The following is a 57,671-nucleotide window of genomic DNA, read 5'->3' on the forward strand; positions in this document are numbered from 1 at the left end:
GGCAGTCAGTTCGGCCTGGGTCGGCAGCTTTTCGTGGACCAGCAGATAGGCGATCTCTTCGAATTCGCACGCGCTCGCGATGTCGAGAATGTCGTAGCCGCGATAATGCAGGTCGTTGCCGGTCTTGCCAACGGTGCACAGCGCCGTGTTGCCCGCGGTCACGCCGGACAGCGCCACGGATTTCTTCGGTTTGAACGCGCCTGTGTTCGGCGTACTGTTGTCTGCTTCACTCATCAGTTGTCTCCAGAAGGCATGGTGGGGCTTTATGACTGGCACCCTTAAACGCAAAGAACGGGCCAGCCGTGATACCACGCGCTAAGTGCCTGATTTAAAGGAACACAGCCGCCACGCCACAGCCACGACCCATTTCACAAATGAAATCGCCATTTCAGTTTGGGAACGGGTGCGCGCATAATAGACAGACCCTCCAAGCCTGCCGCGAGCCACCCCGTGAGCACACCGCTTTTCGAACCGTCCCCGCGCCCCCGCATCTGGGCGCTCAGCATCAGCCGCCTGCGCGATCTGTTCTTCGACATCGCCGGCGAATACGTCGAACGCGCGGACCTGCGCATCGTCTCGCACGGTTTCGAAGACGCCGTACGGGAAATAGAAAGCGCGGGTGCGGGCCGTCCCGATGTCGTGATCGCGGGCGGCTCAAACGGTGCGTATCTGAAAACGCGCGTGTCGGTGCCGGTCGTGCGGATCAACCCGACCGGCTTCGACGTGATGCACGCGCTCGCGCGGGCGCGACGCGACGGCGCGCGGGTCGCGCTCGTCACGCACGGCGAGACGCCCGACGAAATACGGCGCTTCACGGCCGCCTACGCGCTCGACATCACGTTCGCGTCGTATCAATCCGTGCAGGACGCGGAGAGCGTCGTGCTCGACCTGAGCGATCGCGGCATCGACGTCGTGGTCGGCCCCGGCCTCGTCACCGATCTCGCCGCGAACGCCGGGATGGGCGCGGTGTTTCTCTATTCGCGCGCGTCGGTGCGCGCCGGCTTCGACACCGCGCTCGAAGTCGCGCAGGCCACCCGCCGCGAAACCGTGCGCCGTCAACGGCTCGACAACCTGCTGCAACATCTGCGCGATGGCGTCGTCGCGCTCGATGCCCAAGGCCGTGTCGAAGTGATGAATCAGCGTCTTGCCGGCGTGCTCGGCATCGACGCGGCGAAAGCCGCGGGCCGCGTACTGCTCGACCTTGCGCCCGATCTCGCCGGCAGTCTGCCCGACGCGGAAGGCGACAGTTTCTGCACGGTGCGCGGCGCGAGCTATGTCGTGCATCGCGGGCCGCTCGCCAGCACGAGCGCGGCGGCAGGCGCCGTGCTGACGTTTCAGGAATCGCGTGCGGTCGAGCGGCTCGACCGAACGTTGCGCGCGCGGCAGCGCGTGCAGCAGTTCACCGCGCGTTACCGGCTCGACGACATCGTCGGCGCGTCGGAATCGATTGAGCGGGTGCGCTCGCTCGTGCGGCGCTATGCGAGGTCGGACGCGACCGTGCTGATTCTCGGCGAGAGCGGCACCGGCAAGGAGATGGTCGCGCAGAGCATGCATCAGTTGAGCGCGCGGCGTGACTTCGCTTTCGTCGCGATCAATTGCGGCGCGTTTCCCGAGGCATTGCTGGAGAGCGAGCTGTTCGGCTACGAAGAAGGGGCGTTCACCGGCGCGCGCAAGGGCGGCAAAGCGGGGCTCATCGAAGTCGCGCATCGCGGCACGCTGTTTCTCGATGAAATCGGCGAAATGCCGCTGTCGTTGCAGAGCCGCCTGTTGCGTGTGCTGCAGGAGCGCGAGGTCGTGCGGCTCGGCTCGACGGAGCCGACGCGCGTCGATATCCGCGTCGTCGCGGCGACGCACCGCGCGCTGACCGAGGGCGTCGAAACGGGCAGTTTTCGCGCCGATCTCTACTACCGGCTCAACATTTTGAGCATCGCGCTGCCGCCGCTGCGCGAGCGGCCGAACGATCTGCTGCCGCTCGCCGCCGAATTGCTGCGCCAGGCCGCGGCGCGTGAACCGAGGCTCGCGGCGCGCGTGCCCGACGTGGTGACGGCGGAGCGTGTGCTTGCCGGTCTCGGTGGATCGTTGCGGCGTCATGCGTGGCCGGGCAACGTGCGTGAATTGCAGAACGTGATCGAACGGATCGCGGTCGAACTCGCGGACGCGGACATCGGCACGCAGACGGACACGAGCGCGGGTGCGCAAGCCGACAGCGCCTTCGTCGTCACCCGCGAGATGCTGCGCACCATCGCGCCTGAAATCGCCGAAGCCCACGCGCGCCCGGCGAGAGCCGCTGCGCTCACGTTGCGCGAACGCAGCCGTCATGTGGAAGCCGATCAGATCCGCGCCGCGCTCGCGGCCCACGACGGCGATCGCGACGCGGTCTGCGACGCGCTCGGCATCAGCAAGACGACGCTGTGGCGCAAGCTGAATGCGGCGGCCCGCTAGCACACGTGCTGCTACTCGGAATCCCACCCCGCTTCGCGCTGCGGGATCGCTGCGACGTAGCGCAGCGCACGTCCCACATCGAGCGCAACACGATGCCGCGACCGGCCAGCGCCCGTTGCACCGCGACTTCGCCGTGATTGATCGACAGCGGCGCGGTCACTTTGATCGATGCCGCTTCGCCGTGCACCGTCAGTCGCCACAGACCGAACGGATGGCCGTGCTCCTCGATCGCGAGACACGCGTGCGCCGACCGCTCTGCAAGCTGCCGCGGCGCCCCATGCCGCGCAAGCTAATCGGGCGACGCGCACAGCACGCGGTGATTCGATGCGAGCCGCCGCGCGATCAGATGCGGCGCGTGGACCGGTGCAGGAGGCGCGTGCCGAGCGCAGTCTCGAGCACGCTGATCCGCTTGCTGACGTACGCCGCAGACACCGACAGCGCCTTCGCCGCCGCGCTGAAACTGGTTTACGCGCGACTTCGCAAAACACGTGCAAATCCGCGAGATCGGGTGACGGGACGGCGTTCATAGCAGATTGGCGGGCAATGCGTTGGTACACGAATCGTGCACAGCGGCTCAACTAAAACCGCCGATCCAGAAGGAAATGACAGGAATAGAATAAGCGCCGTCGAATCGTCAAACGCCCTGATCGAAGTCCCCAAGGAGGAGCACAACATGTCGAAGAAATATCGGATTGCCGTCATACCCGGCGACGGCATCGGCGTCGAAGTCATGCCGGAAGCCATTCGCGCGCTGGACGCGGTGCAACAGCGCTTCGGCATTGAGTTCGAGTACCAGCACATCGAATGGGCGAGCTGCGACTACTACGCGAAGCACGGCAAGATGATGCCAGACGACTGGAAGACCCAACTGCAATCAGCCGATGCGATTCTGTTCGGCGCGGTGGGCTGGCCGGACACCGTGCCCGATCACATCTCGCTGTGGGGATCGCTGCTGAAGTTCCGGCGCGAATTCGACCAGTACATCAACCTGCGCCCGGCGCGCCTGTTTGCGGGCGTGCCGTCGCCGCTCGCCGGCCGCAAGGCGGGCGACATCGATTTCTGGATCGTGCGCGAGAATACCGAAGGCGAGTATTCGTCGGTGGGCGGCGTGATGTTCGAGGGCACCGAGCGCGAATTCGTGCTGCAGGAATCGGTGTTCACGCGGCACGGCAGCGAGCGCGTGCTGAAGTTCGCCTTCGATCTCGCACAGCGCCGCGAGCGCAAGCAGATCACGGTCGCCACCAAGAGCAACGGCATCGCGATCAGCATGCCGTGGTGGGACAAATGCGCGGCCGGCATCGCGGCGCAGTATCCGGACGTCAAGTGGGACAAGCAGCATATCGACATACTGTGCGCGCGCTTCGTGCTCAATCCCGACCGCTTCGACGTGGTGGTGGCGACCAATCTGTTCGGCGACATCCTGTCCGACCTCGGTCCGGCGTGTACCGGCACGATCGGCCTCGCGCCGTCGGGCAACCTGAACCCGGACCGCAAATTCCCGTCGCTGTTCGAACCGGTGCACGGCTCGGCGCCCGATATCGCCGGCAAGAACATCGCCAATCCCATCGCGATGATCTGGTCGGCCGCGATGATGCTCGACTTCCTCGGCCAGTCGAGCGGCAAGGAACGCGAAGCGCACGACGCGATGCTTGCGGCGATCGAAGCGACGCTGATCGAAGGCCCCCGTACCGGCGACCTCGGCGGCAAAGCGAACACGACGGAAGTGGGCGAGGCGATCGCGGCGAAACTGGGCTGAAGCGGTCAGCCTGCTTCATGGCAGTTAACGTTCAGCAATGAAGTTTTGACAATCCTCACGGGCGCCGATTGAAGCACTCAAAGCGGCGGCCTCCCCGTTCTCTCCTCTGCCCCGGCGCACTGCGCGTGCGCCGGGGCATGCACGATCTCCGCGCCGCCCGGGCCGGTTCCGCGAGCCGATGTGCGCCCGCAACATCTCGGGTAATCCCGCCTTGACCCGCGGTTGCCGGATACTTACAGTGCGTGTTCGCAGAAAGAATCGCTGTTCTATATACGAACACGCCACCCAATCAATCATGCCACCGCCACGGCAATCGCCGATTACGGCTTCCGGACCGCCTTGCCGTCGTCACGCAAACGGTTTGCTGCGGCGGGGGCATCGTGCATCGCTTCCAAACGGCGTACGATCGTGAAAGAAAGGAAAGGCTCGTGTTCCGCGAGCCTTTTGACAATCGGGAGACCATCATGAGCCGCAGCACTGCTGTGAACGTTCAGACATTCATCAATGAACACCCCTTCTCGCCGTTCCAGTGGCTGGTATTTTTCATGTGCTTCGTCATCGTCCTGCTGGACGGTTTTGACACGGCCGCCATCGGCTTCATCGCGCCTTCGCTGATCGGCGAATGGGGCATCGCCAAGCCGGCGCTCGCGCCGGTGCTGAGCGCCGCGCTGTTCGGCCTCGCGTGCGGCGCGCTCGGTTCGGGCCCGCTATCCGACCGCCTCGGGCGGCGCGTGATGCTGCTGAGTTCCGTGCTGCTGTTCGGCGTCGCGTGCCTAGGCTCGGCCTTTTCGAACAACATCGAACAACTGACCGCGCTGCGCTTCGTCACGGGCGTCGGCCTCGGCGCGGCCATGCCGAACGCCGTGACGATGATGGGCGAGTTCTGCCCGGACCGCCGCCGCGCGACCGTGATCAACCTGATGTTCTGCGGCTTTCCGCTCGGCGCCGCGTTCGGCGGTTTTCTCGCCGCGTGGATGATCCCGCATTTCGGCTGGCGCAGCGTGCTGCTGCTCGGTGGCATCACGCCGCTGCTGCTGCTGATCCTGCTGGTGAGCAAGATGCCGGAGTCGGTCCGCTACATGGTGGCGAACAACAAGCCCGTCGAGCGGATTCGCGCGGCGCTCTCGCGCATTTCGGGCGACGCGGTGCAGGCGAGCGCCTTCACGATGACCGAAAGCGCGCCGCAAACCGGCAGCAAGGGTCTGGGCGTGGTGCTGTCGCGCTCTTACATCATCGGCTCGGTGATGCTGTGGGTGGCCTACTTCATGGGCCTCGTGATCTTCTACGCGTCGATCAACTGGATGCCGATCCTGCTCAAGGACGCCGGACTCACGCCGCAACGCGCGACGCTGATTTCCGCGCTGTTCCCGCTCGGCGGCGTCGGCGCGGTGGTGTGCGGCGTGCTGATGGACCGCTTCAACGCGAACCGGATCATCGCGGCCTGCTATGCACTGACTGCGGTGAGCGTGTATTTCATCGGCCAGGCGGCCGGCAACGTGGGCGCGCTGGTGTTCATCGTGTTCGTCGCGGGCGTGCTGATGAATACCGCCCAATCGTCGATGCCGGCGCTCGCCGCCGCGTTCTATCCGACCGAAGGCCGCGGCACGGGTGTCGCGTGGATGCTCGGGGTGGGCCGCTTCGGCGGGATCGCGGGTTCGTTCCTCGTGGCCGAACTGGCGCGCCGCCATTTCACCTTCGGCGGCATCTTCGCGACGATCGCGGTGGCGGGCCTGCTGTCGTGCGTGGCGCTACTGATCAAACAGGCGGCGCGGCCGCATGTGGCGACGACGAATACGTCGAAGGCGGAGTCGTTCGGGCATTGAACAACGCGCGCGGCAAGGGCGCGCCTGCTGCATCCGCTGTTTCTCGAAGCCGCCCGCCTGGGCGGCTTTTTCATTTCCACCGCGTGACAGCAAGAAGGCCGGAGGGTAAAAAAGCGTGCCTCGCTACTTCCCGATAAACTACGCGGCTGTTTACCCGTGCGGCCGCCGCGCTGGCCGATGCCATCATCGCCGCGGCACCGCTCATCTCAAGTCAGGATTCCGGTAATGAAACGCGTAGTCGTCTCCGCGCTGCTGGCGATGTGCCTCGCGCAACCGGCCGCACAGGCCGTTGCACAAACCGTCAACGATCAATGTTTTGCGCTCGGCGATATCGCCGGCCAGGTCGCCTCGTGGCGTGCGCACAAGAAGACCAAGGCCCAGGCGCTCGACCAGGCGGCCAGATACTACAAGGACCCGGCCGACTTGCAGGCGGTCGACGCGATCATCGAAAAGATTTTCAGCCCGGGCACGCCGCGCATGACGCCCGATCAGGCCAGCATGGCCTTCACGTCGGAGTGTCTGAAGAAGAACGGGCAGGCACCCGCCCAGTGATGCCTGCCAGCGGCGCACGGGGCGGTGTTATGTAGCACGGCCCGCGCGCCAGACGCTAACCGGCGCTCAGGCCGGTGCGGACGCTAGCGGCGGCGAAACGCATCCAGCGACGGCAACGCGTTGCCGTGAAAATCGAACAACGTGTTGTTGTCCCACTGATCGCCCGCACCGTTCTGCCAGCCGACGTTCGGCGTCGGAATCCATTCGGGCTCCCACCAGAACACGCCTTTGCCGCGGCCGCCGGGGATTGCCTTGACGACGTCCGTTACCGCGCCGAGAAACTGCGCCTGGCCCGCCGGGGTCTGCGCAAAGGCCGAGGTGCCGACGTTGGTCATCGAATTGGGCTCGGAATCGCCGTCGCTGGTAGTCCACGGATACGCAGTCTCGACCGCCATCACGTCCTTGTCGTAGCGCGCCGCCAGATCGTTCGCGTTGTTCTGCAGGTCGCTCAGCGAGCCTTGCCACTGCGGATAGTACGACAGGCCGATCACATCGAACGTCACGCCGCGCTGCGTCGCGCTGTCGAACCACCAGCGGCTCTTCGCGTTGTCGCCACCGCTGTCGATATGCAGCATGACCCTGGTGCGCGGATCGACGGATTTGACCGCGTCATGCCCCGCCTTCAACAGCAGCGCGAGGTTGTCCAGCTGGTCGTACTTGCCGAGCGGCCACAGCATGCCGCCGGTGATTTCATTGCCGATCTGCACCCACTCCGGATGCACGCCGTCGCGCTTGAGCATCTTCAGCACGTTCGACGTGTACTCGGAGAGCAGCGCGCACGTCTGCGTGATGTCCTTGCCTTCCCACTCGTGCGGCGGATACTGCTTGCCCGGATCGGCCCACCAGTCGCTGTAGTGGAAGTCGATCAGCACGCGCAGACCGAGCGCGGCCGCGCGGCGCGCCAGCACGCGCACGTGCTCGGCATTGTTGTAACCGGCGGCGGGACTCTGATTGGCCGGAAAATAGTTCGGATTGCCAGGATCGTTCCACACCTTGATGCGAATCGAGTCGACACCATGGCTCTTCAGAATCCGCAAACAATCGAGCCGCTCGCCATGCTCGTAAAACTTGGCGCCGTTCGCTTCCAGTTCGAGCAGCGTCGAGACGTCCGCGCCCATCGCAAAGCGGGCGCCGTGCGCGGCGGATTCACGCTCTGCCGCGACGGCCGGCATCCCCACCGTCGTGCCGACACCCGCCGCGGCCGCTGATGCCAGCCATCCCAGCATTTCTCTTCGGTTCATTCGTCATCCTCCATCTATTGAATGGCGGCTCTTCTCGAGGCCGCCTGGTCCGGTGTGATGCGCCTGTGTTTCAACCTCCGGTCTTGCTACTTCTCCGACGACTCCCTCCGCCCATCGAATCCGGTCCGAACGGCCCGCCAGGTCAGGCGTCTTTCCATACGCAGATATCGCCGGTATTCAGGCGCGGCGCGCCGAGCACGAACGTCGCGTGGGACGGCGCCGGCACCTGCACCGGCTGCTCGCCGAAATTGAATGCGAAGGTCAGGCCGCCGCGCCGGCGCATGCGCAAGCCGTCGGCCAGCAGCTGCGTCGCGATGCCCGCGTCCTGCGCAGCCTGCTGCAACACCGCGCGATGCAGCGCATGCGACAGCCAGGCCGCCACATAGCGAACCTTGCCGTGCGTGAGGAGCGCCGGCCACGCGTCGTCGAATTGCGCGGCGACGCGCGTTTCGGTATGGGCCCGCACATGCTCGCGCCAATACACGGCGGTGCCCTGCGTACCGTCGATCGACAGCGCGGGCGTGAGCGTGGGTCGCAGCGACTCGACTTCGAGCACCTGCATCGGCAACACGCGTTGCAATGCGCCGGGCGGCAGGTTGCCAGGAATCGCGAACGCGTCCGTCTTCGAGCCGCTGCGCGGGCCGAAGACCCATTGCGCGCTGCTGCGTTCGATCTGCTGCACGAGCAGGTCGTCGATCACGGCGATACTCGGCACGACCACGAGGCGATACGCCGACAGGTCCGCACGGCTCGACACGACATCCACGTCGAGCCCCAGTTCGCGCAGCGCTTCGTAGTAGTCGAACACCAGCGTCTGATAATCGAAGGTCTTGCCATGACGCTGAATCTCGAACATCCATTGCGTCTCGTAGTCGAAGACGATCGCCACGGGCGCGCGCGCGGGTGCGCCGAGTGTCGAGAGCGCCGTGGACTCCGCGATTTCGCGCGCCGCCTGCCGTACTTCGAGGCCGCCCGGCGACAGTTCGTTGTTCGGCAGGTTGAGCCCGGAGTGCATTTGCTCCTGCGCATACGGACACTGACGCCAGCGGAAGTACGACACCAGTTCCGCGCCGTGCGCGAACGCCTCGTACGCCCACAGCCGGACCATGCCCTTCGCGGGCACCGGATTCCACGGCGCCCAGTTGACCGGCCCCGCCTGCTGCTCCATTACCCAGAAGCGTCCCTTGCCGATCGCGCGATAACGGTCGTGGTCGAACGCGGACACGTCGGGATGCGCGGTGCGCGCGAAACGCGCCTTCTGCTCCTCCGGCAGCGCGATCGACTCGGTACGCGCGATCGGATAGCTGTCCCAGGCGGCGACGTCGAGCGCGTTATCTTCGGAGAAACGATAGTGGTCGAAGGTCGTGAAGAAGCCCATGAAGTTGTGCAGCAGATCCGCCGTCGGCGCATGCTCGCGCAGCACCTCGACCTGCTCGCGATGGAAGCTCGCCACTTCGTCGGACATGAAGCGGCGAAAGTCGAGCAGGTGGATCGGGTTGGCGTCGGTCGGCGTCAGGTTCGGCAGGCCGATCGCGTCGAACGACGGGTACTCCATGCTCCAGAACACGTTGCCCCACACATCGTTGAGCGATGCGATCGTTTCATAGCGCTGCTGCAACCATGTCTGGAAGCGCCCGAGCGCCGCAGGCGAGTAACTCGGCACGGTCTCGTGACAGCCGAGTTCGTTATCGGTCTGCCACGCGACGATCGACGGGTGCCGCCCATAACGCTGCGCCATGGCGGCCACGATGCGCACGCATTCGCGCCGGTACGTCTCGCTCGAAATATCGTAGTGACGGCGCGAGCCGAAATTCCAGCGGGTGCCGTCGGCACGCACCGGCAACACGTCCGGATGCGCGTCGATCAGCCATTTCGGCGGCGACGCGCTCGGCGTGCCGAGCACGAGTTTCAGCCCGGCGGCAGCGAGCGTTTCGATCGCCTCGTCGAGCCATTGCCATGCGAAAACGCCCGCGCGCGGCTCCATCCGGCTCCACGCGAATTCAGCGATCCGCACGTGCGTAATGCCGAGTTCGACCATACGCTTTGCATCGTCGGCCCACATCGCGCGCGGCCATTGTTCCGGGTAATAACAGACACCAAGTTGCATGAGAGAAGTTTCGTTATGAGTTGACGAGTAGACGGGTTGACGTCGCGGGCAGGTGCTCAGCCTTTGCTTGCACCGAAAGTCAGACCGGCGACGAAGTGCCGTTGCATCGCGAAGAACATCAGCACGGAAGGCAGCGCTGCGAGCACCGAGCCTGCCGCGACCAGGTTCCATGCGGTCGTCCATTGCCCCTTGAGCGCGGCGACGCCCACGGTGATCGGCGCGGCCTCGTCGCCTTGCGTGAGACACAGCGCCCAGAAATAGTCGTTCCAGACGAACGTGAACACGAGGATGCCGAGCGCGGCGAGCGCGGGACGGATCAGCGGCAGCACGATACGCAGATAAATGGTCCATTCGCTCGCCCCTTCCACGCGCGCCGCCTCGATCATCTCGAACGGCAACTGCTTGATGAAGTTGCGCAGAAACAGCGTGCAGAATCCGGTCTGAAACGACACGTGGAAAATCACCAGCGCCCACACGGTATTGAACAGGCCGAATTTCAGCGCCATGTCGCGCACCGGAATCATCAAGATCTGGATCGGCACGAAGTTGCCGGCGACGAAGGCGAACAGCACCGCCGTATTGCCGGGAAAGCGATAAGTAGCCAACGCGAAACCCGCCATCGACGCCAGCACGATCGCACCGAGCACCGACGGCACCGTGATCAGCACGCTGTTGGCGAAGTAATGCAGCATCGGCGTTTGCGTGAGCGCCGCGCCGTAATTTTCGAGCAGCGCGAAATGCTTCGGCCAGGTCCAGTAATCGCCTTGTGCGAGCTCGTCCGACGAACGGATCGACGTGACGAGCACGGCCAGCATCGGCAGCAGCCAGAGCAGCAAGGCCAGCGGCAACGACGCCTTATAAAGCGTGCGATTGATTGGTTTCCAGCGTTCGACGGGAAGCGGATACATGACACGTAACTCCTGGCAAGCGGCAAAAAAGGCACGCGGCGAATCAGCGTTCTTCGCGCAACATGCGGCGAAGATGGAACACGATATAGACCAGCATGATCGCGAACAGCACGACGGCAATGGCCGCGGAATAGCCTTCGCGGTAGTACTTGATCGCCTGGTCGTACATGTAATAAGCGAGCACGGTGGAGCTGTCGAACGGACCGCCGCCGCTCATCACCGCGATCAGGTCGAAGCTGCGCAGCGCGCCGATCACGGTCAGCACGACCGCCATGAAAGTGGCCGGGCGCAACTGCGGCAGGATCACGTGCCACAGCAGACGCAGGTCCTTCGCGCCTTCCATGCGCGCCGCTTCGACCACTTCGGGATTGATGCCCGTCAGGCCGGTGAGATACAGCACCATGCAGAACGGCGTTTGCGGCCACAGCGCGGCGAAGATGATGCCGAACGTCACCGTGCGCGGATCGCCGAGCACGGGTATGCCGTGCCCTACGATCAAACGCAGCAAGCCGAAGCCGGGGTCGTAGAACCAGCTGAACACCAGTCCGACCACCACGCCCGACAGCACGAAGGGGGCGAAGAACAGCGACTTCACGACACGCATGCCGCGCACGTGCTGGTTCAGATACAACGCGAACATCAGACCCAGCGGCGGCGCGAGCAGGAACAGCGCGAGCCAGATGAGGTTGTTCTTGAGCGCCGTATAAAACGTGTCGGACTGGAACAGTTCGACGTAATTGCCGAGCCCCACGAAGGTCTTCGGCGTCATGCCGTCCCAGTTGTAAAAGCTGAGCGAGATGCTGCTGATGATCGGGTAGACCACGCACAGACAAAACAGCAGACATCCCGGCAACAGGAAGAAAAACGCGGCGCGGTGCTGATGACGGCGCGTCGTCGAGACGTGACGACGCCGGGCCGCCGGTAAGCGGCTCGCTGCGGTATGAGACATGGATCGAGCCTCGTCGGAAATCGAAGGCGGGCGCCGGCGGCTGTTACGCGCCGGCGCTGCGGGACTTACTTCTGGTAGATGCGCTTCCTGGTCGCTTCGAGGCGCGCGAGCACGGCGTCGAGTTGCGACGGATCGCTGTAGAACTGCTGCATGGCCTTCATGCCTTCGTCGGCCATTTCCTTCTGCATGTCGCGGTCGTAGAACTGCGCGATCCCGCCCTTGGTGTTCGCGAGCGTCTGGAAGCCGACCTTCGAGATCGCGTCCTCAGGCTCGGCGGCCTCGCTGTTCGACGGCAGTTGACCCCAGCCCTTCGCCAGTTCGGCGTTGATCTGCGGCTGCTCCATGAACGCGAGCAGCTTGCGCGCGTCGGCCTTGTTCTTCGCCTTGGCGGGAATCAGCAGCACGTTCACCGGGCCGTCCTCAGCCATCGGCACATTGGCGTCGATCACCGGGAAGCGGAAGAAGCCGATTTGCGGTTTGATCGACGGCGGCAGGCCCGCCGAGAAGAACGTGCCCATCAGCATCATCGACGCCTTGCCGCTCGCGAGGAACGGCGCGATCGAATCGAGATCGTACGAGAGCGCGTTGTCGATGAAGTAGTGATCGTCGATCAGCGTCTTCCACGTCGCGTAGACCTTCTTCACGCGCGGGTCGGTATACGGAATCTCGCCTGCCATCAGCTTCTGATGGAACTCGTTGCCGTTGATACGCAGATTCAGGTAGTCGAACCATGCGGCGAGCGTCCAGCTATCACGCGCGGCCACCGCGATCGGCGCGACCCCGATCGCCATCAGCTTCCTGTTCGCCTCGAGAAATTCGTCCCACGTTTTCGGCTCGCCCTTGATGCCGGCCTTCTCGAACAGATCCTTGCGATAGAAGAAGCCGTACGCGTCGTAGCCGAGCGGCGCGGCGTACTGCTTGCCCTTGTACGTGGACGCTTCCTTGACCGACGCATACTGTTGCGACCAGCCATTCTTGCTCCAGTCCGACGACAGGTCTTCGAGCAGGCCCCGTTGCGCGTAATAGGCCATCCGTTCACCGTCGTGCCACGACACGACATCAGGCGGATCGGTGGCGAGCCAGCCGCCCATCTGCACCTTGTACGCTTCCTCGGTGATGTAGGTCACCTTGAGATCGACGTCGGGGTTGGCTTTCTTGAACTTGTCGAACGCCTCCTGCCACGTGGAGCGCTGGTTGCCGCGCGCCGATACGTTGATGTTGAGCGTGGCGGCGTCGGCCGTGACGCTGGCTAACGCGCCGGCCACCAGGGCGGCGGCAATCGACACCTGGGCAAGACGGCGAAGGCGAAGAGCAATCATCTTGTGTCTCCTTGACTACCTTGTTGACTGACAGCGGATGGCTGTCAGCGAAGTAACCCGCTCTGTGGCGGAATTCGGCTGGGTGAACCCGGCGGATTCATCGGGTTTCGGTATCCTGACTACCTGTGTTCAGGCAGCGATGCGCTCGGGCTCGAACGTGCTACGCCGCAATGCGATTCCTTGCGCGTCGAACACATGGCACGCCGACGGCGGCACATGAATGCGGATACGCTCGCCCGAGCCGATCGGCGTATCGCCGGCCGCCTTTGCGATCAGCGTGCCTGTAGCGTGGTCCGCGTGAATGTAGCTGTGCTCGCCGAGCCGTTCCGAGAGCACCGTCGCGCATTGAACGAACTGCTCGTCGCCGTCGAGCCGCAAATGCTCCGGCCGCACGCCGAGCGTGACCGGCTGGCCGCGTTGCAGACGCTGGCCGTCCACGTGCGCGATCAGCTTCTCGCCGCTTTGCGCGAGCGACACCGCCACGCTGCCCGGCTCGATCGCATCGACCGTCGCGTCGATGAAGTTCATGCGCGGCGAGCCGATGAACCCCGCCACGAAGCGCGACTTCGGATGGTGATACAGCTCGAGCGGCGCGCCGGTCTGGGCGATGCTGCCGAAGCGCTCGGCATCCGCGCCGGCGTGCAGCAGCACGATGCGATCGGCGAGCGTCATCGCTTCGACCTGATCGTGCGTCACGTAGACCACGCTCGCATTTGCAAAGCGCTGATGCAGACGCGCAATTTCGACCCGCGTCTGGCCGCGCAATGCGGCGTCGAGATTGGATAGCGGTTCGTCGAACAGAAAAACGCCCGGCTCGCGCACGATGGCCCGGCCGATCGCAACGCGCTGGCGCTGCCCGCCCGAGAGCGCTTTCGGATAACGCTCCAGCAAGCTGTCCAGTTGCAGAATGCGCGCGGCTTCGCGCACCTTTTTCTCGATCACGTCCTTCGGCTGCTTCGCGAGCTTCAGCCCGAACGCCATGTTGTCGAACACGGTCATGTGCGGGAACAGCGCGTAGCTCTGGAATACCATCGCGACGCCGCGCTGTGCGGAGGGCACGTCGTTCACGAGACGCTCGCCGATATGCAGCTCGCCTTCGCTCAGGTCTTCGAGACCGGCGATCATTCGCAGCAGGGTCGACTTGCCGCATCCCGAAGGGCCCAGGAAGACGCAGAACTCGTGCTGCGCGATCTCCAGATCGACGCGCCGGATCACCGGCGGATGGTCGCCGTATGATTTCTGCACGTCCGTCAAACGAATGCTCGCCATGCTGTCTCCGTCGGATTTAACCGCTTAAATTTCACAAAAAAATAAACGGCCAACGCTTGTGCTGTCGGCATTTAATCGCTTAAATTCGAATTCGAGAGGAAAAGTCATGGCGGGTGTCTCCGGTGTGTTTTCCAGAAACTTAGCAATGTCGCAGAATGCTTGCAACATCTGAATCGCATTCCCTAAATATGGGATAAAACGACCATGGTCACGCTGTCCGAAGTGGCGAAGCGAGCGCACGTCACGGCCGCCACCGTCTCCAACGTGCTGCGCAATCGCGAGAAGGTCCGGCCTGAAACGGCCGAGCGCGTGCTGAAGGCCATCGCCGATCTCGGCTACCGGCCCAACCTGAACGCGCGTGCCTTGGCGGAGGGCCGCTCGTCGACGCTCGCGCTGATGCTGTCGAACATCTCGAACCCGTTCTATCCGGAGTTCGTGCTGGCCGCCGAGCGCGCCGCGCGCAAGACCGGCCACTTCCTGATGGTCTGCAATACCGACGACGACGCCGAGATCGGCCGCGCGTATCTGAACCAGATCGCGGGCACGCTGGCCGATGGCGTGCTCGTGATGAACACCGACATCACGATCAACGATCTGTGCGCGTCCGCCACACACAGCGCGCCGATTCTGCTGGCGATGTGGGAACACCCGGAGTCGCCGCCCGCGCTGCCGTGCATCGCGGTGGACTTTGCGCATGCGGGCGAGCTGGCCGCGAAACATCTGCTCGAACTCGGCCATCGCGAGATCGGCCTGTTGATCGGCGACGGTTGCGGCGGCTTGCAGGATGCGCGCTCGAACGGTTTTCGCGCGGCGATGCGCGCGGCCGGCATCGAAGCGGATGCCGCCGCGGTGCTGCAGATCCGCGACTCGATCGATGCGGGCTACGCGGCCTGTATGCAGTTGATGTCGAACCGTCCGCACCTGACCGCGATTTTCGCGACCAACGACCTGCTCGCGATCGGCGCCGCGCAGGCGCTGATCACGCTCGGCCGCGCGGTGCCGGACGACGTGTCGGTGATCGGCATCACCGACATTCAACTCGCCCATCAGGTGCACCCTGCCCTGACCACGGTCGCGATCCAGACGGCGGCGGTCGCGGAGTTGTCGATAGACAGTCTGATTCGCCTGATTCAGGCGCCTGAGCAGCAGCCGTCGATGGTGCTCGCGCCGTTGCCGGAACTGGTGGTGCGTGCATCGACGGGACCCCGGCGGCCCAATTAGACTTTCTGCCGCACCGCCTCCTGATGCGCTTTCACGAACTCGGCCATGCTGTTGAAGCGGAAGTCGACCTTTGGCTGCGAGCCCGGGTTCATCGTCGCGCCAAAGCCCTGCTTCGCATGCCGGCGATAAATCCAGCACGACGCCAGTCCGAATTCGTTGGCGGGCTGGTGATCGTGAAACAGGCTCTCGGCCGTGTGCAAGATTTTGTCTTTGCCGATGCCCCGCTCGCCGAGTTTTTCCAGCATGTATTCGAAATTGCGCGGCGACGGCTTATATGACCCGACGTCTTCGGCGGTGATGATTGCGTCGAATTCGACCTGCAGTTTTGCGTTGCTGTAGGTGAAGCTCTCGTTGTCGACGTTCGACAGAATGACGAGCTTGTAGTGCTGCTTCAGGTAGTGCAGCGCCGCTGCCGAATCGTCGAACGCCGGCCAGTTGCGGATCGACTTGCCGTACGCAATACAGTCGGCGAGCGTGTAAGGCACGCGCCATTCCTCGGCGAGACGCTTGTAGACGATCGGCAGAAGTTCCTGATAACGCCGCGCGGGCGTGTACTTCTGCTGCGACGACTCATGCCGCGCGTGCGCTTCGAGCACCTGGTCGCGCGTGAGTCGGGGCTCGACGCGCTCCAGCAGCGGCCGCAAGCCTTCGAAGATGCCGGTCTCCCAGTCGATCAACGTCCCGTAGCAGTCGAAGGTCAGCGTATCGAAGTCGGTCAGTGGCATAGGGGTTCCTCATCGGATGAAGGGCTCGCGCTGCGCGTCGATCCTGTCCATCATGCGCTCATCGAGACACGCGATCCATCGCCATCCGCGTGACGATGTCGAAGGCCTTCTGGGTTGCGCCGACATCGGCCTTGCCCCGGCCGTGTATGTCGAACGCGGTGCCGTGCGCGGGCGTCGCGATTGGAACCGGCAGGCCGCCGTGCACGGTGACGCCGCGCCAGAAACCCATCAGCTTCATCGCGATCTGGCCTTGATCATGGTACATCGTGACCACGCCGTCGAACGCCTTCTGGTCGCGCGCCCGTACGAAGATCGTGTCGGCGGGGAACGGTCCCCGCGCGTCATAGCCGAGCTTGCGCGCCGCTTCGACTGCGGGCGCGATCACGTCGATCTCCTCGCGTCCGAATGCACCGTTGTCGCCATTGTGCGGATTGAAGCCGCACACCGCGATGCGTGGCGCCGGGTTGCCCGCGCGTTTGAGACCATCGTGAATCAACTGCACCGCGCCGACGATCCGTTGTTCCGACAGTTTTTCGCTGACATCCTTGAGTGCGATATGCGACGTGACGCGCGAAGTCCACAGTTCATCGAGCACGTTGAACTCGCAGAAGCTGCCCGTGTAGCCGAGTTGCCCGGCGAACCATTCCATTTCGTCGCCGGTTTTCATGCCGGCCATATGCAACGAGGTCTTGTTGACCGGCGCAAACAGCATGCCTTGCGTGACGTTGTTCTGCGTGAGCGCAAGCGCCTGCTTGAACGCTTCCAGACTGTAGCGGCCGCCGCGCTCGGTGGACACCGCGCGTTCATAAGGCAGATCGTCGGGCAAGCGGAAGTCGATCAGCGACGGCACGCCCGCGTGGCGGAACGCGGCGTCCGCGTGGCCGACGACCTCGTACTCGAAGCGCTGATCCGCGATCTGCATGCCGGTCTCCAGCTCGCGCCGGTCGCCGATAATCAGCAGCTCGGCGCGCGCACGGTTACCGGCCTGCGCGAGCAAACGCGCGATCAGTTCCGGACCGATGCCGGCGGGGTCGCCGAGCAGCACTGCAATGCGTGGTTTCATGTTGCTCATCCTGTTCCTTTTGTCGAGCTGGCAAGCCGCCTTACTCGATGATAGTGAAATCCGAAAGGTGCTTGTCGCTCAACGTGATGCCGAGGCCCGGCGTATCGTCGGAAAGCTGCAGGTAGCCTTTCTCCGGACGCGGCTCGCCATCGAAGATGTAGTAGAAGAGTTCGTTGCCAACTTCCACGTCGAACACCGGAAAGAACTCGGACATCGGACTCGCGGTGCTCGCCATCGTCAGGTGATAGTTGTGCATCTGCCCCGCATGCGGAATTACCGGCACCGACCACGCTTCGGCCATCGCATTGATCTTGCGCGCCGCCGTGATGCCGCCCACGCGGTTCGTGTCGTACTGGATCACGTCGACTGCGCGCCGTTCGAGCAGATCTTTGAAGCCGTAGCTGGTGAACTCATGCTCGCCGCCGGACACAGGAATGATGTTCATCTTCTTCAGTTCCTGATAGCCCTCGACGTCGTCGCCAATCACCGGTTCCTCGATCCAGCGCGGATTGAATTCGGCGAGACGCGGCAGCATGCGCCGCGCGTATTCGAGCGTCCAGCCCATGTAGCATTCGAGCATGATGTCGACCTCGTCGCCGACCAGCTCACGCAACAGCCGCACCTGTTCGATGTTTTTCGCCATACCCTTCGGGCCGTCTTTCGGACCATAGCCGAAGCGCATCTTCATTGCCGTAAAGCCGTCTTCGAGGTAGCCCTGCGCTTCGCCGAGAAACGCGTCGCGGTCGTCGTTGTTGTAGAGCTTCGACGCGTAGCACCAGATCTTCTCCTTGGTGCGCCCGCCGAGCAGCTTGAACACCGGCTTCTTCACCGCCTTGCCCATGATGTCCCACAGCGCGATGTCGACGGCGGAAATCGCCGCCATGCCGATGCCTTTGCGACCCCACGCGAGCGTGCGGCGATACATCTTCTGCCAGATGTACTCGTTGTCGAACGGGTCCTCGCCGATCGCGATCGGCGCGAGATATTCGTCGATGATCTGCTTGGCGACGCGCGGCGCGAGCGCGCAATTGCCGATGCCGACCGTGCCGTCGTCGCATTCGATCTCCACCACCAGCCAGCCGTGGAAGCGGAACGAGCCCATCGCATCGCCACGTTCGTAGAGAATGTCCACCGCGTTGGTGCAGAAATGCGCCTGCGGCGGCACGACCTTGCCTTTCCATTCGAAGACGCGCGTGCGGATATGCTTGATTTTCATGTCGATGATTCCTCGAAAGCGTTAGGGGCCCGGGCGTTCGCCGAGCGGTACGGAATGGTGGGAAACGGATGCGGACGAGCGCGGCGCGTGTCGGAACGTGAGCAGCAACGCCGCGCCGATCAGACCGACCGCCGACAGCGACAGCATCCCGGCTTGCGGCGAGTCGGCCCAGTGTTCGGCGAGGCCCTTCAGGTTGGGCGCGACGAAGCCGCCGAGGTTGCCGATCGAATTGATCAGCGCGATGCCTCCCGCGGCTGCGGCGCCACCGAGATAGCCGGTCGGCAAGGTCCAGAACAGCGGTTGCACGGAAACGAAGCCGATCGCGGCGACGCAGAATGCCGTGAGCGCCAGCACAACGGACGAGGTGAGCGCGGATGCGCCGATGCCGAGCGCCGCGAGTGCGAGCATGGCCGCCGCCCAGCTCCGGTGATTGCCTTGGCGATCGGCCATGCGCGTCACACAGAAAGTGCCGACGATCGCCGCGATCCACGGAATGGCGCTCAGCAAGCCGACCTTGGTGCCGACGTGGCCGCCCGTGAGTCCGGCGATGCGCGTCGGCAGATAGAACACCACGCCGTAGACGCTCATCTGAACCGCGAAATAGATCAATGCGCAGAACAGCACGCGCGAGTCGCGCAATGCGGCGAGCACCGAAGCCGGGCCATGCGCGAGCTTGTGCTCGTCTTCTTCGCGCAGAGCGCGATCGAGCGCATCACGTTGTGACGCATCGAGCCAGGCGGCCTTCGCGGGCCGGTCGGTCAGATAGAAATAGGCGACGACGCCCACCACCGACGCCGCCAGCCCCTCGACGACGAACAGCCATTGCCACGGCAACAGGCCGAACGGATTGCCAGAGTCGAGCAACAGACCCGAGACCGGACTGCCGAGCAGCAACGCGAGCGGAAAGCCGAAATAGAACATGCCCATCGTTTGCGAGCGGATTTTTGCAGGAAACCAGTTGGACAGGAACAGAATGATGCCGGGGAAGAAACCGGCCTCGGCGATGCCGAGCAGCGTGCGCAGAATGTAGAAACTCGTAGCGTCGTGAACCAGCGCGGTACACGCCGACACGATGCCCCACGTGACCATGATGCGGCTCATCCAGACGCGCGCGCCGAAGCGGTACATCAGCAGATTGCTCGGCACTTCGAAGACGGCGTAGCCGATGAAGAAGATGCCCGCGCCGAACGCGAAGGCCGCGTCGCTCAAACCCGTGTCGGCCTGCAGCACGTTCTTCGCAAAGCCGACGTTCGCGCGATCGACAAACGCCAGCACATACATCAGGATCAGAAAGGGCAGCAGCCTCGTGCGCGCTTTCGCAATCGCGCTGTCGAGCGCCGCGCCGGCGGTCGTCATCATGCTTCGTCTCCTTGAATTTATTCATCGACCCGGTTTGTCGGTGTAAGTCGCGAGTCGTTCGATAGCCGCTAGTGTGCGAAACTATCCAATAACTGACCATTGAATAAATCGAATCAGCTGATTCCCTGGAGTTATCGCTCACATGATCGCGCCCGCCTCCGCCATTCGCAAACGTCTGCGTCTGCGCCATCTGCAGCTGATGGTCGCGCTCTCGGAGACCGAATCACTGCGGCGCGCCGCCGACGAACTGGCCATGACCCAGCCCGCGGCCACCAAAGCCTTACAGGAACTTGAAGATACCATCGGCGTATCGCTGTTCGTGCGGCATGCGCGCGGCATGGAACCGACGGTCTTCGGCGAGGCCGTGATGCGCTATGCGCGCGTGGTGTTCGAAGATCTCGACGAGTTGCGCGAGGAGCTGGCCGGCATCGAGGCGGGCGACATCGGCAAGGTGCGCATCGGCGCGGTGATGGCGCCGTCGCCCGAATTGCTCACACATACCATCGTCAAGCTGAAAGAAGCGCATCCGCGTCTGCAAATGGCGGTGACGATCGACACCAGCGACGTGCTCGTGCAATCGTTGCAGCAGGACCAGTTGGATATCGTGATCGGACGGATTCCTGATGGCTTTCCGGCGCTCGACCTGAGCTTCGAGACCTTGTCCGAAGAGGCGTTGTCGATCGTCGTGCGCCCCGATCATCCGGCTGCGCTCGCGACCGTGCGGCCGAAGCTCGCGGAGCTCGCACGCTATCCATGGATCATTCAGCCGCATCCGAGTCCGATGCGGCAAGTGATCGACCAGACCTTCCGCGAGTCGCGGGTCGCGCCGCCGGTCAGCACGGTCGAGACGTCGTCGATTTTGACCACATTGTCGTTGCTGCGCGACTCCGACATGCTCGCCGTGCTGCCCAGTTCCGTCGCGCAGTATTACGTCGAACTCGACGCGATTGCCGCCGTGTCCACGCCGCTGCGCGGACGGCTCGCGCCCTATGGCTTGATTCTGCGCAAGAACCGGCGCATCACGCCGGCCACGCAACTGGTGATCGACTCGATTCGCGCGGGGTGAGTGGCGCTTCCTGGCGGATGTGAAGTGTGGCGTCGTCAAACGGCGCGCCGCCACGCAACGATTTGTTCAACGTCTTGAACGCCCGGCGAATTCGAGCTCGCCGCGATTCTCGAGATCGTCGGACGTGGTGGTCGTGTCGAGCGGAATATCCGGCCGCATGAAGAACGTCGCGACGATCCCCACCGCGAGCAGCCCAAGCGAGCCGGCAAACGGCAGCGTCCAGCTTCCCGTGCGATCCACCACGAGGCCGAACACGATCGGCGTGAAAATCCCCGCTACCGCCGAGCCCGCATTCACCAGCCCGCTCGCGACACCGACGTGTTTCGGCGTGATGTCCATCGGCACGGCCCACACCGGCCCGATCGTCATTTCGAGGAAGAAGAACGACAGGCTCATGCAGGCCGCCATCACCGGCAACGACTTCACCACCATGACGGGTGCGAGGAATACCAGCGCACCGAGGAACGCGCCGATGATCACATTGCGCCGCGCCGCGACGACATTGCGCGTGCGCTTCAGCACACGGTCGCTGATCACGCCGCCCGCCGTGTTGCCGACCACGCCGGACAGAAACACGCCGGCCGAAAACATCGCCGAGCTTTTCAGGTCGAGACCGCGGCCATGCATGAAGAAAGTCGGCAACCACGTGAAGAAGAGCCAGCCGGTCCATCCATAGCAGAAGTACACGAGCATGGTCGGGCCAATGCGTTTGAGAAGACGCCGCCACGGTGTCGGCTCGCCCGTTTTTTCGACCACCACCTTGCCCGCTGGCGGCAATTCCGCTTCTTCCTGCGCGGTCATATGACGATGTTTGCGCGGGTTGTCGGTGAAATACCATGCGTAGACCACGACCCACACGAACGTCAACGCACCGACCACGAAGAACGATGCGCGCCACGACGAGTACGCGACCAGCAACGCGACGAACGGAGGCGTGATGGCATTGCCGAGCCGCGAGAACGAATGCGTCAGCCCTTGCACGAAGCCGCGCTTGCTGGAAGGAAACCAGTTGGTCAATGCGCGGGCCTGTGCCGGCAATGCCGCGCCCTCGCCGATGCCGAGCAGCATGCGCGCACAGAACAGCGAGACGATACCGCCCGCGAGACCGGTGGCGACCGTCGCGACGATCCAGATGCTCGCGCAGGTGACGAGCGTGAGCTTCGCCCCAAAGCGATCGCTGACCCAGCCGCCGATCACCTGGCAGATCGTGTACGTGTACGCGAATGCCGCGAAGACGAGCCCCACGTGGGTGTTGCTCAAATGCAGGTCGTCGCGGATCAGACCCGCCGCGGCCGACAGATTGACGCGATCGAGATACATGATGAACGACATCGCGCACATGATCGCGAGAATCGCTCGACTGACTTTGGGTCGATGCAACATTGTCTCTGTCTCCTCCGGATATTTCGCCTCGTTGCCCCGGTACGACTCGGGATGCGGGCTGCTGATGCGTCCAGCCGGCGCAGGGAGCGCGGCGCTCAGTTTTGTGCGGCCATTATCTGGACACCGGCGATAATTGACCAATGAATTGTTTCGATACTGCGATCACCGGTGGTTATCGCTGAGACGTTCGCCGCGTGCTACCGGCCTGCATGCAGTCTGCAGGCATAATGCCTGCGGACGCATGACGTGACCGCAGACCGGATCGCCTTCGCACCGCTGACCGGATGATGAACACCTGACTGTGAGCCCCATGGCGCAATACCTGAACGCTGCAACCCTGCTCGAACTCGCTCGCGCCGCGCAAACGCGCGCCACCGCGCCTTGCGCATGCACGAAAACGCCGCTGGACGGCTGGCAATCGCAGCCGCTGTCGCTCGACGAGACGCAGTTCGAGGAAATCGGCACGCTGTTGCCCGAAGACGATCCCGAACCGACCTTCAGCGAGTATCTGCCGGGCAAGACGAACTACTGGTCGGCCGATGCGCCGATCGCGCCGCGCTACTTCCCGTACAACCGCTGCGCGCTCTGGCAGTGCTCATTGTGTACGCGGCTTTATCTTCGCTACGTAGAAGGTGGCGGGTATTTCGTCGATCGCAGAATCCGTGCGGTGCACGCGGAGTTGATCGAGGACGTGCCGCTTGCGGCGTGATGCGTGTGGCGTGATGAACGCTTCGGCATTGCGCGTCGAAGCGTTCGTCATGCGCAGATACAACGACGCACCACTCAAACGCTCGCGATATGCGTGTCGGAGATCGCACGCACGTCGATACGGCGCGGCAGAATCGCGTCGCGGTTCGCGCTGTCGGCGACCTTCTGAAGCGCGGCGATGTCGGCGTCGGTGACGAAATGCTGCTTCAGCGACGCGCGCTGCGTGATCCGTTTCGCGGCATCGATCGGCGAGCGTGTCAGCGTCGCGTAGATCTGTGCATAGGCGTCGGGATTGGCCAACGCCCAATCGCCCGCGCGTTGCAGTCTCAGCAGAAAATCGGCGATCGCCTTGCGCTTGTGCGCATCCGCGAGCGCGGCGCCCGAGGCGGTGATAAAGCCCAGTCCGCTATTGATACCCGTGCCGTCGCGCAGAATCCGCGCGCCGCGTTGCACGGCGATGCCGTAGTAAGGATCGAACGTCGCCCACACTTCGATCGATCCGGATGCGAACGCCGCGAACGCGTCCACCGGCAGAATGAAGCGGACCGTCACGTCGTCTCTCGACAGTCCCGCCTCGGCAAGCGCGCCATAGAGCTGGAACTGTGAAATGCTGCCGCGCGCCGACGACACGAACACCGTGCGCCCTTTCAGGTCCGCCACCGTGGCGATCTTCGAATTCGGCGCGACTAGAATGCCCAGCTGCGCACCCGAGCCGACACGCGTTGCGACGATCTTCAACGTGGGATCGCCGAGCGCGGCCGCAAGCACCGGCAAGTCGCCTGCCGGCGCGAGATCGACGGCATTCGCGCGTTGTGCTTCGAAGAGCGGCGCCGCGCCCTGAAAGTTGGCCCAGCGATACGCATACGGCGCACCGTCGAGCACCCTGGCGGCTTCGACTAGCGCGCGCGTGGCGCCCGCCTGGTCGCCTAGCACGAGCGTGGTCGACGCTGCCCCGGCTGCGTGTGCAGCACGTGAAGCAAACACGCTCGCGGCGAGTGCCGGTGTGACGCCGAGCAGCTTCAGCGCACGGCGTCGCTGGAAAAACGACGGCCAAACGGATGCGGCCATATGTCCTCGCTTACGATTGAGTGACAAGCGTAGCGGCGGTCGCGGGTCGTGGGAATGAATTGATTGCGATATGTATATGAGCGCTCGCGTGAATATCATTGCTCGTGATCGATAACCACGCATTCGAAGCTGCTCGCGCAGGCCGCCGCCTCCATCGCTTCGGGCAGCGCGGCGAGCGGATAGACACGCGGGTGCAGCTTGGCGAGATCGAGCTGCCCGCTGCGAACCAGGTCGAGCAGCCGACGATATGACTCACGCGGATACATGAACTGGCCGACAATTTCCCAGCCGTTCAACATGACTTCGGTATAGGGAATCGGCAGCGGCACGGCCATGCTGCCCATCAGAACCAGCCGGCCGCCTTGCGCGAGACCGCGTAGCGCCGCTAGCGTGAGATTGGGATCGCTCGCATTGCCGACCATGTCGAATGCCATATGCGCGCCGCCGTGCGTAGCCTCGCGCAGCGCTTGGGCGTCGGCCTGCACGTCGCCGGTGGCCGTGACCGTGACGACCCGCGCACGGTCAAGCGCCGCAAGCGCCTCGAGCGCCCGCGCATTTCTCCCCACCGCGACGATCCGGCTCGCGCCCATCGCCAAGGCAAGCAGCACGGCGCCGGTGCCATAGGCGCCCGTCGCGCCGGACACGATCAGCGTTTCGCCGGCAGCGAGCCGGCCGCGCAACAGCCCGCCGAGCGGCACGATGCAGCGGGTGGTCATCGCCAGCTGAACGGAACTCAGATGCGGCAGATCGTCGGCCGGCGTCACCGCGCTGGCGGGATACGACGCATATTCGGCCAGCGTGCCGTCGGGCCAGTCGGCCTGCACGCGCTCTGCTGCCGCGCCGTTAGCGGTCACGCCCAGCAAAACCTGTGCGGGCTCCCGCACGTTTTCCTGCGCGACGAAATACGACGACAGAACGACACGCTGCCCGGGACGCAGATGCCACACGTCGCGACCCACCGAATGTACGATACCCACGCCATTGCCACCCGGGACGAACGGCTGTGAAGGTACGTGGTAGATCGGCAGTTTGCCGTCCACGTAGGCCTTCATGTACGACATCAGCGAGGACGCTTCGACGCGAACCACGACGCCGCCCGCGCGCGGTTGCGGCACCGGAATGTCGTTCAGACTCAGGGCGCCGCCCAGCCGTTCGAGTTGCCATGCTTTCATCGAAGAGATCCTCCGTGTATGCGCGTTGCCACGGCTCGCTTGTTGTTGCACCAAGCCGCACGGTTCGTCGCGTGGATGGCGCTATGATCCCGCCAAAAAACGTCCGTGCCTATAATAGAAAAGCCCTCATTCCTATTAGACCGTACATTTATGGACGCGCTTTCCGACGTACTCTCGATGCTGCGCGTGAGCAGCGTGCTGTCGTCCCGGTTCGAAGGCAGTGGGGCGTGGGCGTTCCGCTTCGCCGCGTATCAGGGCATCAAGTTCGGTGGGGTGCTGGCGGGCCGCTCTCATCTGTGGATCGAAGGCAGCAAGGCGCCGCTGACGCTCGAACCGGGCGACTTCTACATGCTGACGGACGGTCAGCCGTTTTATTCGGCAAGCGACCCACGCCGCGCGCCGCTCGATGGTCCGGCAACTTACCGTCGTATTCGCGGCGCGGATGGCGTCGTGCGTTATCGCGGTGAAGGTGAAGGTAATTGTGATGAAGGCGGCGGGCGACGTGATTCCGAACGCGTGATCATCGCGAGCGGCCGCTTCACGTTCGAAAACGACGTCACAGGCAAGCTGCTGAGCCATCTGCCGCCGCTGATTCATCTGCGCGCCGCAGAGCTAGGTTCGCAAGCGCTGTCACGCTTGCTCGATCTGCTCGGATGGGAAACGACCGGCCTGCATGCGGGTGCGGACATCGCGCGCAGCAGTCTCGCGGCGCTGGTGCTCGTGCACGTGCTGCGAACTTATCTCGCGTCTACGCCGCAACCCGAGGGTTGGCTCGGGGCGCTTGCCGATCCGAAGATCGGCAGCGCGTTGTCGATGATGCACGCGCAGCCTGGCGAACGCTGGACCGTCGAGAGCCTGGCGTACGCGGTGGGTATGTCGCGCACCGCGTTCGCAGCGCGCTTTCGCCGCCAGGTGGGCAGTGCGCCCGTCGAATATCTCGCGCAGTGGCGGATGACGATCGCGTGTTCCGCGCTCAAGCACTCGGAAGCGTCACTGACCGACATCGCGTTGCGCATCGGCTATTTGTCCGACACCGCGTTCAGCATCGCATTCAAGCGCTCGACCGGGCAGAGCCCCGGCCGCTTTCGCGCGCTCAGCCGCGAGACGTGACGGTTGCCGGACGACGTCGGGCACTTCGCCGGCGGTGCGCCGATAGAAAGTGAGTCACTGGGTGCCGTTTTTTCGTTTCCAGCCAGCTTCCGGCACCCGCTCTCTTCCCTCACTCACGCCGCGCGATACATCTGCGCACCCCACGGCGCGCCGATCGTGCCGCCATCCACGACAATCTCAGCGCCGGTCATTCCCGAGGCGTCCCGCGACGCAAGAAACAGCACCGCCGCCGCCACTTCTTCCGGCGCCGCAAGACGGCCCATCGGAATACGCGGTGAGAGCGCCTGTTCGGTTCCGTCGAGCGTTGCGCCCTCGCGTGCGCCGCGCGTCCAGATCGGCGTGCGCGTGCCGCCCGGAATCACCGTGTTCACGCGGATGCCGCGCTGCACGAGCTCGGATGCGAAGACCTTCGCCATGCCGGTGATGCCCGCCTTGGTGGCCGAATAAGCGGCCGAGCCCGGCGAGCCGAGTTCGCGCATCACCGAACCGTTCAATACGATCGAGCCACCTTCGCTCATCAACGGAAGCGCCGCCTGCACCGTCAGAAACACCGCTGTCAGGTTCGTGCGAAGAATCGCGTCGAACGCTGCGGCCGATGTGCCGCCGAGCGGCGTCGGTCCCGAAATGCCGGCGTTGGCGAACACGATGTCCAATGCGCCAAACGCGCTTTCGATTTGCTTGAACAGCGCGCCGATTGCGGCTTCGTCATCCAGATTAGCCTGCACGCCTAGCGCGTTTTCGCCCAACTCCGACACCGCCTGATCGAGCTTGGCCCGGTCGCGGCCCGTGATTACCACTCGCGCGCCTTCGGCAATCAGCAGCTTCGCCGTGACGAAACCGATGCCGCTATTCCCACCCGTAACCAACGCTGTCTTTCCTGTGAAACGCATCTTCCTTCTCCTTGATCGCTCCGCCGGCACGGTCCCTAAGCCACGGCCGCGCGACGCCCTGAACGGTTAAGCGGCTTCGTGCCGCTGCTGACAAACGAACTATTGCGAGGACCTTCCGTCATCCTCATTCTGCATGTTGATCATCATGCACATTTTCAGTATTATGATCATCATGCAGATTGTCAAGTGTCGGAGAACGGAAAAATGGGCTACTCACAGGCGCAGAAGGCTGAAAGCAGGCAGCGCGTTCTGGAAACGGCGGCGCGGCAAATTCGTGAAGACGGGATCGCCGCGCTCGGCGTCGCGGACTGCATGCGCAGCGCCGGACTCACGCATGGCGCGTTCTACGGCCATTTCGATTCACGCGACGCGCTGATTGTCGAGGCGCTCGAATACGCGGTCGCGCAAAGCCGGGAACGTATCGAAGCGCTGCATACCGGAACGGGTGCGTCCAACGCAAATGAGCCGCTGCGGGCGATTGCGGAGGCGTTTCTCAGCGAGCGTCATATCAGGAACCCCGGCAGCGGCTGCGCGTTGTGTGCGCTCGCCGGCGAGGCGCGCCATGCGAGCCCCGAAGTTCGCGAGCGGCTGACAGCCTACGTACATACGCTGGCGGCACAAATCGCCGAGACACTGGCGGGTCGAAGCAAGAGCGCGGCGCTTGGCATCGTCGCGACCATCATCGGGGCGGTCACGCTGGCGCGGGCGGTGGACGACAAGCAACTCGCGAAATCGATTCTCGCTGCATCGCTCGATCTGATCGTGGCTCAGGGCGGAGATGCCGGCGCCGGGTGAAACCGTTGCACGCCGTCTCGCACGCGTTGCCGTGACGGTCGTTCAGGCAATCATCCAATCTATTCCAATGAAGCCGCCGGACGAGCCGGTGTATTTTTCCTTCCGGTGACGGCAACCGGCCGGGCCCTCAACGGGCCCGCGATGACAATACCGCTACGGCAGTGGCTTGCGTTACTCTCGCGTGGTGTCGCCGCTGTGGCGGCGGCGCTGCTGCTCGCGGCGGTGCTGTTTGCGCGGGGCACCGTCATCACACGCACACTCTCATCGTTGCGCCGATCATGCTGGTCGAGTGGCAGGTCGAACCCGGTTGCGTGCCGATGGTCATCGCGGGATTGCTGATCGAGCATCCGGACTTCACGGCACTCAACACCGCGGGCTGGGCCGTGCCGACCTACATGATCGCGGTACCGAGGAGGGGTGTCTGCTCTCTGGCGTGGTTCGCGATGCTGCGCCATTTGCCGCCTGAAGTGGCATCCATCGGCATGCTACTCGTGCCGATCATGGGCAACAGGCTACGGCAGCTCAGACGCCGTCGCTATCCCTGCTCAGACGCCGCGCAAGCTCGCGACCGCGTCCCGTCAGTTTGAGTGTCGAGATATCGCCGTCGTCGCGCCAGGCGATCTCGACCAGTTCATAGCGGCTCAGCGCAAGTACTTCCGCATCGAGTTCTTGCAGACGCCTTTCGGCATCGCTCAGGCGCAGCAGGGTCGCGACTTCGTGATGGGTCAGCATCGGCTACCTCGTCGGTGAATAGAGGACATGCCGACATCGTAGACACCCAGTCCGACATTCAGACTACGGTTGTGTTGCGCGAAATTACCGCGTTACAAATGGCGAGGACGTTCGCCGCCACCGCGCAGGCTCACGCTACTTGCCGCGCGCCACGGACACCAGTTCCTTGACACGCCGTGCGATGCTCCCCAGCACGCCATCGGGTCCACTCGTGGACGCCTTTCTGTGCGGCATGTTCTGCAAATCGTGCCAGTCATCGTGGAGCGAACGCGCATGACTCGCCGGTGTGAACGGCCACTCGATCACCACCGCCCGCAGGATCGCCGCACGCGGTCCTTTCTCGGCCCGGTCGATATACGCATTGATCGCCAACGCCTCTTGCCTCGCCGATTCGTGGGAATCGGTGGCAATGAAGTCGTTCAGCCCTTCGATATGGACGCACCATAACTGTTCGCTCACGTCCTGTCTCCGTATGGGTTCCTGATTGCCGACCCGCTCGCTGCGGATAACGCCCTGTTCGCCTGCGGCATTCCCGCTCAACACACCACCGATATACCGCCATTTTTATACCCGGACCATTCGGGGCTCTGCTTTCCAAAACCACTACCCGACTTCCTGTACCGTATTACTGGGGCCTCGATCTAAGATCAGTAAGCATTAGGATGATGAAGCCCCTTGAATACAGTCGCGAAAATGATTTTGACGTCCAGTGCGAATGACCAGTTGCGCAGGTAATACAAATCGTGCGCCACACGGCCCTCCATCTTTTCGAGGCGATCGGTTTCACCGCGAAAGCCGTTGATCTGCGCCCATCCGGTGATGCCGGGTTTGATCCGGTAGCGGTGGATGTAGCCTGACACGATGTGCTGATAGAGATCGTCGTGTTCGAGCGCGTGAGGACGCGGCCCGACCACCGACATATCGCCGCGCAGCACATTGAAGAACTGCGGCAGTTCATCGAGACTCGTGCGCCGAAGGAATCCGCCCACCTTCGTAATGCGTGGATCATCGCGTGTCGCCTGCTCCAGCAAGCCCGGCTTCTGCTCGTGCAGACGCATGGTGCGAAATTTGTAAATGCTGAAAACCCGCCCGTCTGCGCCTTTGCGGCGCTGCCTGAAGAAGACCGGGCCGGGCGAACTCAGCTTCACGGCAATCGCGCAGGCGAGCAGAATCGGCGACACCGCGATCAGCGCCCCTAGCGCAAAAAACCAGTCGAACAATTCCTTCTGCACCATTGCCTTGGGCGGTAGCGGCGACGCGGCCAGATTGATCGTCGGCAGCCCCAGCAGGTCGGTCATGCTGCCTTCGAAGAGCGCAAGCGTGCGCACATCGGGCATGAACCGGATATTGATCAGGTCGTTGCGAAACTCGTCGACGAGCCGGAGAATCGAACGCTCTTCGGTCAGCGGCAACGCCAGCCACACTTCGCCGATATTCTGCTCACGAACGTATCGGGCAAAAGCGGCATGCTCTTCAAAGACCCTGACGGGCGCCGCGGTCGCGACTGCGCTGCCCGGGCGCAGGTTATATAACGCGTTGGCGCGAAAACCAGCGGCAGGCGACATTTCCATCTTGCGAATGATTTCGTCGCAATGCTCTGCGCACGCCGCAACCGCAACCTGCTGCAAATTCAAACCCGCATTGCGCATCCGGCCGAGCAACGCATGCGTCACCATGCGCCCGGCCATCATCGCCGCACCCGAAATACCGGTCCAATACACGAACCAGAGACGCGACACGAAATCGATCTGGTGCAGCGAAAACATCAGCACCATCGCGCACGCCTGAACGAGCAGCCAGCCGAGCGCGACGTGCCCCGCGAGCGCGCGCTTGGAGCGGCCGCGCCATGACTCGTACACGCCCAGCGCCGGAAACACCGCGAGTGCAAAGGCCGCCGCAAAGGCCACGAACGCCAGATAGAAACTGCGCTGCGAGTCCGTTTCGAAACGGATCTGCGAGGCCACGAGAGCGCCCGAGAGGATCATCGCCACGTCGAACAATCTTGCCAGTAGACCAGTAATCAATCGCATTGCAGCCCCCTGAGAGCACGCATTCGTTCGACCCACCCGATTCAGCCGCAACGCCCATACTTGTCGTCGAATCTGACGATGTCGTCTTCGCCAAGATAGGTTCCGGACTGAACTTCGATGATCTGCAGCGGCACGCGGCCAGGATTTTCCAAACGATGACGTATGCCCAGCGGGATATACGTCGACTCGTTTTCGCCGAGAAGAAACTGTTCTTCCCCGCGCGTGACGAGCGCCGTCCCGCTCACGACAACCCAATGCTCCGCGCGATGGTGATGCATCTGCAACGACAGGCGCGCGCCCGGCATCACGACGATGCGTTTGACCTGAAAGCGATCGCCGTGGTCGATCGAATCGTAAAAGCCCCACGGCCGGCGCACTTTTCGATGTGCGTCGGCTTCCGGCGATTTTTCGCGCTTGATGCGCGACACCAGTCCCTTGATGTCCTGCACGTGCGAGCGCTCCGCCACCAGCACGGCGTCGTCGGTCTCGATCACGATCAGATTGTTCGTGCCGACACAGGCAAGCAGCCGGCCGCCTTGCGAACGCGCATAGGTTGCGGTCGCGCCTTCGAACAGCACGCGCCCATTCGATGCGTTGCCGCAGTCGTCCTTTTCCATCGCCTGCCAGACTGCATCCCACGACCCGAGATCCGACCAGCCCGCGTCGAGCGGCACCACCACGCCGGCGAAAGGCGAATCAGGCTTCCCTAACTGCTCCATCACCGCGTAATCGATCGAATCGGAGGGCGAGCGCAGGAATTCGGCGGCGTCGGGAATGACGCACTCGGTGGTTTCTCTCGCGCCCTGATGCGCCTGAACGCACGCGGCGTGTATCTCCGGCTGAAAACGTTCGATCATCGCAAGCCATACCGATGAACGGACCACCACCATCCCGCTGTTCCACCAATAATTGCCCGACTCCACATACTGAGCGGCGAGTTCCGCTGCGGGCTTCTCGACGAAGCGCTCGATGCGACGTGCGCCGTCGCGCAACTCGCTGCCGAGCCGGATATAGCCGAAACCGGTGTCCGCGCGGTCAGGGGGAACGCCTAACGTGGCGATCGAACCCGCTTGTGCGTGCCGCGCTGCGACGTCGATGGCGCGATGAAGCGCGTCGAGATTGGCTATCGAATGATCAGCGGGCATCACGACCAGAATGGCGTCCTGTCCATCGGCGCAAGCGGCCAATGCGGCGAGCGTGAGCGCCGGCGCGGTATCGCGGCGCGCGGGCTCCACCACGATGCGCGCGTTCACCCCGACCTCGCGCGCCTGTTCGTAAGTGGCAAAGTAATGCTCGGTACCGCAGACGACGACCGGGTCGGCCGACACATCCCAGAAGCTGCTGAAGCCGGCCATGCGCCCCATCGTGGCTTGCAATAATGTCTGGTTGCCGATCAGGTCGATCAACTGCTTCGGAAACTGCTCACGCGACATCGGCCACAGACGAGTCCCCGATCCCCCGGCGAGAATGACCTGCACGAGCGGCGGATAGTCCACCGGAGCCTTTTCGATCGAATCGGCATCCGTCGTTGCGTCCGTCGTTGCGTCCGTCACTGCCGTAACCTTTCCCATATAAAGCTCCCTTAGCTTGATGCCGGCTCGAGAGCGCCCGCTCGATGTCCGCGCATAACGCATGGCGACGCGAAGCGCGTCGAAGACTTCTCGTGTGATTAATGACAGGACGTCTATAACGGACTGACAGAGCCAACCAGTTCGTTGCGCGGAGGATGTACGTAGCGGCCTATCGGTCTGATTCGGCCTCTCAACGCAAGCATCGGCGCGATCGGGTCGCGGCAGATCGCGTAAAGGCAATAAAAGCGAACCGGCGTTATGCCGACAGACTGATGCCCATAGCGCCGCACTCGATGTGATCAATCATAGACAGCCCACGCTGCACCACAGCATACGTGGCGCGAACAGTGGAGATTTTGGCTCTGCTCGTGGGGCCGGATTCCTGAGTATCCGGATGAAGCTGACTTAGCCAACACCGGCATACGCCGAGGTTGGAAATCAATGACGACACGTGGTACCGTGCAATGAACGTGCTCACGTTTGATTCCTCAAAGATACGGACACCGATGTTGTCCATGCCGGCTCGACGCTGGCTTTCCGTCTCCGACTCCATGGCGGCTGTCTTCACATGGACGAGTCTTCGGGGCCCTGTGCGCCATTTCGTTTTCCTGGAGTCGCAATGGCTTACATATCGTTACTTGCGCTATTCCTGACTGTGACCAATCTGGTACCGGTAAGCGCGGTAGGTCTTGCCCCGCTCGTCTTCTGTTCATGGCGCTTTTTCGGCAGAAGTTACCCCGCGTTTATCACGCCACTCACCTTGCTGACGCTGCTGATCGTGGTGTCGACACTGCTCTACGATCCCGCGTCGTTCCTTGAATTCGACTTCTATCGGCGCGACGGCAATTTTTTCGTCTCCTATGCGCCGATCTTTGCCGGTTGCCTGTATATGCACCGTTGGGATCTGAACAAAGTGCTTCGCACGTTCTTCGTGTTTGCAGTAGTGATCAACTTGCCGCTTTACGCTTACTACATTCTTGAGAATGGCTTACTCAGCATTTTCATCCATCCCGATGCGAGCTTTGGCAGCTACTTCATTGCACGCAACGCGGCCGGCGGCTTCTTTGCAATGCTGTTCTGCCTGGGCGCCGCGTGCTATCTGCAAAGGCGCAGCAGGCTGATTCTTGCGCTGCTGGCCGCCAACGCGTTGATGCTTTTTTCCACTTATAGCCGCGGTTCGCTGCTGGGCGTTCTGGCGGCGCTGCCCTATGTCTACTTCGGCCGCAAGCGCTGGATGCTGGCCTCGCTGATAGCCGGTCTTCTCGTGGCTTCCATCGCAATGGCGCTCTACAACACGGACCCGACGGTCAACTATATGGGCTACTCCTTCACGATCCAGAATCAGGATGCGAAGGTCGCCAATCTGAGCATCCGCTACGAATGGCTGTGGCCACGCGCGCTCATGTACTTCGAACACAGCCCGATCATCGGCCTCGGGTTCGGTTCGTTCGACGACCATATCGGCAGCGTCGTGTCATACTTCCACGTGGTGGGTATTCCGTCGGACGTGTCGATCGAACATAGCGACTCACATGCGCACAACTCCTACCTCAACTTTCTCGCAGAACTAGGCGTGGTCGGACTCGCGCTGTTACTGAGTTTTTTCTGGAAGCTGATTGAATGGAGCCAGCATGGCGCGGCGGCCGCCGCGCTGACCGGCCGGGGACAAAACTTCGCCGCGTTCCGGTTCGTCGAAATCTCGTCAGTTTGCCTGCTTGTGATGGCCGCGACCGAACATCGGCTCGTCTCGCCGTCGAACGTTCTGATCCTTTCGCTTGTCATCTCGTTGTTGCTCGCATGGCGCCCGTCCAGCGCCGTCGCGTTCGAACGGTCGCCGCATACGCCGAATGGCCCCACGCCCTCGTGAGCGATAATACGGCCGCACTCAACCAATCTGCCCGCGGGAGGCGCTCTTTTCAGCCACGCGGCAGCCGGAAAGCGACAACGAGAGAACCCTATGTGGACTGTATTCACCAACCTGGGCGACGCCGCCATCACGTTGCCCGTGGCGGCTATTTGCGCCGGCTGGATTGCGCTATTCGATGTGCGTCTGGCACTTCGCCTGATCGGCGTACTCGCCGTTGGCGCCGCGCTCGTGGGCGCGACCAAGATCGTCTATGCCAGTTGGGGAATAGCCATTCCGGCCGATGATTTCCGCGTCATTAGCGGTCACACCATGCTGTCGACGTCCATCTGGATGGCCGCCATTACGCTCTTGCTGAAGTGGTGGCGGCAGCCGATGCTGCCGGGCATCGTCGCGGGCATGGTGATCGGAGCGCTGACTGGTTTTTCCCGCCTCGTCGACCATTCACATACGCTGCCCGAAGTCATTTCCGGCTGGCTGCTTGGCGCGCTCATGGCGCTAGTTTTCTTGCGGGCGGCCGTCCATGTCGAGCCCGTACGGTTCGGAGCCATCTGGCCCACGCTAAGCGTTCTGCTAGTCTCCACCCTCGCCTATGGTCATAAGGCGCCGCTTCAACATCTGATCGAAACACGTTCGCCGCAAATTCGCAAACACGTGCCATCCGTCATGGCCGTGCTGGAGCGGATTCGCTATCGCCTCCAGTCTTACGATGCCACGTCGGCCAGATGACGTTCGTCGACGGACTGCGGGTCTCTGACCGGATATGGAAGAAACTGCTCGACACAGGCGTACGGAAGCCGGGAGTCGATGAAATCCGTCAGTGCCGCCTTGAAGTTCTCCGTTGAAAAGCGCTCGGCATTCCGGCGGCATTGCCGCGGGTCGAACAAACCAGCATTGTTTTCAAACCGGCCGACCGCTTCCAGCAACGACTCCAGTGTCTGTTCGCCAAAGAACACGCCTGTTGGCCGATCGAGCGGCAAACCGACGACTGTTTCAAGCGCGCCGCCCCGGCCGAATGCGATCACCGGCGTTCCGCATGCCTGCGCTTCCACCACCGAGATACCGAAGTCTTCTTCCGCCGCAAACACGAATGCGCGGGCGCGCCGTAAATGATCGACGAGAACTTCCCATGGTTGATGACCAAGAATCGTGACGTTTTCTCCCGCGCACGATTTGATCTTCTTCATTTCAGGGCCATCGCCGATCACCACGAGCCGCCGCTCGGGCGTTTGCGAAAACGCTTGCACGATCAGGTCGATGCGCTTGTATGGCACCATCCGTGACGCCGTCACGTAGAAGTCGTCCTTCTGGGTACACACCGTCATGCTGGCGAGGTCGACCGGCGGATAAATGACGGTTGCGTCGCGTTGATAGGCCTTCCTGATACGCCGCGCAATGAACTGCGAATTCGCGACCAGGTGATCGACGCCGTTGGCCGAGCGCGAATCCCATCCGCGAATGTAATGGAGCAGCACGCGGGCCATCGCGGACTTGATGCCGGTACTCAGGTGGGACTCCCTGAGATACTGATGCTGCAAGTCCCACGCATAGCGAATGGGCGAATGAACGTAACTGACGTGGACCTGGTTCGGCCCGGTCAGTACGCCCTTCGCCACCGCATGCGAGCTGGAAATGACGAGGTCATAGCCGGACAGATCGACCTGTTCGATCGCGATCGGCATGAGCGGCAGGTAGGCGCGGTAGCGCTGCCGGGCAAAAGGCATTCTCTGAATGAACGACGTATGGACAGTCTTTCCCTTCACGCAGTCGCGGTCTTCCAGAAAATCGACAATCGAGAAGATGTCCGCGTTCGGGAAGCACTCGATGATATTTTTCAACACCTTCTCCGCGCCGCCCGAGACCACCAACCAATCGTGAACAATAGCGACTTTCACTTCGACCTCCTGTGAGATAGCAACCTGGACCTCCGCGTGCGAGGTCCTGCTTCATTCATCCTTGGCGGCGCCTGCCTGAGGCCGAAAGCCGCACGCCATTCGAACCATGCCAAACGCCCGCTCGGCGCCCGGCAACAGATTGATCAACTCAAGGCGGATCATGATGCCCATCAGCATCACAGCCAGCGCTGCTTCGCCGATCACCCGAGCAGACGCCATCCCTACCGCACCGTATCGAGAAGCAAGAAAAAGGGCCGTCATCACATTGATCAACCCGGAAACCACACCGGTCATGGCAAGCAGCTTGTCTTTCTTTCGCGGGACGAATACATAGAACGCGACAAACTGGTTAAAAGCGGCGAAGGGGAACATCCATGCGAAGATCTGCAATACGTGCGCACTCGGTTCAAATGCGGGCCCGAGGATCAACGGCAGCACAAATGGCGAAAGCGTGAGCGCGCCACAAAACGCCAGCAGTCCGTAGCCGATCAACAAGGTGGCGCCTCGCCGGGTCGTGACATGTGCACCCTCTTTGTCGCCGAGCGCGAGTTGCCGCGATATCGTGGGAATGAACACCTGCGACGCCGGCCCCATCAGACTGAGCCCGATCGTCGCGAAACGTTCGGCCGCGCCGAAGTAGCCCACCTGGGCGGGCGTGGACAGCAGCGTCAACAGATAAGTCGAAGACGCCGTGAGCACGACCGAGCCCGACGAGTAGCAGAACAGCATCGTCGAGCCTCGCACGAGAGGCACGACGCCCGCGAAGCTGAGACGCGGCAAGCCCAGTTGCCAGGTCGTCAGGCCGTACGAAATGATCGAGGACGCCACGCCCGCGATCAGCAGACTCGCCAGCACCCACACGGCGTCACTCGGCCCATTGACCAAATTCAGAACCAGCACGAGACTGAGCGCGAAACCGAACACCTCGATCATGATCGGGGTTCGAAAGTGCTGGCGCCCCTGGAATAGCCAGCCCAGATTCATCGCCGACACGATACCCAGCAGCGTGGCGAGCAGACCGATCATCGGCCGCTCCGACAGGACCGGTGAGCTCATCGTCGCGATGACGCCGATACTGCCGCCCAGCAATCCCATCACAAGGCGTGCGCTCACGTGCAACGAGTAGATGGAGTTGCACTCCGCCGCCGATTGCGCCTTCGACACCTCGCGCATGCCGACGAACGTGAATCCATAACCGGCGAGCATCCATATCACGTTCATCAGCGACATCGACGCCAATACCCGGCCGTACTCGGCGACGCCGAGAATCCTGCCGTAGAACGGCACGACGATGATGAGATAGATGTACCTCATCAAATAACCGCCGTAGACAAACGCAATAACGTTGGCGCCCGCTCGTCTATCCATACTGCCCCCTTTGTCGCGCGGTCCGGAGTTCAGCGCCCAACCGCGCGGCGGCGGGCAAGCGGGTTGGAGATATAACGCACGACGAAGTCCGACAGCGGCGAATAAGGCACGAGGCACAAGCTCGACAGCACGAGCGTGCCGAGTTTCTTCTTCACACCCCAGAACGGGTTCGCGATGATCGTATGCAAATAGGTGTGAGAGTTTCGCGTCATCCAGCGCCAGCGTGTCGGCAGGGTCGCGCGATAGACGCTCGAACAGAACGTGGCTCTTTCGTGAGAAAAGTCGTAAAAGACTGGCGGCAGTTCTATCTGCAACCGGTTGCGGGCGATATCCCTGAGTATCGCCCAGCGCAGGTTGAAGATTTTCGGCGCTTTGTTGATCTGCTCCGAATTGGCGAACGAGACCGTCTCGCCGTGTGCGTTATGCACACGATAGCCGCCGAGCGATTTCGGCACGGTGGCAATAGGCCCAGTCAATGCCGCACCGTAGATCGCGTAGAAGTCCGCGCCGTAGCGGTTGATGCCTTCCTCCGGTATGGGAAAGAAGCGCCTCAGGGCACTCACACGATATGCATTGCCCGACGCGGGCGGAGAGGGATAAAGCCAGCCGCCCAGCAACAGCTTTCCGCAGTCGTGTGGTGGTTCGCTATGGGGTACATGGGTGCCGGTTAGCACGCTGTCGCTGTCCATCACGTCTAGGCGGAATTGCACCTTCGCCCAGTTTCCGTCCACGAACAGGCGCATCACTTCGGAGACCGCGCTCGGATAAAGAATGTCGTCGGAATCGAGGAAGATTACATAGTCCGTTTCAAGCACGCCGATCGCATGGTTATACGCGGAGACCTGGCCGCCGTTCGGCTTGAAGATGGATGAAATACGCGTGCCGTACTGTTCAATGACCGCTCGCGAGCCGTCGGTCGAACCATCGTCGATGACGAGCACCTCCGTTCCTGGATAGTCCTGAGCAAGCGCCGAGTCGATCGCCTCGACCAGATAGCGCTCGTAGTTGTAATTGCAAATCGCAACGGTAACGTGGTTCATGATTTCTCGACGGTATCCAAAAGTTCGATCAAGCGAAATCCGATGACCGTAAAACTGACGACACACGCGGCAAACACGACACTTCAACTAGATCGGGCATAGCCTTGCCTGATCGTATGGCTACGTGGCACGACGCAGAACTACATAGGCGAGGTGCTTCGGCGGATTGTTGCCAGCGCCGTTGACTCGATCCGGCACCTTGAATCGAACTTTCAGCCGCTGGTCGTCCCACGTCAACGCAACGTCGTCGCGGGCGCCCGCTTCGCCGGTCAGTGCATCGATAAACTCGACCCGGGTAACACGCGACGACGATGTCGGCCCAAGCCCCGGCAAGCCGACCGTCTGCCAACCCGGGTCCGCCCTGACCTGCATCACGATGTCGCGGCCGGAAAACAAGCCGGTTCCTGCGGCGCCCGGACTGAACTGCAACGGCTTCGACAAGCTGGCGAGCGGTCCATCGACGGTCCGATGCAGTACGACCAGGCTTTGACCGGATACGTTGTAAGTCCGCTCAGGCGGACCCCGATGCGTAAGCCGGAATGGCTCATAGCCATCCCAGTGATAGATCATGGACAGATACTTGTCCTGGTCGTTCCAGTTTCTATCCAATGCCCACACGGCGAAGTCGAAGAAATAGCGCGGCAGGTAGTGCGGATCTTTCATGTACGCGTCACCTATTTCCGTTTGCCAGATTCCGCGTGCAGGACCGTTCTTCACGTACTGCTCATACAAAGGATCGAGATCGGCGACAGGAAGGTAATGCGTGTCGAGGTAATCGACCCAGTCCAGCATGCGTTCATCCAGCACCGGGCTCCTGTACTCCAGCCATCGCTTGAAGTTGGAGAGCCCGCCCTGATCCGGCCAGCCGCCGTACACGACATACGCGTCGTAACCGCGGATAATCCGTGCCGCCGGAATATGAATCCGCTCGACGTAATCCTGCATCGCCCGCTCGTAGGGCTTCGCGCGCTTCCGGTCCGGACTGAAATCCGGGCCGTGCCAGAACGAGGCCTGCGGCGAACCACCGGACAACTTGCCGGCCGCCTCGTTCCAGATCTGGAAATAACGCAGATTGAACGGCGGCGTCGAATACTTGCGAACCACCGCGTCGACGTAGCGCGTCCATGCCTTCTCGTCGACAGGCGCCGACTTTGAATCTCCCGGCACGCTCGCATTCCACTTCGGCGTGTATGCGAGCAGCAGCAAGGAGCCGATTCCGTTGCGATCGTTTCGAATCAGGACCGACGGCAGATCGCTATTGAATGTGGGACCGGTCTTGTCGATACGCATCGCGTCTCCCGGGCCGTACTGCTGGCCAGGTCCCACCGAATCGCGTCCCCAACTGATGCCCATCGCGTGCCACATCTGAATATCGCTGGCCGATCCGGGCCAGCCATTCGAGCCGATCAGGTCGGTCATCCGGCGAGCGGTCGCGCGATGTTTGCGCGCATCGGATACCGCCGCGAGCGCGCCCCGCGTACGCACCAGAGGTATCGTCGCACCCGCGAGCGCCGCTAGTATGCGCAGTGCTCGCCGTCGGCCGGCACCGTTTTCGACGCGATGCATTTGCCTGCCCAGAACCATGCGTCAACTCACCGACGCGCGCGGCGTCAGGTCCGGCAAGCGCTCACCGGTGTGGCCGTAGAGAATCTCAAGCACTTTCTGCGCCGAACACTCCCAGCGAAACTCGCGGGCGTGAAGCAAGCCCTTTGTTCGGTGACGCTCCCTGAGTTCTGCGTCGCCCATCATTTTTGAAATCTTTGCGGCGATGTCGTCAGCCGACATCGCATCGCAATACATCGCGGCGTCGCCACACGCTTCGGGTATCGACGTGCGCGACGAGGCAATCACAGGACAGCCGCAGTACATCGCTTCGAGTGGCGGCAGTCCGAATCCCTCATACAACGACGGAAAAACGAGGCAACCCGCGTTCTCGTACAAAGACTTCAATTCGCCGTCCGATACGAAGCCAGCCCACAGTACCTGCTTCGAGAACGCCGGTTGCCCGTCATCGGCGCTATTGAAGATGCGCGGATTTCTACCGCCCACAATGACAAACTTGATTCCGGTGAGATGTCCGAGCTTGCCGATTGCCTCCAGCGCCCGCTGCAGGTTCTTGCGCGGATCGATACTGCCGACAATCACACAGTAAGTGTCTTTCGCGAGCCCAAGACGGCTCAATACCGCGGGATTCGACGTGACCCGGTCGAGATGGTCCGCGCCGGGCGTGACGACCGTCACGCGCGATTCATCGATTTTCAGGTGATGGCAAATGCGCGTCTTCGAGAATTCCGAGACCGTCAGGATCAGCGGCCGGGTTCGTCTCAGGCATGCGAAGCAAACGCGGTACCAGAGCCGGAATTTTCTCGAGAAGCCTTGCGGGACATCGTAGATCGCCATGTCATGGACCATCACGACCTGCGCGCGCTTGAACAGCGGATTGGTATTGCACAGATTCAGGAGCGTCATGCCCCGCGCCGCGATCGGCAGCGTGATCTGCTCCCAGAGCGTGCCGCGCAGCCACGGAAAACGCCGCTGGCGTGCGAGCAGCGCGCCCGGTTCGATTGCGTTTTGCGGCATGAAGACTTCCAGTTCATCACCAGGGAGCGCGCGCATCTGCATCGCTCTCGTGAGTTCATAGGCGACCCGCTGAACGCCGGTGACGGGCTGGGAAGTGAACTTTCCGTTGATTGCAAAGGTCATCGGGTGCTCCGTTTAACGCCGTCACGAGATTACGCTGGCTGCCATTTGCCTGAGCCCGGAGCGAGATCAATGCACTGCTTCCGGGTCGCCGGCATCACTGGCGTAGTTCGTCGCGTAGCCGTAATTCCGTGTACTTCGCCGCAGCGGGATGCCGTTGAAGACCGCGCCGGCAATGCGTCCCTCGGCGCGCTCCATCTTCTTGATCGTGTCGGCGATCTCCTCCTCGCTTTGCATGCCCGAACGCAGGACCAGCAACGACGCGCCCGCTTCACTCGCGATGATGGAAGCGTCCGTGACCGCCAGAAACGGAGGCGTGTCGATGATCACCAGATCGAACTGACCCGCGAGCCGCTCCAGCACATCCTTGAAGCGCGGTTTCATCAGCAGTGCGGCGGGATTCTCCGGACGCAAGCCACAGGACAGGAACGTCAGGCTCTCGACGCTCGTCTGCCGCAATGCGCTGCGCAAAGGCATTCGCTCCGCGAGCACTTCCGAGAGTCCGCCACGATTGCTGCCGTTGAACAACGACGCGAGATGTCCGCGCCGCATATCGGCGTCGATCAGCACGACGCGCGTGCCGATCTCGGCATGCAGAATCGCGAGGTTTGCGGCAATAAAGCTCTTTCCCGCCGACGGCGTCGGCCCGATGACCATCAGGACGTTATTGCGCGCGCGTGCAAGATCGCGCGTCACCGCGGTGCGCACGTTGCGAAGCGCCTCGACCGACGTATCGTGCGGAAAACGTGAAGCCAGAGCCCGGCTGATGTCGCCATCGAGAAAGGCCGCCGCACCGTGAAACTGAATATCGGGCGAGCTTTTCTGGAATGGCAGATTGCTTCGCCCTCCCAGACCCAGTAGTAACTTTCGGCCCGCGCTGGCAGACAGGCGATCGAGCAACAGCTGCTGCTGGCTGAACAGGATCTCGCCGAATACCGGTACGCTCATGCGGCGCTCGACGTATTTGGGGTCGGTCACGCCGGTCATCACATGGCGGCGCATGAAGACCAGCGTGACGCCGGACACGAGCCCGAGTATCAAGGCCCCTCCGAGCACCAGCACGGGCTGCGGCTTGACCGGACGATGGGGTCTGATTGCCCGGTCGACGATATGCGCGCCGCCCGTGGTACTGGCGCGCCGAACCTGTAATTGCTCCGCTTTCTGAACCATCCCCAGATAGACCGTTTCCGCCACCTTCTGCGCGCGGAGCAGATCGACGCTTTCACGCTCGGATGACGGCATGCCGTTGAAATGGCCGTTGAATTTCTCTTGCGCGTCCTTTAATTGCGCCAGTTGTGTGTCGATGTTCTGGATCCAGCGGCTGCCAACGGTATAACGGTCGAGGAGTTGCGTACGCTGCAGTTGCAGGGACGCAATCTGCCTGTCGAGGTCGAGGCCGCCCTGAAGATACGCTTGCGCCTCGGCCGTCGGTTGCATCGACTGTGCATTCGCGCGGAAATGCTTGAGATTGTCCTCAGCCTTCCTGAGGTCGGCGAGCAAGCGCGGAAGTTCTCCGTTAATGAAGGCGAGCGTGGTCGTGTCATTGAGTTGCCGGCTGGTAATGGCAGAGGCCAGGTATTGCTGGCCCACGGCATTGGCGACTTCCGTGGCCTTATCCGCGCTTTTATCCATATACTCTATCTGCATGAGACCCGAGTCTTTTGCCTTGTCGCTAACCTTGACCAGGTCCTCAAAGCGCTTGACCGCGTCGAGTTCATTCCACCGAATAACCTCGAATTTCGTGCCGGGCCGCGCGTCCAACTCCTTCACGAGCATCGAGACGCCGTTGTCCATTGCCGGCGTGCCCACTATGCCTCTGACGAGTAACTGATCCGACGGTCCGCGCAACTCGTACGCGCCATCTGCGAGGGCGATCAAGGTGAGCTTTTCTTCCTCGAGTTCTCGCGGCACGTCAAGAGCGCCAATCTGAATACGCTCGCCGCCCCACGCAAAGGACTTCAACCCAAACCACGGCGCCGCCGGCCGACCGGGTGTCGCAAACTTCTCGGCGATGGCACCCAGAACCGGAATCTTGCGCGGCGTCACGGACACGTCGAAGCGGAACCGGTCGATCACCGGGTCGAGCACCGAGCGGCTATGCATGATGGCCATTTCGGTCGTTGGGGACGGCGCAGGCGGCGCAAGCATTTCCTGATTCTGCAAGGCGAGACCGAGCGCATTCGGCTCCGGCGGGTCCACGCGCAGGAGGACATCGGCCGAGTAGATCGGTGTCGCGATAAGTAGATATGCCACAGCCAGTGTCAGAACGACCACCGTCGTGACCACGATTTCCCAGATGTGATCGCGCATCAACGTGAGCATCCCACGCGCGCTGAGTTGGCCACGTTCGGCGCTGGCACCCGGAGAGAGCGAATTCTGAGGGTAGTAATCCACCGGTTTGATCCTTCCATGTTCGATGGGCAGAGTAATGATTCGATGCTGCTCTGCTGCACCACCGGTTCACGTTCTGAAACCGCCGCCGGACGACGTGGGTAGTGCATTGTCCGGCAGCACCTCGACGTGACGTGCTTCGTTAGATTGGTTCGGATAGCTGCGTTCCGGACCGCGCGAACGACGGATGACAGTGCTGCGTACTACATATCATCGGCGTCTTTACTACGTCGCCTGCAACGCGTTCTCCCACCACGATCTCAACAAACTAAAAATCCTCCCAAGATATTCGTGCTACGAAAAGCTATTCTGTAATGGACCCTGAAAAACTGCTGTATTGAGATTGTTATGGTCACTGCCTGCCGCTACTTCATAAAACAGGAATAGGGCCTCGCGGCATTGACGATGCCAACCTCCAACTGCACAGGTAGTTCGAGAGAACGCCTTGCGATCCAATGGCTCACGTCTGGCGTGATGGCCGCTTCGCCAATCAGACGCTCGCCCGGCAAGGTCGATCTTCATGTATGAGAACGCCGGATAATCCAACCATATGTCACGATCGCCGCGAGCGCCAGCCGCAGCGCGATCAACGCCGGCACCGCGCCCCTGCGGGCACGGTGGTACATGATCGCGCGTCAGCCTTCTCGCGCAATGCTTCGACCCGACACAAATCCAGCTGTCCATGGAGGACGGTAATTGGACATATCCTCGCCGAAGCACGGCGATGGCGCGTTAATGCACATACGCATCTTGCGGAGTCGGAAATCGGCTCATTCAGGCCGCCAATTTCTCTCTTGATGCTGCAGTGAAGCATAGCCTGCTTAAAAAGCGGCAATTCGTCATCGGCATAAATTCGGGTGTTAATGGCCGATTATGCAGAGGGGATTACAAAGGCAGGGCTATTGCAGAAAGCCTTGTTGCTATCTGCAATTAATGTAACAGAGTTATACGGGTCAGTGCATATCCCCGCACTGAACTGCCTCCGCAATTCATGTACACAAATTGTCTATCCGAGTGCAGCTGTCGCCCGGCAGCCCTTGCGTCATCGAGTGAAAGCGCGCTTTGGCGGAAGCGCTATTCACAAGATCCTTGCGTATTAGTTACGGAAAATGTTTCTCGTGGGAATACATATTAGAACGCTTTGTCTTCCATTGCGAGGTAAGAATTTCCCCCGCCATGACTATTACGCCAAAACACCCGCAAACGCCAGCCAAGTTCGTCGTGGAAATTTCGATGCGTTAATCTCGCTACTCAGGGTGATTAGCCTGTGCAGAGAACTCAGCCTGATGACTTCCACCGATTGTCTTACGTCGGACGTGAATAAGCGTCGGAATGGACGAAAAGCGATGAAACACATTGGCCTTCTGGTTTTTCAGCACTGTTCGATGGCAACCACAGGAGCTATCGGCGACATATTTCGGCTTGCCAACGAGTTCGAGAAAGCCGGGGGCAAGGAACCGCCATATCGACTGTCCGTGTTGTCCGATGCGGGGGGGCTGGTGACCAGTTCGTCCAGCATCTCGATCTGGACGCAAAGTCTGCAGCGTTACAGCCTCGCCGATTTCCACGCGTTCTTCGTAGCGTGCCGGGACGCGACCGAGACCGCGGAATCCAATGACCGCTTTCTTTCGTGGATCTCGCTTCAGGGGTCCATTGCATCGTTTCGTGTGCAGCAAGGCGCGAATCTGGCCGTCGTCTGCAGGAATCCATTGCAATCGACTGTGCCCATCTTTCTATTTGATGACAGCGGCAGCACTCGCGACGGCGGCGGTGTGAAGCCCACCGACCTGGCACTTTCCCAGATCGAACGCGACCTGGGTCCAGATACCGCGCGAAAGATCGGCCGCATTCTACAAACAGGCTACACGGACCAGAACAAGTCGGAGCTGGACGATGCAAGCGTCACCACGACCACCGAAAAAGTCCGCGAGTCGGCACGCTGGATCAAGGAGAACTACAGTAAGGCGATTTCAGTCGCTCAGGCGGCCGAGTCCGCGGCCATGAGCAAGCGCAATTTTCAGCGCCGCTTTAAATGCGAATTCGGTATGACGCCACTCGAGTATCTGTTGCGTACACGCTTCGAGATCGTATCCGCGATGTTGAGAAACACCGATTTGCCCGTCGACAAGATTGCGCGGCGCTGTGGCATGGGCGACGGCAATCGTTTGGGGCGACTGTTCAAGGAACGATACGGGATGTCCCCCACGCAATTTCGCGCCCGGCAACATTTCGAATCCGAACAGCGATATCTGGCGCCCGAGGAACACTGGAACACCTCTACTGAGATTGTGCGAGAAGCCCCTTAGGACTTTCAATGCCGCTTCGCGGTGCCGCCAGTTACGGATGGAAACATGACAACGATAAAGTCCGCACAGTACGACGGGGATGCCGCTGCATCCGTTGCAAGGCATAAGGGAGTCGCGTTGTCCGGAGATATGCCGGTCGACGTGCCACCACCGGTATTGGCCGATCCGTATCGGTTGCCTGAGCACCCCGTCTCGACGATCAGAAGACTCAAGGAAGCCGCGAAGTCCTTTCTGCCCGACTCTCTTTTTCTGAGTCTGTTGCATCATAAATGTATTGGCCGCTATCCCAATCTGCGTCGCCCCGCCACCTTCAACGAGAAGATCCTGCAACGCAGTCTCAGGCCGGATCCGCGCTACATCGGCTTGACCGACAAGCTTCTGGTTCGCGAATACATTGCCAGCAAGATAGGTGCGAAGCACCTGATACCTCTAATCGCGGCACCGGATGTGTTCACACGCGAAGTATTCGACGCGCTTCCGAGTGCTTTCGTGATGAAGGCGAATCACGGCAGCAGCTTCGTCGAGGTGGTGAGAAACAAGTCGGAAACATCGTTCGACGAGCTGCAGCGTCGCGCCGAGCAGTGGCTCGCAATCGACTTTTACAGCATTGCGCGAGAGCGGCACTATCGCACCATCGAGCCGCGTATCTTCTTCGAGCACCTGCTTCTCGACGCACGCGGCCAGATACCGGCAGACTTCAAGGTGCATTGTTTTGGTGGCCGGCAGGGACCGCCGATCATCTACATACTGGTGATATCGGACAGATTCGGAAACGCGACGCATGGCGACGTGTACGACATCAACTGGAATCACCTCGACGTCGAGATCGGCTTTTACAAGCGGAGCGCCGCGCCGGCACCTCGCCCGGCGAACCTGGAAGCGGTACTGGACACCGCGATCGCCCTCTCTGAAGACTTCGATTACGTCCGCGTGGACCTGTACGCACCCGATAACCTGGTCTACTTCGGCGAACTGACTTTCACACCTGGCGCGGGCGTATTACCATTCACGCCGGACAGGATCGACTACGAGTGGGGAAAGCTGCTGGCGTGAGTACGCGGCGAAAAATCACAAGTGCGGTTACGCGCCCGTTTGAGCGCACCATGGCAACGGCTTTCCCTTTGCGCCGCAGGGGGAATACCAGCTTATCGCCTGGACAATGCCCTTCGGCCGCACTTCGCGCAAGCCCGAACCACCTTCTACTGCGATCAAGCGGGCTCCATCCCGTTCTGCAACTTGGCGCCGTCGGCCTCGCGCGACGTCAGAAACGCTAGCAGCGCCCGCGCAGCCTCGCGCTGGGGCGTCGCGGCGCAGATCGCGGCCGCAAAGACGGTGATGGATTGCGCCTCGGGCGGCAATGCGCCGACCACGTCGATGCCCGGCAAGTGGATCAATTCACTCAGTTGCTGAAAACCCAGCGCGACCTCGCCCCGCGCGACCAATACCCCCACCGGGACGCCGGGCGGCGCCTGCACGATGCGCGGAGCAATGGTTTCCGCTATGCCCCAACGCTCGAACAACCGCTTCAGATGCGCTCCGCTAGGACCCGTCGAGTAGCCGATGCCGCGGACGCTCAGAATGGCGTCGCGCAGCGCCGCTTCGGTACTGACGTCCGGCCGCCGTTGCCCTGCCGCCACCGCAATGGCAATGCCAGAGCGCGCAAGTGCAACCCGGCTTGCCGGATCGACCCGGCCGGCCGCCGCCAACCGGTCGAGCGCGTCCACCGCCAGCACGACGATATCGAATGATTCGCCTTCCTGAATACGCCTTGCCGCATCGACACCGCCGACCGACTCAATCGCAACCGGCTGCCCCGCCAAGCGTTCGTATGCGGCGGCGAGTTCGGCCAGTACCAGGCGCGTAGCCATCGACGAGATGCCGGTGATCGGCGTGCGCACGGTTTGACCGCTGACCATCTTTTGCCGCCCTCTTTAGTCTTTGTAACGCAATCCGGCCTGCTCCAGCGGCCCGCGCATGTTGTACATGTCCAGACCGAGCACGCCAGCGGCCAGCTTCGCGCGCTTCCCGGCTTCGTTCGCTTCGCGTGCAGCCGCTTTTTCGAGCACCAATTGCGCCGACGCCGCAGGCACCACCGCCACGCCGTCGTCATCTGCGACGACGACATCGCCTGGCGTGACCAGCGCACCCGCGCAGACCACGGGAATGTTTACCGAACCGAGCGTCGCCTTGACCGTGCCTTTCGCGGAAATCGCCTTGCTCCAGACCGGGAAGTTCATCTCCGTCAGCACGCTCACGTCGCGCACGCCTGCGTCGATGATCAATGCCTGAGCGCCGCGCGCCTTGAAGCTCGTCGCCAGCAGGTCGCCGAAATAGCCATCGGTGCAGTCGGTGGTCACCGCGGCCACGACGACGTCGCCCGGCCGGATCTGCTCGGCCGCGACGTGCAGCATCCAGTTATCGCCCGGCTGCAACAGCACGGTGACCGCGGTGCCGCTGGCGCGCGCGCCGACATAGATCGGCCGCATGTACGGCTTCAAGAGACCCGTGCGTCCCATTGCCTCGTGCACGGTTGCCGAGCCGAGCGCACCGAGTTTCCCGGCAACATCCGCGTCCGCGCGCGCGACGTTGCGATAGACGACTCCAAGTTCATACATGATTACTGTCCCTTCGATTTAAGCAACGCATCCAGACGCGGATAGACTCGCCGCGCATTTCCTTCGTAGATTTTGTGACGCTCTTCTGCATCGACATGCGCCGCTTCGATATAGCGTTTCGTGTCGTCGAAATAGTGGCCCGTCTCGGGATCGATGCCACGCACCGCGCCAATCATTTCGCTCGCGAACAGAATGTTGTCGACGGGGATCACGCGGGTGAGCAGATCGATACCCGGCTGATGATAGACGCAGGTGTCGAAGAAAATATTGTTGAGCAGATGATCCTTCAGCAACGGTTTTTTCAGCTCCTGTGCGAGTCCGCGGAAACGCCCCCAGTGATAGGGCACCGCGCCGCCGCCGTGAGGAATCACAAAACGCAGCGTCGGAAAATCGCGGAACAGGTCCGACGTCAGGCACTGCATGAAGGCCGTCGTGTCCGCGTTCAGGTAGTGCGAGCCGGTGGTGTGAAAGCATGCGTTGCAGCTCGTGCTCACGTGGACCATCGCCGGAATGTCGTATTCGATCATCTTCTCGTAGATCGGATACCAGTAGCGTTCCGACAGCGGCGGACTGGTCCAGTGACCGCCCGACGGATCGGGATTGAGATTGATCGCCACGTTGCCGTACTGCTCGACGCACTTGACCAGTTCCGGAATACACGTGGCGGTGTCGACGCACGGGCTTTGCGGCAACATCGCCGCCGGCACGAAGTGCTCGGGAAAGAGTTGGCTCACCCGATAGCACAACTCATTGCAGATGGCGGCCCACGTACGGGAGATCTGCACGTCGCCGATGTGATGCGCCATAAAACTCGCACGCGGGCTGAAGATCGTCAGATCGAGGCCGCGCTCGCGCATCAGCTTCAACTGGTTGCTTTCGATCGAATCGCGCAGCTCGTCGTCGCTGATCCGCAATTCCGACGCTTTCGGCATCTCGGACGGGTTATTGATGCCCGCGATCTGGCGGTTGCGCCACGACTCCAACGCTTTCGGCGCGGTAGTGTAGTGGCCGTGAATGTCGATAATCACGGTCTCTCCTCAGAAAATTGATTCGACCAGCGACGCGCCACGACAAAACTCGTGCGCGCCGCGTTTGCTTGGCTTGTCACTCAGTGCGCGGTATTCGGGCTTGCCGTCGTCTCGCCGGCGCTCACGCGCTGACTCACGAGAATGGCGATCGCGGCCAGTGTAGCGGGGACCGAAAGCATCGCGAGAATCGCGCCGAACTGCCAGCCGAAGCCGAGCAGCGCGCCGCCGATCGCCGAGCCGAAAATGCTGCCGAAGCGGCCCATGCCGAGCATCCAGCTCACGCCAGTTGCCCGCGCCACGGTCGGATAGCGGCCTGGCGCATACGCGTTCAGACCGGTTTGCGCGCCGCTCATGCAGAAGCCCGCAGCAAACACCAGCAATGCCAGCGATGAAGACAATGCGCCGATGTAGCCCAACCCGAGCACGCACAGACCACCGCCCAGGTAAGCCGCGCTGATCACCGGCGCTGGCCGGACCTTGTCCATCACCCAGCCGACCAGAACCGCGCCGAGCGTGCCGCCGATCTGGAACATCGCCGTGATGTTGGCCGCCGCGGTGACGGTGAGACCCGCGTCCTTCATCAGCGTGGGCAGCCAGCCGGTCAACAGGTAGATCACGAGCAGGCCCATGAAATACGTGACCCACAGCGCGAGCGTCATCGAACCATAGCCTTGCGAGAACAGCACGCCGATCGGCTTGCGCGTCGGCAGCCGCGGTTCACTCGAAACGAACACTTCGTCACCGGCAAAGCGCGCGCCGCACACGCGGCCGAGCACCGAGCCGATACGCTTGGGCGATGCGCCACGCACGGCCAGCAAACGGGCCGATTCCGGCAGCAGCCAGATCTGGAACGGGATCAACAGCAACGGCAGCGCACCGCCGAAAATCAGTACCGAGCGCCAGCCGTGAATCGGAATCAGCCAGCCGGCAGCGAAGCCGATCAACGCCGAGCCGAGGTTGAAGCCCGTGAACATGATCGTGATCAGCAATGCGCGCTTGCGTTGCGGTGCGTACTCGGACAGCAGCGTCGTTGAGTTAGGCATCGCGGCCCCAAGACCGATGCCGGTCAGCAGTCGCAACAGCGCCATCGCGGTCGGCGTTTGCGTGAACGCGGTAGCAATCGTGAAAATGCCGAATAGAAACACCGACGTAATCAGCACCCACTTGCGCCCGATGCGATCCGACGCCGGTCCCGCTGTCAGTGCGCCGATCACCAGACCGATCGGCGCCGCACTCATCACGAGGCCGAATGCGGGGCGCGAAATGCCCCAGTCGTGAATGATGGAAGGCGCGATGAATCCCATGATGGCGACGTCCATGCCGTCGGCCGTCACGATCAGAAAGCACAGCGCGACCAATAGCCACTGGTAGGCCGAGATCGACCGTTCGTCGATGAACGCCTTGATATCAATTCTCTTACCGCTCGTCATTGCGCTTGTCATTCCGCTTGTCATCAGATTTCTCCTGTCTCCTTTTCTGGTCTTATTGCGCGGCCGAAGCTCGTGGCTTCGCGCTCTCGTCAATCGCGCTTGCCGTCATGTGGGTGCCTTGCCTACCTTCCCCAAATGAGCCGGTCTGAAGGTAGCGGTTCGGGCTCCGGCGTCAAAAGGGCGGGTTAACCAGATGTGTGAGCGGAGTATCCGGGTTTTGGTTGTTCCGCATAGCATCGCCGGAAACCGAGAAACGCCCTCATAAGCCCTTTGAATAAGGCTCGAACGCGATCCGGTAGCCGCTGGAGACGGCCTCGCCCGACGCCCTTGCAAGCACCCCTCGATAAATAGAACAGATAACTCGGGAACGAAGTCGCATAGAACGGCGGATGGGCCGATGCTTTTCGCCGCACTCTTCCTTTCTTCATATCGCGATGAAGCGAGGCTTTCGCTATCGGTCGCCGTTTTGCGCATGGTCACGTTATGCCGCACGAATGATTGAGGAACAAACAGGTCGACGATCTGGAGACGTCTTTGCGAACCGAAGTATTAAAAGAGGAGAGGGGAATTGATGAAAACAAACAGGCAATCCGCCAATCGCGGGTACGTCATGCGGTCACGATGCTCGCGGGCGGTTCTGATGATCGAGGAAGAAAACCAATCAAGGAGGCAAGCGTGAGAACTCAGCAATCTTTCGGGCTGCTTGCGCGCGTTCATGCGCGCACGGCCTCGCTGCTGACCCTGGCCGTCTCGTGACGGCAGCGACCGACATGGGCCACACGGGTCAGGACACGAGCTGGTCCTCGGATGCGCAGAAGCAGGCCGACTTTGCCTATCGCGGTCAGCACACCACGACGCTCACGGCGGAGAAGCTCATCAAGGCCTATTACGGGCAGGCGCAGAAGTACTCGTACTTCATTGGCTGCTCCGACGGCGGCCGCGAAGCGCTGATGGCCGCGCAACGCTACGCGACCGATTACAACGGCATCGTCGCCGGCGCACCGGCTGCTCACTTGCAGATCCAGAACTCGCTGTATCACGGCTGGAGCGTGCAATCGAACAGCACGACCGGCAATACCTCGGCAACGCCGTGCTTTACGCCGACAAGGCGCACGTGCTGCACAAGGCCGTCGTGGCCGCATGCGGCGCGAGCGGCGCGGCCGACGGCCTGCTGGCGGATCCGCGCACCTGTCACTTCGATCCGGCAACGATCCAGTGCGCGAACGGCGCGACCAGCACCGCCAACTGCCTGAGCGCGGCAGAAGTCGCCGCTGCCACGAAGATCTACAGCGGCCCGACGGATGCCACGACCGGTGAACGCATGCTGGCCGGTTCGCCGCAGTACGGTTCGGAAGCCAACTGGGTCCGCGTCGAAGGGCCGACGACGAACTCGACGGACGCCCCCGTGAAGACCACGGGTCTGTTCAGCTACAACATCGTGACCGGCGCATACAACCTGGTCTTCACGGGTTCGCCGAGCATGCCGAACATCGACACGTCCGGCTATCACGACGCGAGTTTCTACACGAGCTTTCTGCAGGCCAACCACCCGCTCAACGATGCGACCAATCCGACCTGTCCGCATTCAGGAGCGCCGGCGGCAAGCTGATCCTGTGGCACGGCTGGGCCGACCAGCACATCTCGCCGCTCTTCACGATCGCTTACTACGAGGCGATGCAAAGCACGATGGGCGAGTCGAGCGTGAGCGATTTCGCACGGCTGTACGTGGTGCCGGGGGTCGCCCATTGCGGCGGCGGCGAGGGCTTCCCGAACATCGATCTGGTCTCGCAGGTAACTGGCTGGGTCGAGCAGGCGAAGGCGCCGAATTCGGTCATGACGTATCAAACCGATTCGAACAACGCCGTGACCGCGTCGCGCCCCGTGTACCCGCATCCGGCGGTGGCCAGATACACGGGTTCCGGCGACTGGCACAGCGCCGCCAACTACACGCAAGGCGCACCGCTGTATACCGCGAAGACGCTTGCGTGGGCCGGCGCAGTTTCCACAAGCCCTATACGCCGAAGACGCAAGGTGTCGCGGCGCCTTAAGCCGCTTGCCCGTAGCAACCCAGACGGCCAGCCCCTGCGAGGCTGGCCGCTCGCCGGGCGGAGCAAGCCCGGCGATGCGTCGCGAAATCCAATAAAAAATGGCGGCTCCAACCGGAGCCGCCATTTTTTGTTTACCGCATGGCGCCATACTTCTATGGACCGCTTTACCGCTCATCCCGAGCGGCTGCGCATCGTGAAGCGCGCATTAGCGGAGCCTGCGCCTGCGGAACAGCAGGAACAGAATACCCAGCACGACCAGCGCCGCGAAGGCCATTCCTACACGTGCAATCGTAATCAGCGGCGACGCCGCGCCGCCCGCGCGCAAGGTCTTGACCTGCTCCACCGTCACCGAGGCAGCCGGATTCCCATACTGCTTGAGCAGATAGTTGCCGAGCGTCGCGATCTGCTGATCGGACAGCAGGCGACCGAACGCAGGCATCAGCACATCGGGCGCGCCGTCTTGCCGGTGCACGCCTTCGAGCATCACCATCACGAGGTTGTTGCTGTTCGCGTGACCGAGCGCCGTATTGTGAAAGAGCGACGGCAGTCCCGGGCCATCGATACCTTGTCCGGTCCCTTCACCATGCGCCTGATGGCAGCTTGCGCAATATGCATCGTAAAGCTGCGGACCGCTCATCCGGTTCGCGTCGTCGGGCAAGGGCACGCCGCGAATTTCGTCGAGGCTCGACCTTGCACCGCCCCATGTATGAGCGGGCTGACGGTCGCCTGCGTTACGCACCGGCGGCGTCGACTTGAGGTAGACCGCCATCGCGCGCAGATCGCTCGCATCCAGATGCTGGAAGCTGTTGTCCACGGCTTCGGCCATCGGCCCGGCCGCTTGCGCTCGGTCCACCACGTGACCGGTGCGCAGATACGCGGCGAGCTCCTCTTCGCTCCACGAGCCGATCCCGCTCACCGCGTCCGACGAAATGTTCGGTGCGTACCACGTGCCGACCACGCTGCCGCCGAGGCTCGCCGACATGTTCTCGGCCATTAGCGCATTACGCGGCGTGTGACAGGTGCTGCAATGCGCGAGCCCGCGCACCAGATACGCGCCACGATTCCACTCGACGCTCTTCCCCGGATCGGCCTTGAACGGTTCGCGATCGAGAAACAGCAGATTCCACGCGGCCATCGACAGACGCACGTTGAACGGGAACGGCAACGCGGTCGGCGGCGGCGACGTATCGACCGGCGCGACGCCCTGCATGAAGTACGCGTACAGCGCCTTCACGTCGTCGTCGCTAACCTGCGCGTAGGACGTGTAGGGCATCGCCGGATACAGACGCTGGCCGTCGGCCCGCACGCCGCGCCGCAGCGCCGCGCCGAACTGATCGAGCGTGTAGTTGCCGATGCCGTGCGTTTTCGACGGCGTGATGTTGGTCGAGACGATCTCGCCGAGCGGCGTCGCGAGCGACAGGCCGCCTGCAAACGGCTTGCCTTGCGGCGCGCTGTGACACGCGATGCAGTCGCCCGCTTTGGCGAGATACTCGCCGCGCTTGACGAGGTCTTCTCCGGCCGCGTGGGCCGTGGCGGCAAAGCCTGCCGACGCGAGCAGGGCCGCGCACAAAAGGCGTGTAAACGCCGTGAACGGTAAATAAGTCATCTTCAGGCGTTGGCGTGGATGTGTTCGGCCGAGCGCAGCGCGAGCGCGACGGCGGTGAGCGTCGAGTTGACCGTGGCGGCGGTGGGCATGACACCGGTACTCGCGATATACAGGTTCTCGTGATCGTGCGTGCGTCCGAACGCGTCGACAACCGAGTCCTTCGGATCATGGCCCATGCTCATGGTTCCGGTGATGTGCTGGTTGTTGCCATACACGCCGTCCGGGCTGTAGCGCAGATTGGTGCCGCCCATCAGCTTCGCGATGCGCGTGTACTCTTCGCGCGCCGCGGCCATGCCCTTGTGCACGTAGTCGCTCATCGCATAGTGCATCTGCGGCGTCGGAATGCCGAGTGCGTCCTTGCGATCGCTGAGCGTCACGCGATTGTTCGGATCGGGCAGGATTTCCAGCACGTTCTTCACGCTGCACTGGCGCGCCGCGTGATAGCGGATCTGCTGTTCGAGTTCGTCGCCGTACACGCCCTTCGCGATCAACGCCTGCGTGACCGACAGCACCTGTGACGCGTTCGAGATGTCGATACGGAACGCCGCATGCTCCGAACGGAATGCGCCATCGCGCAGCGAGTTGATCGAACTCGGGCTCATCGGGCCACGACCCGGCCACAACTCTTCGTCGGCGTCGAACACGAGGCCGTTGCTCGGGTGATCCATCAGATGACGGCCCACCATATCCGAGCTGTTCGCGAGACCGTTCTTATACTTGTCGCTCGCGGACAGCAGCAACAGCTTCGGACTTTCGATACCGTTCGCGGCCAGAATGAAGGTCTTGCCCGTCACGCGATGCGAGACCTTGTCGCGATCGTAGTAATGCACGGCCGCAATGCGGCCGCGCTCATCGTGCTCGATGCGATACACCACCGCGTTTTCGACCAGCTTCGCGCCGGCCTTCTCGGCTGCGTCCGCCGCGAGTCCGCCGTGATATTGCGCGTCGATCGGACAGATCGGCATGCAGTTGTTGTTGCCGCAGCAGGCCGGGCGGCCGTCGTAGTTGCGGCTGTTGCGCGCGGTCGTGTTGGTGATGACGTCGTAGCCGCCCGGCGCGAGCCGTTCACGGAAACGCTGCTCCAGAAACGACTCGGCGACCGGCTGCATCGGAAACGGCTTGCTGCGCGGCGAGCCGTTGTTCGGTGCGCCGGACACGCCCATCTTCACTTCCGCTTCGTAGTAGAAGGGCTCGAGATCGTCGTAGGAGATCGGCCAGTCGCGGCCCACGCCGTACAGCGTTTGCAGGCGAAGGTCGTTCGGCAGGACGCGCCACGCCTGCGCGGCCCAGTGCCATGTCGTGCCACCCACCATGCGGATGTACTCCGCCTTGTACGGATACGGTCCCGCCTGCACGAGATAGTTGTTGTCGACGGGCTGGTAGACCGGATGCGGCGCCCACGACGAAAAAGGGTAAGGCGACATGAAGTCGTTCTTGCGCGGCGAATTGCGGAAATTCGCGACGATGCGGCCGCGATCCACGCGCGGTCCCGCTTCGAGTATCAACACCGAGGCGCCTTGCGAGACGAGACGATGCGCTGCGAGCGAGCCGACGATACCCGAGCCGATAACGACGATATCGGCTGACAACTGGTCAGACATGGCTGTGTTCCTTGAATTACCGATGAGGCGTCAGGCGGCCGTGAGAGGGTTACGGCTCCAGGCGCCGTAGGGTCCGTATGCGTAGCTCGGCGGCTTCAGCCGGTCCGCTACGACGACGTTCATCAGACTCGTTTCGTACGTGATGCAACGTGCGACCGGACCCGCGCCGACCACGCCGACATACCAGGCGGTTGCGATCTGACGCGGCAGTTTGGCGAACGGCGCATTGGCGGCATCGAGCGATGCCTGCAGCTGGCCCGACGCGGACGGATTGGCGGCAATGAACGCCGCGAGCCCGTTCAATTGCTCGGCAAACGACGCGACCGTGGCGGCAAGCCCGGCATACAGGCGGTTGGCCTGAGTCGGGTCGAGCGCCGCACGCCCCGTGATCACGCGCGACACATTCAGGAACGCGTCCGGCGCGGTGGCTTGCGCCGCGGCAGCAGGTTGGGCCTTGGCCAGCGACCAGGGAATGAAGGAACTTGCGTAGCTCGCCAGAATGCTGGCCAGCAGAAGCCGTCGACCGGCGTTCGGTGCGGCGTGGCCCGTATCGGGCTCGTGGGGCTGAGTCATTGGTAAGTAAAAGTCCTGATACACCGGTGCTGAAAAAGATGCTTGCTTTTCTGCATGGGCCGCGATTATAGCGTGGAGGGCGAGATGGAGAGTTCGGGCTGCACACGAATGCGCAACCCCCGGTTCATCGCCCGGTCGTCTTCAATCGCCGTCGATCCGTAACGGGCCTTGCTGCTTCGACGCCGCCTCGAACGATTCAAGCCTTCACAATTGCGGTAGCTATACGCGAATGGCTGACTACAATGAGTGAATGCAGGCGAAGCTGCAAAGGCGGTCCGCTCGGACTCGCCCGGTTCAGACAGAACGGTCGGTAGTGTGGCGTTTCGATTCCTTCATTGGAGGCATGCTCATGACGTGCCTGAACGAAAGGATTGTCGGCGCAATACTTTTTGTGCTGAGCGGATTCGCGTTCGCGGACAGCCTGATCAGCAATGCGCCCGCGGAGATGACGGTGACGAATATCGCGCCGATGCCGATGGAAGTCGGCTCGGCCATTGCAGAACCGCAACGTTATTTGCAGCACTATGAAATGCAATATCAGCCAAGCCAGGGCGAGCCGTTTTACGCGCAACCCGATCAGTTCTACACCGCGCAGGTGGCACACGAATTCCGTGGTGGCGCCGCGAAAACCGGTTCAGGAACGCAGGCGCCAACGCAACCCACACCGGGCTATCTCCGTATGGGTCCGTCGACGGCGCCACAACTCTCGCTCATCGATTTACCGAACACGA

The 57,671-nt window shown here is 62.3% G+C and carries 48 protein-coding genes and 2 pseudogenes (1 of these 50 running past the window's edge); 17 read left to right on the top strand and 33 right to left on the bottom strand.

The features are described from left to right. Positions 1 to 234 (bottom strand): citrate/2-methylcitrate synthase (locus HV770_RS32700; RefSeq protein ID WP_281366263.1); only part of this gene is annotated, 234 nt, incomplete at its 3' end. Positions 235 to 450: 216 nt separating this feature from the next. Between HV770_RS32700 and prpR the strand changes: the two genes are divergently transcribed. Next, positions 451 to 2,442: a propionate catabolism operon regulatory protein PrpR gene (gene prpR / locus HV770_RS32705; RefSeq protein WP_175165631.1), complete on the top strand. Its 1,992-nt coding sequence runs from the start codon at positions 451 to 453 to the stop codon at positions 2,440 to 2,442. A gap of 70 nt (positions 2,443 to 2,512) precedes the next feature. Here prpR and HV770_RS32710 read toward each other — a convergent pair. Continuing rightward, a pseudogene (locus HV770_RS32710) lies at positions 2,513 to 2,969 on the bottom strand (LysR family transcriptional regulator); the annotation flags it as partial. Positions 2,970 to 3,115: 146 nt separating this feature from the next. Here HV770_RS32710 and HV770_RS32715 point away from each other — a divergent pair. The 3 genes from HV770_RS32715 (at position 3,116) to HV770_RS32725 (ending at position 6,573) form a co-directional block, all read left to right on the top strand. Beyond that, a complete protein-coding gene (locus HV770_RS32715; protein ID WP_175165632.1) occupies positions 3,116 to 4,198 on the top strand; it encodes a tartrate dehydrogenase in 1,083 nt (360 codons plus the stop codon). 464 nt (positions 4,199 to 4,662) lie between these two features. Further along, positions 4,663 to 6,021 carry an MFS transporter gene (locus HV770_RS32720; protein ID WP_175165633.1) on the top strand — a complete coding sequence of 453 codons (1,359 nt, stop codon included), beginning with the start codon at positions 4,663 to 4,665 and terminating at the stop codon, positions 6,019 to 6,021. A gap of 225 nt (positions 6,022 to 6,246) precedes the next feature. Continuing rightward, positions 6,247 to 6,573, top strand: coding sequence for a hypothetical protein (locus HV770_RS32725; protein ID WP_175165634.1), 327 nt, complete (start codon positions 6,247 to 6,249; stop codon positions 6,571 to 6,573). Positions 6,574 to 6,656: 83 nt separating this feature from the next. Here the strand turns inward: HV770_RS32725 and HV770_RS32730 are convergent, their stop codons facing one another. The 6 genes from HV770_RS32730 to HV770_RS32755 all read right to left on the bottom strand — a co-directional run bounded on the left by HV770_RS32730 (position 6,657) and on the right by HV770_RS32755 (position 14,366). Beyond that, complete coding sequence (locus tag HV770_RS32730) at positions 6,657 to 7,814, bottom strand: glycoside hydrolase family 53 protein (protein ID WP_175165635.1); 1,158 nt, start codon at positions 7,812 to 7,814, stop codon at positions 6,657 to 6,659. Between the two features lie 142 nt (positions 7,815 to 7,956). Beyond that, positions 7,957 to 9,921: a beta-galactosidase gene (locus tag HV770_RS32735; RefSeq protein WP_175165636.1), complete on the bottom strand. Its 1,965-nt coding sequence runs from the start codon at positions 9,919 to 9,921 to the stop codon at positions 7,957 to 7,959. Positions 9,922 to 9,977: 56 nt separating this feature from the next. Continuing rightward, positions 9,978 to 10,829: a carbohydrate ABC transporter permease gene (locus HV770_RS32740; RefSeq protein ID WP_121320857.1), complete on the bottom strand. Its 852-nt coding sequence runs from the start codon at positions 10,827 to 10,829 to the stop codon at positions 9,978 to 9,980. Between the two features lie 43 nt (positions 10,830 to 10,872). After that, on the bottom strand, positions 10,873 to 11,778 hold the full coding sequence (locus HV770_RS32745; RefSeq protein WP_175165637.1) for a carbohydrate ABC transporter permease: 906 nt from the start codon (positions 11,776 to 11,778) through the stop codon (positions 10,873 to 10,875). Between the two features lie 65 nt (positions 11,779 to 11,843). Beyond that, complete coding sequence (locus HV770_RS32750) at positions 11,844 to 13,097, bottom strand: ABC transporter substrate-binding protein (RefSeq protein WP_175165638.1); 1,254 nt, start codon at positions 13,095 to 13,097, stop codon at positions 11,844 to 11,846. A 129-nt stretch (positions 13,098 to 13,226) separates the two neighbouring features. Continuing rightward, positions 13,227 to 14,366 (bottom strand): ABC transporter ATP-binding protein, encoded by a 1,140-nt coding sequence (locus tag HV770_RS32755; RefSeq protein WP_175165639.1) that lies wholly within the window; start codon positions 14,364 to 14,366, stop codon positions 13,227 to 13,229. Between the two features lie 204 nt (positions 14,367 to 14,570). On the opposite strand from HV770_RS32755, the gene HV770_RS32760 reads away from it, so the two are divergent. Then, on the top strand, positions 14,571 to 15,587 hold the full coding sequence (locus HV770_RS32760; RefSeq protein ID WP_175165640.1) for a LacI family DNA-binding transcriptional regulator: 1,017 nt from the start codon (positions 14,571 to 14,573) through the stop codon (positions 15,585 to 15,587). On the opposite strand, the gene HV770_RS32765 is transcribed toward HV770_RS32760, so the two are convergent. The 4 genes from HV770_RS32765 to HV770_RS32780 are packed head-to-tail and all read right to left on the bottom strand — an operon-like array spanning position 15,584 to position 19,950. Further along, positions 15,584 to 16,312, bottom strand: coding sequence for a haloacid dehalogenase type II (locus HV770_RS32765; RefSeq protein WP_175165641.1), 729 nt, complete (start codon positions 16,310 to 16,312; stop codon positions 15,584 to 15,586). The two genes, HV770_RS32760 and HV770_RS32765, sit on opposite strands and share 4 nt — an antisense overlap. Positions 16,313 to 16,370: 58 nt before the next feature. Then, a complete protein-coding gene (locus HV770_RS32770; protein WP_175165642.1) occupies positions 16,371 to 17,375 on the bottom strand; it encodes a 4-hydroxythreonine-4-phosphate dehydrogenase PdxA in 1,005 nt (334 codons plus the stop codon). A 40-nt stretch (positions 17,376 to 17,415) separates the two neighbouring features. After that, positions 17,416 to 18,591: an L-rhamnonate dehydratase gene (locus HV770_RS32775; protein ID WP_175165643.1), complete on the bottom strand. Its 1,176-nt coding sequence runs from the start codon at positions 18,589 to 18,591 to the stop codon at positions 17,416 to 17,418. Positions 18,592 to 18,612: 21 nt separating this feature from the next. Continuing rightward, entirely contained in the window at positions 18,613 to 19,950 is a 1,338-nt protein-coding gene (locus tag HV770_RS32780) for an MFS transporter (protein ID WP_425497525.1), read from the bottom strand. A 142-nt stretch (positions 19,951 to 20,092) separates the two neighbouring features. Here HV770_RS32780 and HV770_RS32785 point away from each other — a divergent pair, with 142 nt between their 5' ends. Further along, positions 20,093 to 21,016: a LysR family transcriptional regulator gene (locus HV770_RS32785; protein WP_175165644.1), complete on the top strand. Its 924-nt coding sequence runs from the start codon at positions 20,093 to 20,095 to the stop codon at positions 21,014 to 21,016. Positions 21,017 to 21,082: 66 nt separating this feature from the next. Here the strand turns inward: HV770_RS32785 and HV770_RS32790 are convergent, their stop codons facing one another. After that, positions 21,083 to 22,399: an MFS transporter gene (locus HV770_RS32790; RefSeq protein WP_175165645.1), complete on the bottom strand. Its 1,317-nt coding sequence runs from the start codon at positions 22,397 to 22,399 to the stop codon at positions 21,083 to 21,085. Positions 22,400 to 22,709: 310 nt separating this feature from the next. On the opposite strand from HV770_RS32790, the gene HV770_RS32795 reads away from it, so the two are divergent. After that, positions 22,710 to 23,108, top strand: a complete 399-nt coding sequence (locus tag HV770_RS32795; protein ID WP_175165646.1) for a hypothetical protein — start codon at positions 22,710 to 22,712, stop codon at positions 23,106 to 23,108. A gap of 74 nt (positions 23,109 to 23,182) precedes the next feature. Here the strand turns inward: HV770_RS32795 and HV770_RS32800 are convergent, their stop codons facing one another. Both HV770_RS32800 and HV770_RS32805 read right to left on the bottom strand, forming a co-directional pair. Beyond that, positions 23,183 to 24,175, bottom strand: coding sequence for an ABC transporter substrate-binding protein (locus HV770_RS32800; protein WP_175165647.1), 993 nt, complete (start codon positions 24,173 to 24,175; stop codon positions 23,183 to 23,185). Positions 24,176 to 24,270: 95 nt separating this feature from the next. Continuing rightward, a complete protein-coding gene (locus HV770_RS32805; protein WP_175165648.1) occupies positions 24,271 to 25,347 on the bottom strand; it encodes a zinc-binding dehydrogenase in 1,077 nt (358 codons plus the stop codon). A 150-nt stretch (positions 25,348 to 25,497) separates the two neighbouring features. Here HV770_RS32805 and HV770_RS32810 point away from each other — a divergent pair, with 150 nt between their 5' ends. Then, positions 25,498 to 26,457, top strand: a complete 960-nt coding sequence (locus HV770_RS32810; RefSeq protein ID WP_175165649.1) for an AraC family transcriptional regulator — start codon at positions 25,498 to 25,500, stop codon at positions 26,455 to 26,457. Between the two features lie 113 nt (positions 26,458 to 26,570). Here the strand turns inward: HV770_RS32810 and HV770_RS32815 are convergent, their stop codons facing one another. Beyond that, positions 26,571 to 27,347: an SDR family NAD(P)-dependent oxidoreductase gene (locus HV770_RS32815; protein ID WP_175165650.1), complete on the bottom strand. Its 777-nt coding sequence runs from the start codon at positions 27,345 to 27,347 to the stop codon at positions 26,571 to 26,573. 204 nt (positions 27,348 to 27,551) lie between these two features. Between HV770_RS32815 and HV770_RS32820 the strand changes: the two genes are divergently transcribed. Beyond that, entirely contained in the window at positions 27,552 to 28,142 is a 591-nt protein-coding gene (locus tag HV770_RS32820; protein ID WP_175165651.1) for a TetR/AcrR family transcriptional regulator, read from the top strand. A gap of 522 nt (positions 28,143 to 28,664) precedes the next feature. Here the strand turns inward: HV770_RS32820 and HV770_RS32825 are convergent. The 4 genes from HV770_RS32825 to HV770_RS32840 form a co-directional block, all read right to left on the bottom strand. Next, a complete protein-coding gene (locus HV770_RS32825) occupies positions 28,665 to 28,874 on the bottom strand; it encodes a hypothetical protein (RefSeq protein ID WP_175165652.1) in 210 nt (69 codons plus the stop codon). 135 nt (positions 28,875 to 29,009) lie between these two features. Next, complete coding sequence (locus tag HV770_RS32830) at positions 29,010 to 29,333, bottom strand: hypothetical protein (protein ID WP_121320825.1); 324 nt, start codon at positions 29,331 to 29,333, stop codon at positions 29,010 to 29,012. A 188-nt stretch (positions 29,334 to 29,521) separates the two neighbouring features. Further along, positions 29,522 to 30,904: an undecaprenyl-phosphate glucose phosphotransferase gene (locus HV770_RS32835; protein ID WP_175165653.1), complete on the bottom strand. Its 1,383-nt coding sequence runs from the start codon at positions 30,902 to 30,904 to the stop codon at positions 29,522 to 29,524. 41 nt (positions 30,905 to 30,945) lie between these two features. Next, positions 30,946 to 32,475 (bottom strand): mannose-1-phosphate guanylyltransferase/mannose-6-phosphate isomerase, encoded by a 1,530-nt coding sequence (locus HV770_RS32840; protein WP_175165654.1) that lies wholly within the window; start codon positions 32,473 to 32,475, stop codon positions 30,946 to 30,948. Between the two features lie 619 nt (positions 32,476 to 33,094). Between HV770_RS32840 and HV770_RS32845 the strand changes: the two genes are divergently transcribed. Together HV770_RS32845 and HV770_RS32850 are read left to right on the top strand one after the other, a co-directional pair. Continuing rightward, positions 33,095 to 34,342, top strand: coding sequence for an O-antigen ligase family protein (locus tag HV770_RS32845; protein WP_175165655.1), 1,248 nt, complete (start codon positions 33,095 to 33,097; stop codon positions 34,340 to 34,342). A gap of 90 nt (positions 34,343 to 34,432) precedes the next feature. Further along, positions 34,433 to 35,068, top strand: coding sequence for a phosphatase PAP2 family protein (locus tag HV770_RS32850; protein WP_175165656.1), 636 nt, complete (start codon positions 34,433 to 34,435; stop codon positions 35,066 to 35,068). On the opposite strand, the gene HV770_RS32855 is transcribed toward HV770_RS32850, so the two are convergent. The 6 genes from HV770_RS32855 to HV770_RS32880 form a co-directional block, all read right to left on the bottom strand. Continuing rightward, positions 35,044 to 36,234, bottom strand: coding sequence for a glycosyltransferase family 4 protein (locus HV770_RS32855; RefSeq protein WP_175165657.1), 1,191 nt, complete (start codon positions 36,232 to 36,234; stop codon positions 35,044 to 35,046). The genes HV770_RS32850 and HV770_RS32855 overlap by 25 nt on opposite strands. Positions 36,235 to 36,285: 51 nt before the next feature. Continuing rightward, positions 36,286 to 37,602, bottom strand: coding sequence for a lipopolysaccharide biosynthesis protein (locus tag HV770_RS32860; RefSeq protein WP_175165658.1), 1,317 nt, complete (start codon positions 37,600 to 37,602; stop codon positions 36,286 to 36,288). A gap of 29 nt (positions 37,603 to 37,631) precedes the next feature. Beyond that, positions 37,632 to 38,642 (bottom strand): glycosyltransferase family 2 protein, encoded by a 1,011-nt coding sequence (locus HV770_RS32865; RefSeq protein WP_175165659.1) that lies wholly within the window; start codon positions 38,640 to 38,642, stop codon positions 37,632 to 37,634. A gap of 120 nt (positions 38,643 to 38,762) precedes the next feature. Then, positions 38,763 to 40,208 (bottom strand): hypothetical protein, encoded by a 1,446-nt coding sequence (locus tag HV770_RS32870; RefSeq protein WP_175165660.1) that lies wholly within the window; start codon positions 40,206 to 40,208, stop codon positions 38,763 to 38,765. Between the two features lie 21 nt (positions 40,209 to 40,229). Next, complete coding sequence (locus tag HV770_RS32875) at positions 40,230 to 41,345, bottom strand: glycosyltransferase family 4 protein (RefSeq protein ID WP_175165661.1); 1,116 nt, start codon at positions 41,343 to 41,345, stop codon at positions 40,230 to 40,232. Between the two features lie 66 nt (positions 41,346 to 41,411). After that, a complete protein-coding gene (locus HV770_RS32880) occupies positions 41,412 to 43,664 on the bottom strand; it encodes a polysaccharide biosynthesis tyrosine autokinase (protein ID WP_246291425.1) in 2,253 nt (750 codons plus the stop codon). A 1,415-nt stretch (positions 43,665 to 45,079) separates the two neighbouring features. Here HV770_RS32880 and HV770_RS32885 point away from each other — a divergent pair. Both HV770_RS32885 and HV770_RS32890 read left to right on the top strand, forming a co-directional pair. Further along, positions 45,080 to 46,039, top strand: a complete 960-nt coding sequence (locus HV770_RS32885) for a GlxA family transcriptional regulator (RefSeq protein ID WP_246291414.1) — start codon at positions 45,080 to 45,082, stop codon at positions 46,037 to 46,039. Between the two features lie 45 nt (positions 46,040 to 46,084). Then, a complete protein-coding gene (locus tag HV770_RS32890) occupies positions 46,085 to 47,092 on the top strand; it encodes an ATP-grasp fold amidoligase family protein (RefSeq protein WP_175165713.1) in 1,008 nt (335 codons plus the stop codon). Between the two features lie 155 nt (positions 47,093 to 47,247). Here HV770_RS32890 and HV770_RS32895 read toward each other — a convergent pair whose 3' ends face one another. The 4 genes from HV770_RS32895 to HV770_RS32910 all read right to left on the bottom strand — a co-directional run bounded on the left by HV770_RS32895 (position 47,248) and on the right by HV770_RS32910 (position 51,112). Further along, positions 47,248 to 47,955: a substrate-binding domain-containing protein gene (locus HV770_RS32895; protein ID WP_175165663.1), complete on the bottom strand. Its 708-nt coding sequence runs from the start codon at positions 47,953 to 47,955 to the stop codon at positions 47,248 to 47,250. 15 nt (positions 47,956 to 47,970) lie between these two features. Further along, the gene (gene ligK / locus HV770_RS32900; protein ID WP_175165664.1) at positions 47,971 to 48,654 is read right to left on the bottom strand and encodes a 4-carboxy-4-hydroxy-2-oxoadipate aldolase/oxaloacetate decarboxylase; all 684 of its coding nucleotides are present in this window, start codon (positions 48,652 to 48,654) and stop codon (positions 47,971 to 47,973) included. A gap of 2 nt (positions 48,655 to 48,656) precedes the next feature. Further along, positions 48,657 to 49,682: an amidohydrolase family protein gene (locus HV770_RS32905; protein WP_175165665.1), complete on the bottom strand. Its 1,026-nt coding sequence runs from the start codon at positions 49,680 to 49,682 to the stop codon at positions 48,657 to 48,659. Positions 49,683 to 49,762: 80 nt separating this feature from the next. Beyond that, on the bottom strand, positions 49,763 to 51,112 hold the full coding sequence (locus HV770_RS32910; protein ID WP_175165714.1) for an MFS transporter: 1,350 nt from the start codon (positions 51,110 to 51,112) through the stop codon (positions 49,763 to 49,765). Between the two features lie 534 nt (positions 51,113 to 51,646). Here HV770_RS32910 and HV770_RS32915 point away from each other — a divergent pair. The 3 genes and pseudogenes from HV770_RS32915 to HV770_RS40055 form a co-directional block, all read left to right on the top strand. Then, positions 51,647 to 51,868 carry a hypothetical protein gene (locus HV770_RS32915; protein WP_175165666.1) on the top strand — a complete coding sequence of 74 codons (222 nt, stop codon included), beginning with the start codon at positions 51,647 to 51,649 and terminating at the stop codon, positions 51,866 to 51,868. 14 nt (positions 51,869 to 51,882) lie between these two features. Continuing rightward, the gene (locus HV770_RS40050) at positions 51,883 to 52,365 is read left to right on the top strand and encodes a tannase/feruloyl esterase family alpha/beta hydrolase (RefSeq protein WP_484555943.1); all 483 of its coding nucleotides are present in this window, start codon (positions 51,883 to 51,885) and stop codon (positions 52,363 to 52,365) included. Next, positions 52,254 to 53,002 (top strand): annotated as a pseudogene (locus HV770_RS40055) (tannase/feruloyl esterase family alpha/beta hydrolase); the annotation flags it as partial. The gene HV770_RS40050 and the pseudogene HV770_RS40055, both read left to right, overlap by 112 nt. 363 nt (positions 53,003 to 53,365) lie before the next feature. Here the strand turns inward: HV770_RS40055 and HV770_RS32925 are convergent. Genes HV770_RS32925 through HV770_RS32935 form a run of 3 tightly spaced genes read right to left on the bottom strand, consistent with a single transcriptional unit; the run spans position 53,366 to position 56,940 of the window. Continuing rightward, the gene (locus tag HV770_RS32925) at positions 53,366 to 54,766 is read right to left on the bottom strand and encodes a c-type cytochrome (RefSeq protein ID WP_175165667.1); all 1,401 of its coding nucleotides are present in this window, start codon (positions 54,764 to 54,766) and stop codon (positions 53,366 to 53,368) included. A gap of 2 nt (positions 54,767 to 54,768) precedes the next feature. After that, positions 54,769 to 56,367, bottom strand: coding sequence for a GMC family oxidoreductase (locus tag HV770_RS32930; protein ID WP_175165668.1), 1,599 nt, complete (start codon positions 56,365 to 56,367; stop codon positions 54,769 to 54,771). Between the two features lie 30 nt (positions 56,368 to 56,397). After that, the gene (locus HV770_RS32935) at positions 56,398 to 56,940 is read right to left on the bottom strand and encodes a sugar dehydrogenase complex small subunit (protein WP_175165669.1); all 543 of its coding nucleotides are present in this window, start codon (positions 56,938 to 56,940) and stop codon (positions 56,398 to 56,400) included. A 313-nt stretch (positions 56,941 to 57,253) separates the two neighbouring features. On the opposite strand from HV770_RS32935, the gene HV770_RS32940 reads away from it, so the two are divergent. Beyond that, positions 57,254 to 57,671, top strand: the 5' portion of a protein-coding gene (locus tag HV770_RS32940) for a hypothetical protein (RefSeq protein ID WP_246291420.1). It continues 137 nt past the right edge of the window; 418 of the gene's 555 nt are visible here — the first part of the coding sequence; the start codon lies at positions 57,254 to 57,256; the stop codon falls past the right edge of the window.

This window comes from Paraburkholderia fynbosensis (genome assembly GCF_902859935.1).
Lineage (GTDB): Bacteria > Pseudomonadota > Gammaproteobacteria > Burkholderiales > Burkholderiaceae > Paraburkholderia > Paraburkholderia fynbosensis.

Bases quoted from the DNA above. Each gene is read 5' to 3' on its own strand.
- HV770_RS32715 (WP_175165632.1), top strand. From the start codon at position 3,116: ATGTCGAAGAAATATCGGATTGCCGTCATACCCGGCGACGGCATCGGC.
- HV770_RS32720 (WP_175165633.1), top strand. From the start codon at position 4,663: ATGAGCCGCAGCACTGCTGTGAACGTTCAGACATTCATCAATGAACAC.
- HV770_RS32725 (WP_175165634.1), top strand. From the start codon at position 6,247: ATGAAACGCGTAGTCGTCTCCGCGCTGCTGGCGATGTGCCTCGCGCAA.
- HV770_RS32730 (WP_175165635.1), bottom strand. From the start codon at position 7,814: ATGAACCGAAGAGAAATGCTGGGATGGCTGGCATCAGCGGCCGCGGCG.
- HV770_RS32735 (WP_175165636.1), bottom strand. From the start codon at position 9,921: ATGCAACTTGGTGTCTGTTATTACCCGGAACAATGGCCGCGCGCGATG.
- HV770_RS32740 (WP_121320857.1), bottom strand. From the start codon at position 10,829: ATGTATCCGCTTCCCGTCGAACGCTGGAAACCAATCAATCGCACGCTT.
- HV770_RS32745 (WP_175165637.1), bottom strand. From the start codon at position 11,778: ATGTCTCATACCGCAGCGAGCCGCTTACCGGCGGCCCGGCGTCGTCAC.
- HV770_RS32750 (WP_175165638.1), bottom strand. From the start codon at position 13,097: ATGATTGCTCTTCGCCTTCGCCGTCTTGCCCAGGTGTCGATTGCCGCC.
- HV770_RS32755 (WP_175165639.1), bottom strand. From the start codon at position 14,366: ATGGCGAGCATTCGTTTGACGGACGTGCAGAAATCATACGGCGACCAT.
- HV770_RS32760 (WP_175165640.1), top strand. From the start codon at position 14,571: ATGGTCACGCTGTCCGAAGTGGCGAAGCGAGCGCACGTCACGGCCGCC.
- HV770_RS32765 (WP_175165641.1), bottom strand. From the start codon at position 16,312: ATGCCACTGACCGACTTCGATACGCTGACCTTCGACTGCTACGGGACG.
- HV770_RS32770 (WP_175165642.1), bottom strand. From the start codon at position 17,375: ATGAAACCACGCATTGCAGTGCTGCTCGGCGACCCCGCCGGCATCGGT.
- HV770_RS32775 (WP_175165643.1), bottom strand. From the start codon at position 18,591: ATGAAAATCAAGCATATCCGCACGCGCGTCTTCGAATGGAAAGGCAAG.
- HV770_RS32780 (WP_425497525.1), bottom strand. From the start codon at position 19,950: ATGATGACGACCGCCGGCGCGGCGCTCGACAGCGCGATTGCGAAAGCG.
- HV770_RS32785 (WP_175165644.1), top strand. From the start codon at position 20,093: ATGATCGCGCCCGCCTCCGCCATTCGCAAACGTCTGCGTCTGCGCCAT.
- HV770_RS32790 (WP_175165645.1), bottom strand. From the start codon at position 22,399: ATGTTGCATCGACCCAAAGTCAGTCGAGCGATTCTCGCGATCATGTGC.
- HV770_RS32795 (WP_175165646.1), top strand. From the start codon at position 22,710: ATGGCGCAATACCTGAACGCTGCAACCCTGCTCGAACTCGCTCGCGCC.
- HV770_RS32800 (WP_175165647.1), bottom strand. From the start codon at position 24,175: ATGGCCGCATCCGTTTGGCCGTCGTTTTTCCAGCGACGCCGTGCGCTG.
- HV770_RS32805 (WP_175165648.1), bottom strand. From the start codon at position 25,347: ATGAAAGCATGGCAACTCGAACGGCTGGGCGGCGCCCTGAGTCTGAAC.
- HV770_RS32810 (WP_175165649.1), top strand. From the start codon at position 25,498: ATGGACGCGCTTTCCGACGTACTCTCGATGCTGCGCGTGAGCAGCGTG.
- HV770_RS32815 (WP_175165650.1), bottom strand. From the start codon at position 27,347: ATGCGTTTCACAGGAAAGACAGCGTTGGTTACGGGTGGGAATAGCGGC.
- HV770_RS32820 (WP_175165651.1), top strand. From the start codon at position 27,552: ATGGGCTACTCACAGGCGCAGAAGGCTGAAAGCAGGCAGCGCGTTCTG.
- HV770_RS32825 (WP_175165652.1), bottom strand. From the start codon at position 28,874: ATGCTGACCCATCACGAAGTCGCGACCCTGCTGCGCCTGAGCGATGCC.
- HV770_RS32835 (WP_175165653.1), bottom strand. From the start codon at position 30,904: ATGCGATTGATTACTGGTCTACTGGCAAGATTGTTCGACGTGGCGATG.
- HV770_RS32840 (WP_175165654.1), bottom strand. From the start codon at position 32,475: ATGGGAAAGGTTACGGCAGTGACGGACGCAACGACGGACGCAACGACG.
- HV770_RS32845 (WP_175165655.1), top strand. From the start codon at position 33,095: ATGGCTTACATATCGTTACTTGCGCTATTCCTGACTGTGACCAATCTG.
- HV770_RS32850 (WP_175165656.1), top strand. From the start codon at position 34,433: ATGTGGACTGTATTCACCAACCTGGGCGACGCCGCCATCACGTTGCCC.
- HV770_RS32860 (WP_175165658.1), bottom strand. From the start codon at position 37,602: ATGGATAGACGAGCGGGCGCCAACGTTATTGCGTTTGTCTACGGCGGT.
- HV770_RS32865 (WP_175165659.1), bottom strand. From the start codon at position 38,642: ATGAACCACGTTACCGTTGCGATTTGCAATTACAACTACGAGCGCTAT.
- HV770_RS32870 (WP_175165660.1), bottom strand. From the start codon at position 40,208: ATGCATCGCGTCGAAAACGGTGCCGGCCGACGGCGAGCACTGCGCATA.
- HV770_RS32875 (WP_175165661.1), bottom strand. From the start codon at position 41,345: ATGACCTTTGCAATCAACGGAAAGTTCACTTCCCAGCCCGTCACCGGC.
- HV770_RS32880 (WP_246291425.1), bottom strand. From the start codon at position 43,664: ATGCTCACGTTGATGCGCGATCACATCTGGGAAATCGTGGTCACGACG.
- HV770_RS32885 (WP_246291414.1), top strand. From the start codon at position 45,080: ATGAAACACATTGGCCTTCTGGTTTTTCAGCACTGTTCGATGGCAACC.
- HV770_RS32890 (WP_175165713.1), top strand. From the start codon at position 46,085: ATGACAACGATAAAGTCCGCACAGTACGACGGGGATGCCGCTGCATCC.
- HV770_RS32895 (WP_175165663.1), bottom strand. From the start codon at position 47,955: ATGGTCAGCGGTCAAACCGTGCGCACGCCGATCACCGGCATCTCGTCG.
- ligK (WP_175165664.1), bottom strand. From the start codon at position 48,654: ATGTATGAACTTGGAGTCGTCTATCGCAACGTCGCGCGCGCGGACGCG.
- HV770_RS32910 (WP_175165714.1), bottom strand. From the start codon at position 51,112: ATGACGAGCGGTAAGAGAATTGATATCAAGGCGTTCATCGACGAACGG.
- HV770_RS40050 (WP_484555943.1), top strand. From the start codon at position 51,883: ATGGGCCACACGGGTCAGGACACGAGCTGGTCCTCGGATGCGCAGAAG.
- HV770_RS32925 (WP_175165667.1), bottom strand. From the start codon at position 54,766: ATGACTTATTTACCGTTCACGGCGTTTACACGCCTTTTGTGCGCGGCC.
- HV770_RS32930 (WP_175165668.1), bottom strand. From the start codon at position 56,367: ATGTCTGACCAGTTGTCAGCCGATATCGTCGTTATCGGCTCGGGTATC.
- HV770_RS32935 (WP_175165669.1), bottom strand. From the start codon at position 56,940: ATGACTCAGCCCCACGAGCCCGATACGGGCCACGCCGCACCGAACGCC.